This window comes from Cytobacillus sp. (assembly GCF_032154635.1).
GTDB lineage: Bacteria > Bacillota > Bacilli > Bacillales > Cytobacillaceae > Cytobacillus.
The window spans coordinates 57,672-115,342 of record NZ_JALDXW010000012.1; the positions used below are offsets into that span (position 1 = coordinate 57,672).

The window sequence follows — 57,671 nt, forward strand, 5'->3', positions numbered from 1 at the left end:
TGAAAATCAGGTGCTTTATTTCCTTCTTGAAGTCCAATTTCTGCTGTCTTTGTGCCTGTTGTATTTATCTTCGGTTTATCCTCATGTAAAAAGAGATTTATTACAAAAGTCCCACTCAAAACAGTAAAAGTAAAAACACCTATAGACTGCAGAATCATAAGGTTTGCTATTTTTAGTTTTCTCGCTTTCAACACGAAATAAATTAACGCACCAAGTAGTCCTAAAATGAATCCTCTCGTTCCACCAGTAAAATACACTAACGACATTGGACTTTCAATAACTAATTTCGGCTCCAGCAGCAGCAGACTGCCTTTCCAAATCAGAAAGCCCCAAAAAATACTGTTTAATGCCATATCAAATACTTGTTTTCCCGTTTCCTTTTTTTGTGAACGCAGCAGCCATAGTTTCAGTAAAACAAATCCGATCACAATGGCAATGCCAAAAATAATCCATTTCATCAAAATAGTAAAAGAACCAATTTGGATAACCTCTATTCCTGTCTCCCCCCTTCTTTTGAGGTTAATGAAATCTGTCGTTTTTTAATGCTAAGCACTCATGCCGCTATAACCGATGACTCCTGCATCTTTCTCCTTAAATAATTCCGGGTCTTGCGTTTCTACTTTACTAAATTCATGACCTTTTCCGGATCAAAACCTACTACCCATTAGCCGTTAATTTCAGTTTGCTGTACACCCATCTGGACAGTAATTGTCACTAATCGTTCAGCAGCAAGCTATCCTTTTGTACATTCACTTCCTTGAATGAAGTCCTTGATCCTTTAAGAAATTCTTCATCATCACACAATATGGACAAGTATTTGTTGTGTAAACTGTAATTTGGTTCACTATAAATGCTCCTCTTCTTAGTAAATGTAAACTCAATTAAAAGCTTTAAAAATTAGGTAAACGACTCCTGCCAGGAGCCATACAATTGTTCCTGGTCAGATTGGCAGCGGTTGTTTAAGCTTTTTTCCATCTCCAGAAACCTTTGTCCGGCTGATTCCTCAAGAACCAGTCGTGGAGCACTCTTTGAGTTGTCTTTCATTATCTGACATCATAAAACCTCCTATTATTGACTTTAAATTACCCATTAGGGTATTAGTGTATTTAAAAATAAAAGAGGCAAATCTCTTCTATCTATTAAAAAGGAATAATATTAATACACCTTCATTTTATACCTATAAGGGTATACAGTCAACAAATCTGTATTTTTTCAATAATGAAAGTACAAATCCTTTCCTTGAGTTTCTTCATGTGTAAATTATCTTCCTAATCACTAGTTAGTCATGCAGACACCTTGATGCTTTGGCACTAACTATAACAATTTCTCTTTACATTGACATCGTGTCATACATTATATTGATAAGAAAGGAGGCGTTAAGATGAAAATCAGTGAGTTATCAGAGTACACAGGTGTCAGTACCCGTTCCATTCGATATTATGAGAAAAAAAATTTAATTAAACCATCAAGAACAAAAAATGGTTATCGGGTTTATGACGAGCAAGATATAAGACGTGTAAAAGCCATTCAATTTTTTCTAGATATCGGGCTTAAAACGGATGAACAAGTACTAACTAAAAATAAAGGTGCCGACGTATTCATCAATGGCACCTTTTATCAACATGCTTAAAATCGTTATTGCAAAAAATAAGATAAACAAATGGGCGTACACCCGTTTTATTAATTGTCTACTATGTTTATAGCTGTACACAGTATATCCATTTGTATCTTATTTTTGTTGAAGCAAAATTGATTTAACAGCATTTTCTATTTCCATATATCCCGTACAGCGACAAATATTAGACTCCAGCCACTTTGTAATTTCTTGATCAGAAGGATTTTCACGCTGGTTTAACAATGAATGGCAGTTCATGATAAAACCTGGTGTACAGTACCCGCATTGAAAAGCAAAGTGATCAACAAATGCCCCTTGTATAGGAGCATTCATACCTTCGATCGTGAGTATTTCCTTATCAATAGCCTCAACAGCTAAAGTCAAACATGATTTTTGGGCTACTCCATTTATATTTACTGTACAAGCACCGCAATCACCATTCAGGCAGCCTGGCTTAGCACCTGTAAGACCTAATTGATAACGAAGAACATCCAAAAGAATATCAGCATAACGAAAGGTAACTGTCTTCTCTTCCCCATTTACTAAAAGTATCGTTCTTACGCTTAAGGAATCAGCCATGATTAGGTTCCTCTCCTTCTAATTGGTAAAACACGTCCCTAAGTGTGTTTTTTAATACAAACAATCGATAGCGAAATGTTCCTTCCGAATCATCTAATGGCGGTACATTTAAAGCATCGAGAGCATGATCAATTCTTATATCTAAGGAGTGTCCACTATTATTAAGAATCTCCTCCATTTGTTGAGAACGAAAAGGAAAGGTGGTTAATCCGCTTATGGCAATTCGAATGATCCCATCTACTTTTAGTGCAGCAACTGTAATAAGAGGATAGCCAGTATTCCATTGTCTTCTTTTTTTGATCGTGAAAAATGGTTGATGAAGGTAATTTTGATCGGTTACCAATTGAACTAGAAATTCACCATTCTCTAATTGAAGCTTCTGATGAAAGATTTGATTGATTGAAACAGTTTTATTTCCTTTCCTTCCTGCAATCACCATTTGACTATCTGTTAAAAGAAAAGGCAAAACAGCTTCTCGATAAAAAATTTGACCGCAAACATTTCCACCCACTGTGATTTTATTTCTAGCGGTTCGATCAGCAATTTCACTAACTGTTTTACTTAATAATGGAAAGAGATTAACTTCTTCGATATTCGTTAAGGTATTAGCAGCTCCTGTGATCAATAGCCTCTGTTGAATCTTGAGCACCTGGCAGTCAGGAATATTTTTTATGTCTATGACGGCTCCAGTCTTCACTACATTTAATCTACCAAGAGTAATTATTTCCGTTCCCCCGGAATAATAAATGGGATTTTTTCCTTTGCTGTGTAAATCCTCGAATAATTGGACAGCTTCCATGATTGAGGATGGACGATAATATTCAAAATCATTGGAACTCAAAGCAACACCTCCTTATACAAATTCTCCTTCCCGTATTTCCTGCCTAAGCCATTTCTGAGTTGACACACCTGAAAGAACCCTTCATGCTTTTTGTGCTAGATAAAAAAGAGCCCCATATGTTTTTATTGTTTATATCATAGCCCCTTTACTTCGCCATATTAATTCAGGAGTCAGCGGTAATTCATTCAACTCCACGCCTGCTGCCTTACTTAAACAATTCGCAAGGGCAGCTGGTATTCCTAGCAATCCATGTTCTCCTACACCTCTGGCACCATATGGCGAATCGATTTGCGGGGTAGTGACAAAATCAACTTGATAATTGGGGTGTTCACCATAATGAATCGGCCGATAGGTTCGCAGCTGTGGGTTCAATACTCTTCCCAGATCATCAAAAACGAATGTTTCTCGTCCTGCAAATGCCAGCCCCATACTCATCGCCCCCATGACCTGGCCGCGTGCTGTCATATGATTTAATACGGTTCCTATATCAACCACTGTTACAGCTTTCATCAATTGATAGGTAAAGTCCCTATTGTCATACTCCACTTCAACCGCGTGGGCAGCAACCGTCCATTCTGGTCCAGGCTGCCCTGCTCCTGTTTCCGGGTCTAAAGAGGTCATTCGTCTTAATATATAATTTCCCCTTCCAATGATTTGGCCACCAATCGAATGGCCATTTGGAAATTTATAGCCATAAACGACCTCTTTCAAATCTAATCCGATTTTTGGATCATCCCTTAAAAATACCCGTTCATAAGCTACCTCCAAATCTTCAGTTGATACTCTGAGAACACAGGCCGCGATTTTTTTAATCTGTCGAATTACATCATCCGCCGCTTCCATCAAGGCTCTGCCAGCCATAAAGGTACCGCGGCTCGCTACTGTCTTCCAATGTTCGGGTGTTGTTTGTGATTGAATTTTCATTTTTACATGAACTTTGTCTATGCCAATTTTTAAGCGTTGAGCAAGCATTTGGGCTAAAATTGTCTTTGTCCCTGTACCGATTTCTACCACGCCTGAAATTAGATTCACACTGCCGTCGGGATTAAATGTTAGGATTACACCTGAACTCGCATCTGGATCAATGGTAGAGGTTTTCCAGCTGCAGGCAATTCCTTTTACTCTTATTCTTCTATCATCAATTTTATGAATTTGTCCCTCTCCCCAGTTGATGATCTCCTTCAACCGTTTGATACAGGCAGGTAAGTTGCCTACATTGCTCTTGTTGAGAAGCACTTGTGTCGGTGTTTGATCCCCGGGGAGAATGGCATTCTTTTTCCTTAACTCAAGCGGATCCATTCCCAATTTATTTGCCAGCATATCCATCGTCCGTTCAAAGGCAAATAATACCTCAGAATGTCCAAATCCCCGAAAAGGAGATCCATAAGGATGATTTGTATAGACACAAAGAGAATCACACCAAATATGTTCAATATTGTACGGACCTGTACAATCAACCCCACCTGCGCGACTAACGTCAATGGATTTATCTGAATACGCTCCACCATCGAACAAATACAAGATTTCAGCTGCCATGATCTTTCCATCCGCAGTACATCCGAGTTTCACTTTTGCCTCAAGTCCAACATGGCAAGGGGCTGTCAGTATATCCTCCTCTCTTGTATAAACAATTTTAACCCGTCTTCCTTTGACAGCTCTTGTTGCAAGGTATGCCAGAATTTCCCATTGTACAGGTGCCTTTCCTCCGTACCCCCCTCCAACAAAAGGTGTTTCTACTACAATCTTTCCAATGTCGATTTGAAAATAAGTACTTAGTAATTTTTTGACCATGAATGGGGCTTGTGAAGATGTTGTGATATGAATAAACCCTTCAGAATCTACTTCAGCTGTTGCGGTTCTTGTTTCCATCGCAGCATGATCTGAAGGTGAAAAATTGAATGAACCCTCTACTACTACATCGCATCCCTGCCAGCCTGTCTCTCTATTACCTTTGCGAATTTTCGTTACATGGGGAATGTTGGAATGAGGTATTGGATAAGCAGTACCTAATTTTTGATATGAAACTAAGTTTTCATGAAGAAGTGGTGCATCTACTTTTAGGGCTTCTGATGGGGAATTAATAACTGGTAGAAGTTCATACTGGACCTGAATCAGATCACTAGCTTTTTTTGCAATGACATAGGTATCCGCAACAACAAGAGCAACGGGCTCACCATGGTAACGAACCTTGTCAACAGCAAGTGGCGGCCGATCTCTTATTTCCTCACCTGTAAGTGGTAAATCGTGACTCCCTAAGAGAATGGCCCTGACTCCTGAAATTTTTTCAGATTCTGACACATCAATGGAAATAATTTTCGCATGGGCATAAGGGCTTGTAACTAGTTTTACATGCAGAGTATGACCTCCCAATTCATCACCCGTATACTTTGCTCTCCCAGTAACTTTTTCAAAAGCATCTTTCCGAATGATGCTTTTTCCAATAATATTCACTTATTCACCCCCAATTTAGTTCCTCTAACAATGTATGATTCGTACAATGTTTTAATTATTAGTTATTCGTTTAAAAATTTGGAACGAAGTTTCCTTCTAAAATAAAAAATAGCTCGATGAATTTTGAGCTGTTTTTTATTTTGTTTACATGGTTTTCATCATTAAAAAGGAGTCATGGGCAATTTAGGCAATTTTGAATAAGATAATGCAGGGGTGACTTCCTTTGAATAAAACACGTGTTGAAAAAGAAATACAGCTCATTGCAACTCTACAGCGAGACATAAACTTGGCATTAGTATTTTTATTATTATCTGGACAGCTTACAGTCAAAGGGCTCTTTATAACTTCAGGTGGGTTTAGTCTTACTTTAAGTGGACCTATCATTGGAGGTTTTCGAATAGAAGGAAAGCCGTGGGCTCCTGCAGCCAATACAATTATAGATCTCATCGATGTAATCATTTCCATCCTATTAATCATTGATGCAATCCGCCTGACAGGTGTCTTAGTCGGTCCAGGAAGGATTTCCTTGACTGTGAGCGGTCCAATTTTTGGAGTTCCCTTAAACGAACCGTCACCTCTAATAGCAATAGAAACTTTGCAATATTATCATCAAATGATATCTACACACTTTGATCTTGATCCAAGACTTTTTAGGAATCTAGAAAGGAAATGACAAACATGGCATTAAATAAGTTACCATCAATAAGTATATCCGAAAATAATATTTTTTTTATTGCAGTAGGCATTGCTGCATTTATTTTTTTCTTTACTCGCGAAGAGAGACGTGGTTAAAACCTTTTAGTTTCCAAGATGATTCGCAAAAAATAGAGTGTGGCTCAATAAATAACTATCTTGAGCCACACTCTATTTCAATTAATAGATTCATCTATTACCTTGCGAATCGATGATTTCCAATTGTTATTGTCACATCACGCGAAAGGATCCATTTACTCGTGGAGGTTTTTGGATTATAAAAATACAATGAGCCTCTTCCCTGACCTCTAAATGCTAAGGCTTCTTCCACAGCTTTCCTTGAAGCGGCATCTGCTTGATGATTAATTTCTCCATTTTGAACAGGCGTAAATGCATAATGGCCGCTTACCTTTTGATAGATTACTTCCCTTACTGTATTTGGGAAAAGTGAACTGTCAATTCTGTTTAAAATGACTGTAGCAACTGCCACTTTTCCTGCGTAGGGCTCTCCCTTAGCTTCAGCAGATACAAGACGTGCCATTAGTTCCTTATCTGCTATTGATATAGCTGTATTTGGGATAATTAGTTTCTCACCGGTTATCAGTAAATCACTAGATTTGTTATTAGCCTTCTTTAAGCTGGCCACAGAAACCCCATATTGGCTCGCAATGGTCCAATAAGTTTCGCCTTTATGTACTTGGTGAATATTTGTTGCTGCATCTGATTGTGAACTAAAACTAAACAGTGAAATTGCTAGAGCTGGTACAATCAAAAGTTTTTTAATCTTATTCATCTTATAAGCCTCCTGATTTTCTTAAAAATGATATACTAGTAGGCTAACAGATGTAATAATATTATTCATTCACCAAAATTTGCTAATTTTTTAAATATCCCTGTGTTTCCCAAGAATACTATTATTGCTTTAGTTAAGGGTAAATATGGTAATGGTTCACTTTTTAAAAAAACTACCTTAACATACTATTATTGGTTTTTATGTAACAGAGATTTCGAACATGTTACAACGTAATTTGGATAATTTAAATAAAAGATTGCTAGTTTTTTTACTCTTTTTCCCCGCTACAATCACCCAATATTTTCACGATATCATCTTCTAACTTGCTAGGTTCTGTTGTCGGTGAATAGCGGTCAACCACGAAACCGTTTGAATCTACCAAAAACTTTGTGAAATTCCACTTAATATTTTTTAATAGAATTCCATTTTTTTGTTCCTTTAAATAAGTATATAAAGGCAGTTCATTTTCTCCATTTACATCAATTTTAGCGAATATAGGAAACGTAACTCCGTAATTAAGTTGGCAAAACTGCAGCGTTTCTTCAATATGGTCAAACTCTTGATTATTGAATTGATCACAAGGAAAGCCTAAAATTTCAAAGCCTTGTTCTTTATATTTTTCATATAGCTTCTGAAGTCCTTCAAACTGAGGAGTAAATCCGCATTTGCTTGCTGTATTCACAATGAGCAGCGTTTTACCTTCATAATCTCTCAATGATTTTTCTTTGCCGTCAGCCATTTTCACATGAAAATCATATACAGTTTTCAAGAAAAGTCCTCCTACCATCCACGTTTTTTGATATACCTATGTGTGTTTATCCATTGCAGCTCTATTGAAAACTATAAGAATATTTATGGTTATTTTCCAACAATATAATGTAATTCAACAAATTGATTAAAGGTTCTGGTGCCTTTGAGATAAAGATCTAAATGATAATTGCTTTCTTTAAATAAAGGAATACCCTCTCCGATTATCTTTGGTGCGATTGTCAAAATTAGTTCATCAACTAAATTTTCCTTTAAAAATGTATGTAATAAATCTCCGCCGCCAACTATCCAAATATTTTTCCCGTCTTCTTTTTTTAAGTTGTTTGTAAACGTAACAATGTCTTCATTTATGAACTTCACATGATCTGTATCGTCATTTCTTGTCCTAGAAAAAACGAAACACGATTTATCTTTATATGGAAATTGGCCTTTTTCATGCTTCATAATCCAATCATATGTTCTTTTTCCTATTAAAATGGTGTCAATCGTTTCAAAAAATTCCGTATACCCATTATCCCCTTCACCTTCAACTTTAAATAACCAGTCTAAAGAGTCATCTTTTGTTGCGATAAACCCATCTAAACTTTGAGCTATAAACAATACTAGCTTTCTTTGGTTCTTCATATTATCACTCCTATTTTTTTATCATAAGAACATATGTTCCTGCGATTATAACAAAGTAATTATTTTTATGATAATGACTTGGCTATTGTTTCAATTGCTCTTCTAGCTCTTCAGCTTCTTCAAAAAAATATGAATACAGTTTAATGAATCCTCTTTTTTAAATCTTTTATATGAGGAGCTTCTTCGATGTACTATAATACATTCCACAAAAAGCTTATTAATCCTTTTAGATCTTATTCATTAATTTTTGCCGCATTTCTCCCTACGTTACCCTCATACTGAATGTATAAACGAAGATATTAAATATTAAAACGATACCATCCCCCCACACAGTTTCCAATTATTTTGGATAGGCAGCATCCCTTTCGATTTTTTCCCGGATCTTCCGAATATGAACAGTCACTGTTGACACATCACCTGCTGAATCTGCACCCCTGACTCTTTCAAATAATTATTCCTTGCTTAAAACTTGATTAGGGTGCATGACAAAGAATACTAATAAATCAAACTCCTTGGTTGTAAATAATACATACTCATTATTTATATGAACTTTTCGGGCCACTTTATCAATGGACATTCCATGGACATGAATGGTAGATGTCACATCTCCTCCTGCTAACCGCTCATAGTTATATGGGCTTTAACTCTTGCCACAAGTTCACTTGGACTAAAAGGCTTTGTAATATAATCATCTGCTCCTAATCCAAGGACTCCAATTTTATCAATATCCTCCTTTTTAGCAGATACAAAAAGGATAGGGATGTTTTTAACAGCCCGTATTTTTTGACAAATTTCAAACCCGCTTATACCCGGAAGTATGATGTCTAAAATAATTAAATCGTAAGTAGCCCAAACTTCTCCTTCGTGCTCAATAATAATTTTTTTAACAATGGCTAAACCTAAGCCGCTTCCACCCGTTTGAGAGTTCCTCGACTGCTCTGCACGGTAAAATCGATTAAATATAAAAGGCAAGCTCTAAAACAGAAAGACCCCATTGAATGGAGTCTTTCTGTTTTTAGAGCTATTTAAAAATAATTTCGAGTTTATTCATTCACATATTGCTATTCTTATTTAGATTCAAGAGTACCTGAAACAACAGTTCCTTTAAACATGGTAGCCACTCGGTTAGATCTTCTAGCGACCGCTTCAGCAGAACACGATGCTTCAACGAAAACAAAACTCGCTTCATCTCCAGCTTTTGGCCAAACTTGATCTCCATTTTGATTTAGAGGTGTTTTTCCACCGGTAATAAAATAGAGTGTTTGTGCTAATGACCGTTCATCTGTCCATCCAGAAATTTCTGCTAAGCGGCCTGCACGTTCTAGTATATCTCCATTTCCAAATGGGGACCATACATCCAAAATATTATCACACCCAACTGCAACAGATACTCCTTTCCGATGTAATAAGCCTACTGGCGGAAATTTCCTCCCTAAAGGGACACTCGTAATAATAGTGATTCCTGCATCAGCCAATCGTTCTGCCATGTCCTCCGCTTGATATTGAGCTATATCGCCGAGTCCAAATGCATGACTAATTGATACTTTTCCTTGGAGGCCAGCATCCTTTGTAAGCTTAGCCAGCCTTTTCATCGTAAAGATGCCTAAATAGTCTGCATCATGTAAATGCAAATCTATTCCCACGTCACCTTCCAATGCTAGAGCGACCATTTCTTGAAGAGAGGCTTCAATATCCCCATCAACTGTAGCTGGATCTACTCCGCCCACAAAGCTGACTCCTTGGTGCAGGGCTTCTCTTACTAATTCTTTGGCATTTGATCGTAATAACCCATGTTGCGGGAATGCAACAATTTCATATGATAACTGACCATTAAAAGTTTGAAGTGCTTTTTGAACCTCTTCTAAATTCTTTAATCCCACTTCAGGATAAATATCAACATGTGTCCGTACATGAGTAACTCCTGCTTTTAAATAAACATCGAGTAATTTCTCTGCCCGTTCTTGTGTAGTTGTTCCCAGTGCAGGAAGCGTAGCCTTCTCGATTTGAAGGCGCTCAAAAATACTTTTAACTGGTGTAACCGAACGCCATCTATCTCCTAGTAAAGTTTTATCTAAATGACAATGTTTTTCGATAAACGATGGAAGAACCAACAAGTGGTTTGCATCTTTTTTCGGCAAATTGTCTGTAATAGCCTCGTAAGCTGCAATAATTTTCTCAATTTTCCCATCCGTAATTAAAAGATGGCAGGATTCTGTATCTGTTCCTGTTATCACGTCATTTTCTATACGGTATCCGCTCTCTAATTGTGCATTTATTAACCAAAAAGATGATTTCATCTCCCAGCAATCCTTTCTTTCCAATAATTATAATGAGCCGGAAACTACATTCCCTTTAAAGAATACTGCGACTCTCCTAGCTCTTCTTGCAACTGCTTCAGCTGAACAACTCGCGTCAACGATAACAAAATCAGCATCATCTCCTACTTTCGGCCAACCTTGCTCTCCCTCGTTATTTAAAGGAACTATGCCTCCAGTAATAAACCTTAATGCTTGTCCTAACGAACGTTCATCACTCAAGCCAAAACGTTCTGCTAACGTACCTGCTTTTTCTAAACTGTCTCCTTTTCCAAATGGGGACCAGTGATCGGTTATACTATCATCACCTAATGAAATCTCTACTCCTTTTTCCTGTAAGAGAGGAATCGGTATCGTTCTTCTAATAGGAACAGAGGATGTAATGGAAATCCCATTATAAGCTAGCAATTCTGCAACTTCGACTGCTTCTTGATGAGAGACATCAGCCAATGCTAACGCATGGCTGATCGTTACCCTTCCTTGCCAACCCGCTTCCTCAGTTAAGGATGCCAATCTCTTAAACGTAAATATTCCCAGATGGCCTGGATCATGAATATGGAGATCAATGTTGGCATTTGCCTCAACTGCAAGTTCCATTACCGTTTGTAATGATTTTTCAATATTTTCATCTATGGATGCTGGGTCAACACCACCTACTAGGGAGGCGCCATTTTGCAATGCCTCTCGAATAAGTGAAGCAGATTGACTTCGTAACAAGCCATGTTGCGGGAAAGCAACAATTTCGATGGAAGCTTTATTTTTGTATGCCTCTATGGCCCGTAAAGTAGCTTCAAGATTTTTTAAGCCGATAAAGGGATCAATATTACAATGGGTACGTATATGGGTAGAGCCCGCATGCAAGAGTAAATCTATTAATTTTTTTGCCCTTTCCTCAGCGACAGGCAATAACCGCGGAAGCAGTTCCTCCTCTTCTTCTAACCTTGTCAGTATCCCCTTAGTTGGAACAGTTGGTGCTTTCCAAGGTCCGCCATAATATGTTTTGTCAATATGGATGTGCATATCTCTAAAGGATGGAAGCATTAAATACTGATTTGCATCCCATCTAGGTAAATGGGTTTCTAACTGCTTGTCAGCTGAAACAATTTCATGTACTTTTCCATCTTGAATTCTCACATGGAAAATTTCTGTTTTTGTTCCTGTGATGGTACCGTTTTCATAGTAGTAATCAACTTCTAATCTGAGATTAGTTAACCAGTATTCTTCTATATTTATCACTTTCGATTGCCCTCCTTTAATAGTTACTTCCATGGTTAAGCAGGATTTCTTCTATTTCTCTGAATCCACGATTTTGAGCATGCTTTAGCGGTGTAATCCCATCTTTATCCGCTATAGAAATATCCGCTCCATAGTCAACTAACAATTGAACGATTTTTTGATGTTCCTTTCCCCCGTCGCCTAAAATAATCGCTTCTAATAAGGCTGTCCAATGCAAATCATTGAGATGATTTACATCTATATCTGTGTGAGTGAGAAGTTGTTTAACAACCTCGACATGTCCTCGTTCAGATGCTGGAATGAGAGCAGTTCCTCCAAATCGATTGGTAAGTGAAGGATCAGCGCCTGCCTCAATCGCAAGTTTGACAATTTCAGACATTCCTTCAGCACCTGCGTATAAAAGTACGTTATTCAGGTTATTATCACGAATATTAACGTCTGCTCCCATTTGAATGAGAGTTCGAACCATTTCTACTTTATTACTATAAGTTGCTGCCATGACGGCTGTTCTTCCATTGCTATCCGTCACATTAATGTCTACACCTTCATCAAGTAGCTTCAACACTCTCTCAATGTCCCCCTTTTCAGCTGATAAAATGATTTGTTGGTGTGAATTCAACGTGTTCATCTCCATTTCATCTGAGTATATTTCTATTGATTTCTGGAGTGGATCCTCGTATGGCTGACATGCAGGAAGCACAAAACAAATGAAGACCAAAAATATTCGATATTTCACCATTTCTTTTCCCTCCGATACAATTATGCTAACATTTGGTTAACTATATGAAAAATATTAAAAAAATTATTTTCACTAATCTTTTTCATATAATAAAAAGGAGTGTTTTAAATAAATGGACATAAGACAGCTGCGATATTTTATAGCAATCGTTGAGGAAGGGCAAATCTCTGCTGCTGCAGAAAGACTTCATATGTCACAACCCCCGTTGAGCCAACAATTGAAAACATTAGAAGACGAACTTGGGACGAAACTAGTAGAAAGAAGCGGAAAATATTTTCAAGTAACAAACGCAGGAAAAATCTTATATAAATATGCTTTGCAAATGACCCAATTAATGGTAGAGGCAAAAATTGAAGTGAAAGAAGTTGGATACGGGGGTGGGCCGTTAGCCATAGGCGTTAATACGTTTTCTGTAGCCAAGTTATCCGAAATCCTTCAAGAGATTCAAGAAAAATATCCGAAAGTTACATATAAAATTCTTCAAAATGAATCCTTTCACCTCTGCCAATTAGTAAGAAATAGGTCGATAGAATTGGCATTCATTCGATTGCCACTTAATGTGGATGATTTTTCAGTCCTTCACCTTTATACAGAACCGTTTTATTTTGTCACATCCAACAAATATAAAATAATCGATAAAAAAGCCACGCTTGAAAGAATTCACGAATATCCACTTATTTTACCAAGCACGGAAGGATTAGGTGTACATTATTTGATTTTCGAGGCATTTTCCCGACTTCATTTAAAGCCTAATATCATTGGAGAGTGTTCAGATATTGCACTTTTGCTCGATCTAATCTCAGCCGATTTTGGCACATCTATTGTTCCAGAAACTGTACTTTTACGCCATAAAGGATACCCTATAAATACATATAAAATTGCAAGTACAAACTTATCTTCCCCAGTAGGATTAATATGGTTAAAAAATCATTCCTTATCTAAGGCCGCACAAAACTTTGTTGATTTATTCAAAGAAAAGGGGACTTACACATAAACATAGAAAGAAGCAGGCACACGCAGTACCTGCTTCTTTCTCATTCACTATTTTGTGTATTATTAAAAAATATTTCTGCGTCTTTTTTTTTCAAATTTGTTTCTTTCTTATTTTTTCCCATTTTCCCATCAGATTCATAGCTTAGATTAAAGGATTTTTCCCTTTTCTTTTCCAATTTAAAATCACTCCCTTTGCCACTAGCTTGTTTCCGTTTACAAACCTTATACCATTTTTTCTTAAAAAGTTCGATATACAAAAAAACACAGGGATTCACTCCTGTGTCTAACTAAAGAACAGTTATGTGCTTATAAGCTGCATTGTTTCATTTAAATATTGGCGAGGAGTTTCATAATAGATGATCTTATTATAGTCTTTATAATTCGATTGGAAATGAATATATATCGGTGAATCCAACAGCCAAGGATAGTTAGAGAAAAACGTCCGATCCCCATAAATCATAGCTGCTAATGCATATCTTGCCTCCCGTTGAAAAATCAAGAAGCGAATTTGAGCATATTTTTCATCATATGATTCATCACTAATAAAGATCTTTCCACTAAGAACGTATTGACCCATTTGCGGTATCCATTCAGCAAGCACCTCATCACGGTATTCTGCTTGTATAATGTTGAAGTCATGATGATAGCCTATGGATAAACATGATTCTCCTGTTGTTTTCGATTGTGACCAAGTATATTTTCGACGATCTACTGGTCGAAATTCAGTAGCTGGAGGCAAATATAGGACATTCATTCTCATCGGATCCCAGTTGCTCATTCTATGCGACCCCCTTTTATTTCAGCTCCATTTCTAATAGTCTATGAAGACCATCTTCAAAACGTGATTAATGCCCATTTTCCTATCATTTTCCTTCCATAACTTTTGTGTCCTTTACGATCCATTTCCCGTTCTCATATACCCATGTAGATTCTACATTCGCTATCCAGTCTGTGTGGAAAGCACCACTAATTGCTTGAATTCCCACTAATCCATGTTTTTTACCATCCATAAGTACTGGCTTTAAAACAGAAAATGTATCCACCATTAACTCTGTAGGTTCACTGAGTTTTCCATTTATAAACAGGCCACTTTTCTCATATTCAGATCCTCTATTCCTCAAATCAAAGGTAACTGATTTCCCTGTTTCCTGTATCATTATGGAGGCTTTATAGCCATTATGGAATTGACCATTGATCACAAGCGGATCAGGAACTGTCAAATCTTTGAGCTGAAAATCTTTTAATGTAAACAAGTAATCATTCGTTATTCCACCGCTATCACCTGTCCCCACGCTCACGTAAATATCTTTTACGGCATCATGGTTTAAATCAACAAATTGAACATGCGGATTATAACCGCCATCTAATTCAGCTTTGTATTCTTTCCCATTTGATGCTGAAATGTGCAGTTTAATCTCCTTTAAAAATTGCTCACCTTCCTCATATGGAATCCCTTTTATTTCAATTAAGTCTTCTTTTCCATCTCCAGTTATATCGCCGTATTCTTTAGAAATTGAAATCCATTTATTATTATTTTCACCTGCATATACCCCAGTGATCGAAAGAGTCATAAAGAAAAAAGCTGCAAGCGCTAAAATCATTTCTTTTCTCATTCAAAATACCTCCTTATTCTTAATTATGTCCACTTTTGGAAAAATAATGTAAGAATAAATAGGGGAAACAGAAAAAACCTCCTGCTTCACAAAGTCAGGAGGCTTTTCATTTCATGTTACCCTTTATTTTTCAATGCTTCTTCTTTTGTCTCCCAGCATTCAATTCCATCTAAGCCTGGAATGGAATCAGCATAGAATACAGGATCTTTTCCTTCTTTACGCTGAGATTTGTAATCCTTTAATGCAGCAAAGGCTATTTTTCCTAGCATAACAATTGCGACTAGGTTTATTAATGCCATGATTCCCATAAATAAATCCGCAAGATTCCAAACAATTGCTAAATCGACAACTGCACCGAAAATTACCATCCCCACAACAGCTAAACGATAAACGAATAAGGCAACTCGGCTATTTTTTATAAATTCAATATTTGTTTCTCCATAATAATAATTTCCAATTACTGAACTAAATGCGAATAGGAATATAGCTACTGCGATAAATATTGGTGCCCAAGATCCAATATGATCACTCATTGCAGCTTGAGTTAACTGGATACCTGTTAGATCAGATGTAGAAAAATCTCCATATAAGAGAATAATAAATGCTGTTGCTGAACAAATAAGAATGGTATCAACAAACACGCCTAGTGTTTGAATCAAACCTTGTTTGACTGGGTGGCTGACAGCTGCAGTAGCAGCGGCATTTGGGGCGCTACCCATACCTGCTTCATTCGAGAATAGTCCACGTTTAACTCCCATCATTATCGCAGCACCAATTGTACCTCCAAGTACTTCATCAAATCCAAATGCCCCTTTAACAATCATAACAATAAGATCGGGGATCTGAGTAATATTCATGAGTACCACAATAATGGCAACCGCTAAATATATTACTGCCATGATTGGAACGATCACCTGTGAGACATTTGCAATTCGTTTGACTCCCCCAAAGATAACAATTGCAGTTAATATTGCAAGGATGATGCCCATTGTTAATCGGCTTGTTCCAAATGCCTCATTAAAGGCTAATGAAATGGTATTGGATTGGACTGAGTTAAACACTAGACCAAAACAAAACGTAATAATAATAGCAAAAATAATCCCCATCCAGCGTTTATTTAGTCCTTTTTGCATATAGTAAGCTGGTCCGCCACGGAAGCCATCCTTATCCTTTACCTTGTAAATTTGAGCAAGTGTGCTCTCTACAAAGCTTGATGCTGCACCTAAAAAGGCAATCAGCCACATCCAGAAGACTGCCCCTGGTCCCCCAGCTGCTATTGCTGTAGCTACCCCTGCAATGTTTCCAGTGCCTACCCGTGAGGCTGCACTAATACAGAAAGCCTGAAAAGAAGAAATCCCTCTTTTCCCATCCGCGGAAACCATTGACTTATCGCCTAAAATACGAAACATTTCTCCTAAATAGCGAAATTGAACAAACTTGCTTCTAAAACTGAAGTATAGACCTAAAATAATCAATACCGCAATTAAAACATAGGTCCAGATGATGTCATTCAAAAACCCAATAACCGATTCTAACAATTCCATGCTTTTCCTCCCTTGTTGTCGGATCTAGATAGATATCTTACTATTTCAAAATAATATTACTTTCTTTAATCTATCAAAATAATAAATAATAGACAAGTCGATTTTTTTCCCTGTATTTTTTTCCTTCCGAAAAAATAGAAAATCCCCCGCTATTAGCAGGGGATTTTTTTACTCATTAGATGAATTCTCTTCTTCTAAAGCATTTACTTTCCAAACATCTGTCACCTGACCATATTCTGTTTCATCAATAATGAATGAACCATTTGAATAACGATCATTAAATCTTAAATTGGCTGCTTTTGTTGATTCGATATGACCTTTATCCGTTTCAATAAAGACTTCATCCTTACTTGCTGCAATTACAGAACCGATTACACGATGAGGATTCGATTTCAATTCTCTCAGCATGACAACCCCGCGTTTTGCACGAGTTGTTCGTTCGAATTCAGTCAATTTCATTTTTTTGATTGAACCGCGTTGAGTTACAATAACGACTGATTGGTCTTTCGTTTGGTCAATCAGTTGACCGCTAGTAACAAAGTCACCATCTTTTAAATTTATCCCTTTTACTCCAGCAGCCCGTGTACCGACAATATTTACTTCTTCCTCATGGAACCAAAGGGCATAGCCATTATAAGTAGATATGAAAATTTCTTTCTGACCGTCCGTTTCAAAGACATCAATAACCTCATCATCGCCTTTTACATTGATGGCAACTAAAGGCTTTGAGTAGCGTTGAGCCTTATACTCCTTCAGTTCCGATTTCTTAACCATTCCATTCTTTGTTACAAAGAGTAAAAATGAGGAAGTATCAAATTCCTTAATTGGCAGTGCCTTAACTATTGTCTCATCACTGTCTATCGGAATGATATTGGCGATATGCTGACCAAGCTCCTTCCAGCGAATATCTGGAAGGGAATGAACAGGGCAATATAAATAATTACCTTTGTTTGTGAATACAAGCAGTACATCCGTTGTATTCATTTCTAGCTGTGCAATCACGCGATCCGAATCCTTCATGCCAAAATCCTGCCCATTTGAGGCAGCAAATGAACGCGGACTTGTTCTCTTCACATAGCCTTCCTTCGTGACAGTCACTATTACATCCTCACTGGCAACGAGAACTTCAAGATTAATTTTGATCTCTTCAATTTCAGCTTCAATTCTTGTTCGACGTTCATCCGCAAAACGCTTTTTCACATCTTTTAGCTCTTTTTGAATAACAGCATGCAGCTTTTTTTCACTTTGTAAAATGGCTGTCAGCTCGGCAATTTTTTTGGCTAATTCTTCTGCCTCTGCGCGCAATGCGGTAATGTCAGTATTCGTTAAGCGATAAAGCTGTAATGAAACGATTGCCTCTGCTTGCGGTTCAGTGAATGCAAATTTCGAAATTAAATTGTCCTTCGCATCCCGTTTATCTTTGGATGCACGGATAGCAGCAATGACTTCATCCAAAATGGACAGAGCCTTCATCAATCCTTCAACGATATGTTGTCGTGCCTGAGCTTTTTCTAACTCAAACTCAGATCTTCTTGTAACTACCTCTTTTCGATGACCAATATAGGCATCTAGCAATTCTCTAAGACCCATCAACTTGGGATGACGGTTATGGATAGCAACCATATTAAAATTATAAGCAATCTGCAAATCACTGTTTTTATAAAGATAATGAAGGACTCCTTCTGGATCTGCATCCTTTTTTAACTCTATAACAATGCGCAAACCAGTTCGATCCGTTTCATCACGGACCTCTGCTATTCCCTCTACTTTACGGTCTAAGCGAAATTCGTCAATTTTTTTAACAAGATTTGCTTTATTAACCTCATAAGGAATTTCAGTTATAACAATTTGTTTCTTGCCGCCGCGAATATCTTCAAACTCTGCCTTTCCGCGGACAATTACTTTTCCTTTTCCTGTTTCATAGGCTTTCTTAATCCCTTCAATCCCTTGAATGATCCCACCCGTAGGAAAATCTGGGCCTTTCACATGCTCCATAAGCTCATCAACGGAACAATTTGGATGATCCATACGATGAATTACACCATCAATCACTTCATTCAGATGATGCGGTGGAATCTCTGTAGCATAACCTGCTGATATCCCTGTTGAACCGTTTACGAGCAGATTCGGATACATGGCTGGAAGCACAGTCGGTTCCTCCGATGTATCATCGAAGTTAGGAATAAAATCAACTGTTCTTTTTTCAATATCCTTCAGCAATTCTGCTGAAATCGCTGAGAGTCTTGCTTCCGTATAACGCATTGCTGCAGGTGGGTCTCCGTCAATGCTACCGTTATTCCCATGCATTTGAACGAGCACATTACGAACTTTCCAATCTTGGCTCATTCGGACCATGGCTTCATATACAGATGAGTCCCCATGCGGATGATAATTACCGATTACGTTACCAACCGTTTTTGCTGACTTTCTAAAACCTTTTTCATGTGTATTCCCTTCCACATGCATAGCATATAGAATTCTGCGCTGAACAGGCTTCAGTCCATCACGTGCATCCGGTAAAGCACGTTCTTGAATAATATATTTACTATATCTGCCAAATCGATCACCTAGGACGTCTTCGAGAGGGAGGTCGCGAAACTTTTCTGATGCACTCATTATTCATTTCCCTCCTCTAATACGGAAATATTCTCATTTTCAAGAATGCTGGCATCTTCTTCTAGTCCAAATGCTACATTCGATTCTATCCATTTACGGCGCGGCTCAACCTTGTCTCCCATAAGTGTTGTCACACGTCGCTCCGCTCTAGCAGCATCATCAATTCTCACTCGAATTAATGTTCTAGTTTCTGGATCCATTGTCGTTTCCCATAGCTGGTCCGCATTCATTTCGCCTAATCCTTTATAACGCTGAAGAATGTATCCTTTTCCAACTTTTTTAATCGTTTCCTGAAGGTCATCATCGCTCCAAGCATATTCAATGATTTCCTTTTTACCTGTACCTTTGCTAACTTTGTACAATGGCGGTAAGGCGATGAAAACTTTTCCTGCATCAATTAAAGGCTTCATATAACGATAGAAAAAGGTCAGAAGAAGTACTTGGATGTGGGCTCCGTCCGTATCTGCATCTGTCATGATGATGACTTTGTCATAATTGATATCCTCAATGTTAAAATCCGCTCCGACACCCCCGCCGACAGCATGAATAATCGTGTTAATCTCTTCATTTTTAAATATATCCGCTAATTTCGCCTTTTCGGTGTTGATGACTTTCCCTCTTAGCGGCAATACCGCTTGAAAGCGCCGATCTCTGCCTTGCTTGGCGGAACCGCCCGCTGAATCCCCCTCAACTAAATATAATTCATTTTTCTCAGGATTACGTGATTGTGCTGGCGTTAATTTACCTGAGAGGACAGCCTCAGATCGTTTTCTTTTCTTCCCGCTTCTAGCATCTTCTCGCGCCTTTCGAGCAGCCTCCCTTGCTTGATATGCTTTAATTGCCTTTTTTATCAACAAAGAACTAACGTTCGGGTTTTCTTCAAGAAAATAGGAAAGATGCTCAGATACTACGGAATCCACAGCTGAGCGGGCTTCACTCGTTCCAAGCTTACCCTTTGTTTGTCCTTCAAATTGAAGCTGATTCTCTGGCACGCGCACAGATACGATCGCAGTGAATCCTTCACGAATATCGGAACCGTCAAGATTTTTATCCTTTTCCTTTAAAAGATTCACTTTTCTCGCATATTCGTTAAATATCCGAGTCATGGCTGTTTTTGATCCAGCTTCATGAGTACCACCATCTTTTGTTCGGACATTATTAACAAAAGAAAGAACATTTTCCGAATAACCATCATTAAATTGAAAGGCAAACTCCACCTCAATTTCGTTATGCTGCCCTTCAAAGCTGACAACTGGATGAAGAACATCTTTTTCTTCATTTAAGTATTCAACAAATGCTTCAATTCCATTTTCATAATGAAAAATGTCTTGTACACCATTTCGATCATCAATGATTTCAATTTTCATCCCTTTTAATAGAAAAGCCGATTCTCGCAACCGTTCACAAAGGGTTTCATAGTTATATGTAGTAGTAGAAAAAATGGATGAATCTGGTTTAAAATGAATGGTTGTTCCTGATTGATTTGTTTTGCCCACCTTCTCAAGGGTAGTAACTGGTTTTCCGCCATCTTCAAACCGCTGTTCATACACAATTCCGTCACGCTTAATCTTGACGACAAGCCATTCAGAAAGTGCGTTTACAACCGAGGCACCTACACCATGTAACCCTCCACTTGTTTTATAGCCGCCCTGACCAAATTTTCCGCCGGCATGGAGAACGGTTAAAATCACTTCTGGAGTTGGCTTGCCCATGCGGTGCATACCAGTCGGCATTCCCCGGCCCTTATCAACTACACTAATTGAATTATCTTTATGTATTTTGACTGTAATATGGTCGCCAAAGCCTCCCAAAGCTTCATCCACCGCATTATCAACAATTTCATATACAAGATGGTGAAGACCTCTTGCATCTGTGCTGCCAATGTACATACCAGGGCGTTTTCTAACAGCTTCCAGCCCTTCAAGCACTTGTATGGCATCATCATTATAATCAAAAGTTTCTTGACTCCTTGCCACAAACATACCCCTTTCATTACCAAGAACGCAGGTTAACAACTTGCTTGTATATAGAAAACCTTTTGCGCTAAACAAAATTTTATTCTATGTATACAGTTAAACACTCGTTTATGTATTCGTTTAAAAAGAAAAATATCCTTTATTTATATGGAAAAATCAACATGAAGAACAGATGTTCCATCTCTTTATTTTACCATAATATTTATCGGTTCCTATTGTTTATTGTATCTATTTATTCTGTTTTGGCAAATGACATCTCTGTTAACTCATTCATACAGCCATGTCTTTTTCACGTGTTAAGCCTTTTATTTCAACGTTTTTGAAAAATAATTAAAAAACATGAGATCAGAATCGATCTCATGCAATTTTGCTTATTTTGTTAAGGCGTGCTCTACTTTGATGCAGCGGTCCATCACTACTATGTAGCCCTTTTCCTTAAGAAAATGATAAGCTTCCTCATTAATGCATCCTAACTGTGACCAAAATACCTCGGCATCAACATCCGCAAATTCCTCAGCTACCTGTAGCAGGTGCTCTGAACGTCTAAACACATTCACAATATCAATATGTCCATCTATTTCCTTTAATGATCGAACTGCTTTTACTCCTAATACTTCGTCAACTGTCGGATTGACAGGAATAATCTCATAGCCAGCATCCTGCATCGCTTTAGAAACCATATAAGATGTTCTTTCAGGATTGCCGCTAAGACCAACTACGGCAATTCTCTTTGCTTTTTTCAATATGACTCCGAGTTCCTCCCGGCTTGGTATTTCAATTGTCAATTTATGAACCTCCTTATATTCGTCTATCTTTATTTTACCGAAAAGTTGGTTCATTTTCTAATCATTGAAAAATATTTTTCATTTGTGCTAATATGCAACATTTTCAAGCTTGTTCATCAGCCGTTTAATCGCCACATTAGACTCTTTTAAAATGAATGCCTTATCTATTGTATGTAGCTGTCGATTTTCCATTAATAATTTCCCGTTTACAATTGTTGATTCTACATCTGCTCTTGTGGCGGAATAGACAATCCGTGAAATTGGATCAATATCATACGAAGGATATACATGAAAATCATTTAAGTTTAAGATGACAATATCCGCTTTTTTTCCTGGTTCAATGCTGCCAATTTCATTTTCCATACCTACTGCCTTGGCCCCTCCAATTGTCGCCATTCGGAAGACTGTACGTGCATTCATTGCTGTCGGTCCATGGACAGGCTTCTGAATGATGGCAGCTAGCCTCATCTCATTAAACATATCCAGATTATTATTACACGGGGCTCCATCAGCACCTAAACTTACTTGTGCTTGATGGTCAAGAAGGGACGGCACTTCAGCTACGCCTGAGGCAAGCTTCAGATTAGAACCTGGACAATGACTCACTTTCACGCCGCGCTCTTTAATGATTCTTTTTTCTTGCTCATCAAGCCATACGCAATGGGCAAGAATCAAACGTTCATTTGCTAAACCAATATGATCTAAATAGACAACATTTCGCATTCCGTGTTCTTTTTCGACAAGCAGGATTTCATTTGCGTTTTCAGAGGCATGGGTATGAACACAAACCTTGTATTTAGCCGAAAGATCTCTTACGTTCGTTAATAATTCCTTCGTACACGAAACAACAAATCTTGGGCAAAAAGCATATTGAATGCGACCGTTATCATACCCATGCCATTTTTCAAGTAAATCTACACTTTCTTGAAGGGATGCCTTTGTGTTTTCACGTAAGCGTACAGGAACTTCATTTCCTTTATCCATCATCACCTTACCTGCTAAGGCACGAATACCGCTTTCCGCCAGAGCCTGAAATGCATATTCAGTATGATGAACCGTTTCCATGTCCACTACCGTTGTTGTCCCACTTTGCAATAGTTCACCAATACCTAGCATGGCCGAATAATAGATAGATTCTTCATCATGTGATGCTTCGAGCGGCCAAATTTTTTGCTTTAACCAGTCCATTAGTTCAAGATCATCGGCTTGCCCACGAAATAATGTTTGACAAAGGTGAATATGTGTTTGAACAAATCCTGGGATTACTGTGCGGTCAGTCGCATCGATTATTTTATCAGCTGAATAGGACAGATCTTTGCCGACCTCTATAATCCGGTCATCAACAATATATACATCACCTTTCATGATTTCTTCATTTATATTCATCGTTATAATTTCGGCATTTTTGATCAGAATGCTGCTCATTTCGTTCCTCCTTGCAGCTGGTTCTTTTGCCAATTCATTTTTTCGTTAAAAGTTAGTGCCAGTTTTTTATAAAATTCAATTGAGCGTAAAAATGCATCGATGTTAACAGATTCGTTTGGCTGATGGGCCAGTTTTTCATCTCCGGGTCCATAAATTAAAGTTGGTATTTCGCTTCTCGGATTGAGAACTGCGCCGTCTGTATAATAGGAGACACCGAAGCATTGATCATCTGTTTCTCCTTTTATTGCTAAGGCACATTGAATAAGAGCGGATGTTGATGATGTAATAATGGACGGCCGATCTAATACTTTTATTAATTTAAATTCATAAAGTTGATTATTCTCGACAAGTTTATCTAATTTTTTGTTTAATTCTTTTATTAATTTTTCATGAGCTTGCGGAGGAACCGTACGAATATCTACTCGAATCGTGCAGCGATCTGGAATGACATTAGTCTGGATGCCGCCTTCAATCATTGTTACAGCTAAACTGCTGCTGCCAAGGGGTTCTTTTGCTATTGTCCAGCTTAATTTCAATGAAGTTAATTCATTTATCACATATACCATGTGATCGACTGCATTAATCCCATGATCTGGCATTGAACCATGAGCAGTCTTTCCATACGTTGTAATTTCTAGCCAAAGCGCACCTTTATGTCCGACGACGATCTTCTCATTCGTTGGTTCACCAATTACAAGTGCATCAATAATACGGTTTTCATTTTCCTCTAGGAACGCTCTTGCCCCACAGCTGTCTACCTCTTCACCAGCTGTAGCAAGGAACGTAATCGTTGGTAAAGGAGTTGCTTTTTCCAAATAAATGGATTCAACAGCTAAAAACATGGCTGCTAAACCGCTTTTCATATCAGATGCGCCTCTGCCGAAAATCTTGTCGCCAATAATTTCGCCAGAAAAAGGCGGATATCCCCATTCCGTTTCCCCGGGAGAAACCGTATCCATATGTCCGCAAAACATGAGATGCTTATCACCAGTGCCATTCAGAGTAACCTCAAAATTACTGCGGTTATTTCCAAGAGCAGTTACTTTATAAGGCATATCATTCATCTTGCACCTTTCGATAAAAGCCTTGGTTACTTCATGCTCATTCCCCGGTGGATTTGAACTATTAATGCGGAGCAGTTTTTGGAGAAACTGAACATTATCCATTAGTTCCCCTCCACAATTTGCATTTTTAACGAAGTAACCTTCCATCCATTAACAGGCGCAAGGTCTTGCGAACAGGTAGTGCATGCAATGACTATATCATCCAATGCTTTCAGCCTCACATAATCGCCTGGCTTTGATAGCGGTTCAGCAATATAGTAATCGCCTACATCATCTACAACATTATTCATAAATAGATTTATCGGATCTGGTATAATTGGAGGATCGATGTTATATTTTTTCAATGCTGTTTGCAGGTTATCGTAACAGTTCGGATGATCCTCCTGGCCAAAATCCATCTTATAGCGGTAATAATCACAGGCTGGAAAGAAGAAATCATGCTTCCCTACCGTATCTTCAACGAGCTGCATAAGCGGGCGCCGTCTGTTGCTATACAGATAATCACCCGTTTTTAACCGGATGCTGCTTAAAGATGCCCTCATATGGACGGGAGAAACAAATTCCTTAGGATCGGCATGGTTAAAGCAAACAAAATCGCCAACCTGTTTGCCTTCCATATCAATAATAATGAGCTCTTCTCCCTTTCTCAGGAATGCACTTCTTCCTTCGTATGGAGGAATGATAATTTCCTCACGAATCTGTTCTTGATTAAACATTTCATCACCTGCCACGCTATTTATTTTCGTGCCTTATAAAATGACAAACTTTATTGCAATCTATCTGATTTATTTTTTTCTTCAAATGGCCTGATAATGCAACTACTTATTCAATAAATACCGCTACAGCTCGAATCGGAGACCCTGTTCCTTTTCTAATTCGAAGAGGCAGGCCAAAATAAAGGAACCGCATCCCAGCAATCTGATCAAGATTGCATAAATTCTCGGTATTCGTTATCCCATACTCTCTACATACAAGATGCCCTGAATAATTAGGATCATCTGGGTGATCAATGGCAGGTGCATCAATACCAATATTGACGACTCCCTTATCAGCAAGCCATTTTGCCGCTTGATAATCAAGTCCGGTATACGTTGTCAGCCACTCATCCGTTCCATAGGAGCGGTTATAGTGACCTGTAAAGAGGAGAACAATGTCTCCATTTTCTATAAATTGGCCAGATTGCGCTAGGGCAGATTCAAGATCACTGCTTGTGATGGAGCGATCAACCGGAATATGAGAGAGATCCAAACATACAGCTGGCCCATAAAAATATTCTAGCGGCATCTCATCAATGTATTTTCCATTTGGGTCAAATTCGTATGTAGCATCACTGTGAGTAGGACCATGCTCATTGATGATTAAATTGTTCGTAGCAAAAGGGAAGCCAATCCTTTTCTCGGTTTCTTCATGGGTAATATTTTGAAAAATCATCGTAGTAGGATGAAGGGGAAAGACAGGCATTCCATGATAGATTTCTTGTGTCAGATCGACTAATTTGACGCCCATGAAAATCTCCTCTCACTTGTTTTTTCTAGTAAAAATGCAATTGCTAGATAAATATTGAAAAAAGCTAGATAACACTTTACAAGTGCACAATAACTTACAAGAATTGCTAGATAACTCCAATGAATTGCTAAATAAACGTGTTTTACCAGGTATTTGGTAAATGGTATTTTCTTAAACAATCGTCGGAATAACTTCAAATTTATCCACATCGATTAAGCCTTTATCAGTAATTTTCCATTTTGGGCTAGTAACTAATGACCAGAAGGATAAATGCATGAATGGAACTTCCATTCCACAGCCAAGTACTTCTTTAGCAAGCCTTGATAGTTCATCAACCTTTTCACTCATTTCTTTTCCTGTTAATTCATCGGTCATTAACCCGCCAATACGAAGTGGCAAATCTCCAACGACTTTTCCATCTTTAATCATTGCAATTCCGCCATCCATTGCAATTACCCGATTAACCGCTGTCACCATATCCTCATAATTCGTTCCCGTCACAATAATATTATGTGTATCATGTGCCACACTTTCAGCAATTGCTCCGCTCTTCATATCGAAGCCTTGTAAAAAGGTTTTTCCGATTTTCCCTGTTCTTCCATGACGCTCGATGACAAATAAAGGAAGCACATCCTGCTTCAGACAAGGCTGAACTACGCCATCTTTTACATTTAAGGTAAATTCCCTGCCGCCTGTTAAGTTTTGGAATGGAATCGCTTCAATCGCGCGGACCTTTACACGACTACCGCTTGCTTTTACTAAAAGTTCATCTTTCGTAACAGGTTTGCGTTTCACTGATTTCTTTACACTTTCAGGGTAAATATAAGAAGGAATCTCAATTGTTAATTCGCCTTTTTCCGCCGCTTTTTTCCCTCCCAAATAAACCTGATCAATTGTCATATTCCTTAAATCGCTAATTACTGCGATATCTGCACGCTTTCCAGGAGCAAGCACACCTACATCTTTGAAACCAAAATGTGTGGCAGGATTGATCGTTGCCATTTGAATGGCTTCGACAGGATCCATTCCCTCTGCAATTGTACGGCGTATGATGTCATTCATATGACCGTACTTTAGAAGATCCGCTGGAACCATATCATCCGAAACGACGATGGCACGTCTGGAATCTAATCCATCTTCAGTAATGGCGCGGATGCATTCGGCCATATTCCGCTGTGACGAACCTTCCCGCATGAAAACACTCACCCCGTACCTGAGCTTTTCAACCGTTTCTTCCTTAGTCGTCGTTTCATGGCAGGATACGTGTGTACCTCCGCTTATTATATGTGCTGCAAGTTCACGTCCAAATAGGCCAGGAGCGTTTCCTTCTACTGTTTTTCCGATTGCACTGGCATAGGTAACAGCAGCTACAAGGTCATCAATTAATTCTGGTGCATGCTCATAAACCGGTTTGATATTACTGAAGCTCTGAATTTCCCCGATTCCTTGTACACAAGGATCAGTCAGCAAATCCTTCATATCCTTTGCTGTTACATTATAACCTGATGTCTCAAGACCCGGTGCATCAGGCACTGCACATGGAATAGTGAAAAGGATCCGGTTCGGGAGCGTTTTCGCTTCCTCAATCATTTCCTTCATGCCAGCAACCCCAAGCACATTGCCAATTTCATGCGGGTCACCAATTAATGTCGTTGTTCCAGTCGGAATGGATAGCTTTGAAAACTCCGTACAAGTGAGCATCGCACTTTCAAAATGCATATGTGAATCGATAAAGCCCGGACTAACGAATTTTCCTCGGATTTCCTCAACATTAGTTTTCGGGCCAATTAAGTCCTTCACATTCCCAACCATTAAAATATGCTCACCTTTAATTGCCACATCTGCTTCATAGATTTCACGGGTAATAACATTGATAAAATAACCGCCCTTTAGTACGATATCTGCGTAAAGCTTTGGATCAAGTAAAACATCTATTAATTTGCGATACTGTAATGCCTTCTTTACCTTTAACGCGTCCACTAGTCTTAACCTCCTAACGTCGTTCCTTCTAAACTATCAATAATGCCGATAATTGCTGCATCAATGGGCGCCTCTTTATTCTTTATCGCTCTTCCTGCCATGCTTCCTGACACAAATATCACTCGTTCTCCAATTCCAGCACCTACGGTATCTACAGTAATTATGGGGTTCGATAACACATTGCCATCTATTCCGATCGGCTGGGTAATAAGAAGCTTTGTTCCTACTAGGTTTTCATCTTTTTTAGTTGCTGTTACCCGACCGACCACAACACCCATTTGCATATTCATCGTCCCCTTATTTAAACGTAAGTGTAATATTTAGTTCTTTCGCTTTATCTTTAGCAAGTGGTGTAATAATCATTTCCTTTGAAATGACAAAACTATTAATATTTTGCTGATGGAAATATTGAATCGTTTCCTCATTAATAACTGTTTTTTTTACTTTTCGAATAGAAAAATTCTCTTTTTCATCGATTAACGTAATCCCCATATCCTTCAATTGCATCATTTGGTTATAAAGCTTTCTTTTTAGTCCATTTGTCCCATTATCCATCCCCTTTATGCGCCAAAGGGGATGATAAGGATCTGCCCCTGTTTTTACGGCCATTACCGTTTTTCCTCTTAACAAGGCGATCAATATTAATCGGACAAATAGTCGATTCTCATTAAAAGAAAGGATATCTGATACCAATGAAAAAGACAGGTTGGGAATTAAAATTACATCTGTATGAGAGAGAACATTCTCGGATATTAAGCGTTGAGGAATCCAGTTGTCAGTGTGAATGGTCTTTACTATTTCTTCGATAGAGATATGGTTAAATACTTCTTCTTCTGCGGTGAAACGAACACTGACTTCCTCATTTTTTATCTTACTTAAAAAAGAAAGTCCTGAATCCATTCCAATCAGATGAGTGGTAATCAGAGCCAGAACAGAAAGATTCCGCTTTTTGTTGTGCAAATTACGATTAAAAAGTTCATGCAGAGTATCCCTCATTAGTACACTCTGCTTTTTAAAACCCATCCTTATTCACCTTTTTTGGATAATAATGCTCTTTCTACTTCACTATGTGGCCTAGGAATGACATGGACAGACACAAGTTCACCCACACGGCTTGCCGCTTCTGCTCCTGCATCCGTAGCTGCTTTTACCGCACCAACATCTCCCCGTACCATTACAGTAACAAGTCCGAACCCAACTTTTTCGTATCCACAGATTTCCACATTCGCTGCCTTTACCATCGCATCTGCTGCTTCAACAGCACCTACTAGTCCTTTTGTTTCTACTAATCCTAATGCTTCACCCATTTTGCTGCCTCCTTAAATTGGTTATTGTTCCACATCTTCTTCTAAACCTGAATGGTCCGGTTTATCTTCAATAACAGACTTCTTTTCTAGTTTAAAATGCGGCAAAAGTTTTCCAGCTACTTCTTGGTGTGCCCTCGGAATAACATGCGAGGAAATTACTTTTCCTATTCGTTCAGCTGCATCCCTACCAGAATCAACCGCTGATTTTACAGCGGCCACATCACCGCTAAAATGAACGGTTACTCCAAGATATCCGCTCACCCCGATAACTTTCTCAATCCCGACAATTTCTACATCTGCAGCTTTAACAGCAGCATCTGCGGCCGAAACAGCTGTTAAATAGCCAACTGTTTCAATTAAACCAAGTGCTTGCAATCCCTTTCCCGCCCTTCAATTTTTAAATTAGCTTAAATGCTCGGCTTGCTTGAGCAATTCTTCCGATACTTCTTTAATAATTTCGTAGTTTCCGTGTAATAATAGGTAGTCTCTATCAATCTTATACTTAATATTTTTTTCTGGTGATTTTTTAAAAAAGCGATCTAATAAAAACATAGCTGCGTAGTATTCGATCCCTTCAACTACAGCCACACCGTCCACTTGTGTTGTTAAATCCAGTTGCTTTGTTAGCCATGGACTTGGAGAGTGAGCTTGATAAACTTGTATTTGTTTAAATGAATTTTGTGAAAGACGCTGGAAAAAAGTCTTTAGTGCCCGCCTAAGGATTTCAGCATTGTCTTCATATAATTCAAGAACAAAGCTTTCCTTGCTGTTTTTATCCCATGACAAACAGTACTTCATTGCCGGATGCTCTCTTAATAGTTCATTTACTATGAAAAGCTGTCCTAGCTGACATTTTCGAGAGGTAATAACACCGATTGCATTTGATTTTATCGATCGTTGAAAATTTTGCAGCAGCATTGGATGAGGACTCGAGTATAGCCAAGCTTTTAAGCCATCCCTGGTTTGCCCAATCAATTGACTTTCTTCCTGGAAATGTTTTTTCCTAATGGATGTATGGATTTGCTGTTGATGAATTGGTTGATTTCCTTGTACAAGTGACAATGTTTGAAGCCTTGCTAACGGATCTTTGTAATCACTTTTTGCAGAAACAGGTGACAGATTCTCATTTTTTACATTCGATCGGCTATTTTCTCTTGAATCTGCTGAATTTTCTTTGATAAAGGATAAGTTCTTCTGTCTGTTTTTTTGTTGATAGTTTGGCCGGTTAATTTCTTGAGGTGTCTGCTGAGGTTTATTTACAGCCGAAGATTTAGAATACACAAAGCGAGTCTCTCCGCTGAAAAGAGGGTTCTCCTTCGGTTTCTGATTCGGTTTCATTACTTCCTGAACGATGCTTTTCATAAAATCAGACAACGGTTATTCACCTCCATTAAAGGATTTTGCTAAGCTCTGAATGAGGACGAGGAATCACATTGAATGATATAAGCTCCCCACCGGTTCTGCTGTACGCTGTTTTACCAATTTCAACAGCAGCTGAAACGGCAGCTACATCCCCTTCTACAATTACGGTTACAAGCCCCGAACCCACTCTTTTTAAATCAACTAAACTGACATTTGCTGCCTTTGCCATAGAATCAAGGGCTTCAATGGCTGCAATGAATCCTCTCGTTTCAATCATGCCAATTGCCTTCATACGTTCTCACTCCCTACTACGAAAAGCGCAAGCGCCCTGCATAGCGCCGTATGGACTGGACCATCCCCGACGAGATAAAGGAAACACGAAGAGCGATAGCGATTCGATGTTGACTTATTGTAGGAGGGGAGGGAAGTCCAATAGGCGCTAGGCGTTGGAGCTAGACAGTTCTCATATTCGAAAAATGTAATACTTACTTAATCTGTAAAAATAAAACGCATTTCCCCTAAAGTGTCCATTTCACACGTACAAAACACCCCAAAATGTCCACGAACGGTGCCAGGCACCGGAGAAAGACACTATAAATAGTCTTCTAGATTAATTTCTATTGGGATGGAGGTTCTTCGGAATAGTTCTTCTTTGCCAATCGGGTAGGTTGCGTCAATCCCCATTTTGTCGGTAACCCCTCTTAAGTTGTGGGACGATTCAAGCGGAGAACCCTTTGCCCCTGGGACAATAAAAATATCTTCTGAAGCCTGTACTCTCGTGGCAATCGCCCATTCCACATCATCCGAATCAAAAATATTTACATCATCATTAACAACAACAACGTGCTTTAGATCTTTATCACTGGCAAAAGCTGCTAGAGCCGCTTGCTTTCCGTCCCCTTCTGATTTCTTTTTAATCTGAATGACTGCGTGATAGCGGGCTACACCTCCCATTGGAATATGTACACCTGTAATATTTGGAACAACCTGCCGGACAGTACTAAGTAAAGTTGCTTCACGAACAAGTGCCATCGGCAGTCGTTCTTCATAGCTAGATGGAAAAATTGTTTGATTGATGGCCTGATTTCGATAAGTAACCGCTGATATCTCAATGACCGGCTGAGGAGAACGCGTACCATAATAACCTGCTAATTCTCCAAAAGGACCTTCCATTTCTCTTTCGTACGGCAGCATATGTCCTTCAAAGACAATTTCTGCTTCCGCAAGCACATCCAAATCTACTGTTTTACAACGAACCACATCTAAGGATTGTCCAAGCATCGCACCTGCGACATTGAGCTTATCCGTATGGTAGAGATGCGTACTAATTTGGGAACTAAGTACGACTGCCGGAACAACACCAAACATAACAGCTATTTCCATCGGCTGACCTAAACGCTCATAATAAGCGTATTGCTCCATTAATTCTGGAGAGGTTATTAAGATATTCGTCCGATTACCCCCCAAATACTGCATTCTTCTAATCGATGTATACCTTTTCTGTCCAGTTATATCTTTAACAACGAGAATACCAGACACATAATAGGCGCCAGAATCATCAGCATGGTAAGTTGGAATTGGAAAAAGATCTGCCAGATCAAAATCACCGGTCACTAAATTTTCCTGTACAGGTCCAGACTCCTTTAATGTCGTTGGAATCGGATTCACAATGGAATCAATAATTTTTGGAATCAATTCTGAAGAATGGATACCCATGCTGTCAGCAAGCAGCTCTCTGTCTCCTCCAAGTCCAGCTGCCATTTGTGATTGATATCCTTTTATTTTTTCAAAGAGGAATGGCTGCTTCCCATTTTTCGTATTAATAATCGCTCCTAGTTCATAAAGGGGGTCTACTTCTTTCTTAATTCGATACAATATCCCTCTACTTTCCCAATCATCCAATAATGCTCTCATCGTTACAGCGTTCATGCTTTTTCCCCCCATCTTTCAAGCAAACGATGATCAATTCCGAGCATGTCTAGAATACGAGCGACCATGAAATTCGCCAGCTCCCATATTTCTGTTGGTTTATGATAGAATCCTGGAGAAGCCGGCATAATACAAGCACCCGTTTCTGCTAATTTAGTCATATTTCGTAAATGAATGAGATTAAAAGGAGCCTCACGTGGGACGATAACGAAATCTCGCTTTTCTTTTAAAACTACACTAGCTGATCTGCTTAAAAGCGTATCCCCTACACCATTAGCAATCGCTCCAAGTGTATTCATTGAGCATGGGACGATGACCATTCCATCTGTGAGGTAAGATCCGCTAGCTACCGAAGCAAACAAGTTTTGGTTGCTGTGAATCGTGGCATATTCCCTGAGCTCCTTCATCCCGATCCCGCACTCAAATTGCATGACTTTTTCTCCCATTTCCGTCGCAATAACATGCGTCTCTACATCTAATTGATGAAGGGCGCGGATCAATGTATAGCCATAGATTGATCCGCTTGCTCCAGTTATCCCCACTAAAATCCGCTTTTTTCTCTCACTTGTTTGCGTAAAATTAGACAACCCGTTCATCTAGGGAGAATTTACTTTTAACTGCTTCTTTATATTCCTCAGTCGTGTAAATATCACCAAAAATATCAATATCTCTTAATCCGGATACATGCATATCCTCATCCTGTGAAGTTGTTCCATCAGAAATACAAATCACATTGTAGCCATGGTAAAGTGCATCAGAGGCTGTGCTTCTTACACAAACATTTGTCCAAACCCCTGTTAAGACAACCGTATCAATCTCTTCTTCCCTAAGGAACAGATCAAAATCTGTAAAGCTAAAGGCACTATGTCTTCTTTTCTGAACAACATAATCTCCTTTTTCTTCATTCGGCTGCAGCTCTGGAATAAATTCTGAGCCCCACGTGCCTTTGACCGCATGCACTGGTCTCACTCGGAAATCACGATCATTCTTTCGGTGTGCCTCTTGCACATGAACCACTTGAATTTGATTATCATGAGCAAAATCAACTAGTTCTCTAATCTTCGGTACGATTTTCACGCCATTTTTACAGCAAAGTGCACCCTTTTCATCAATAAAATCGTTCAGCATATCTATAACGACAATACAATGCTTATTTCCTTGTAACTCCACTTTCTAATCATCCTTTCTAGCTTTATCTTCGAAATGAACCTATTTATCTGCGAAGTTTGAAAAATATCTACGAAATCAGCTACTTTATCTACGAATTTTCAGATATATCGATGATTCGACAAAAATCAATTTTGTTTTACCGTTTCCTTCGCTTCTACCTTTGCTGCTTCAAATTTCTCATACTTAAATGTTCTTTCAAGACGCTGGATGCTTTGGCGTGGAACATACTGGCCGTATCCAGCTTGCCCTACGACGCCTTTTCCATCTTCATATACAACATTGCCTCGGATAATTGTTTGGACTGGCTTACCTTTTAATTTCATCCCGTGAAGCGGATTATATTTTGCCATTGATTCTGTTTTCTGTTCATCGATTACGTACTCTTTATCAAGATCAATCACAGTGAAATCGGCATCGCTACCAATTTCCATTGAACCTTTTTTCGGGTAAATGCCATAGTGGATAGCCGCATTTCTGCTCGTCACCTCAACAAAACGCGAAAGAGATAAACGTCCTTTATTTAATCCCTCACTCACAAGAATCGGCACCATTGTTTCCACGCCAGGTATGCCTGGGAACGTATTCCAAATCGTTGCACCTGGAAAATCCTTTTCCGTAGCAATTTCGTATGGGGCATGATCGGTTCCCACAAAATCGATAGTTCCGTCTGCTAAGGCTTGCCAGTGTGCTTCGTTATCCTCTTTTCCGCGTAATGGCGGGGCAATTTTTGCAAAAGAACCACGCTCAGACATTGAATCCTTTGCGTTTAGCACTAAATAGTGCGGACATGTCTCAGCCGTTACTTTTACTCCGCGTTTTTTCGCTGCTTTAACAAGCTCTGCTCCTTCCTTAGTCGTCATATGCACAACATGAACACGTGCATCTGTCGCTTCGGCAAAACTAATGATTAATTCAATTGCCACCTTTTCTGCAAGAGTTGAGCGTGCTTCTGCCCATGCTGGTCCATCAAAGCGGCCCTCTTTTTCTAGTTTCTTAGAATTAAATGTGCAAATATCATAGTTTTCAGCATGCACACCAATTGGCAAGCCTGTTTTTGACACAGCCTTAAAAATCTCCAGCATTTCCGCATCTGAAACGCGAGGGAAAGTTGGGACTGACGGTGTCATATATACCTTAAATGCCACGACCCCTTCTTCAATTTGCGGGTAAATATTATCGAGCCAGCCTTCACGTGCATCCTCTCCAGTCATTCCGCCCCAAAAACAATAGTCTACATAGGCTTGGTCACGAATCGGTCCAATTTTCTTCTGAAAACTTTCCCCATCCCGGACAGAAGGCTTGCTGCAGCATGGCATATCAATAATCGTAGTCAATCCACCAGCAATAGCCGAACGGCTTCCTGTTGCAAACGTTTCCCGATGGGTAAAGCCAGGATCCATGAAATGCGTATGCGGATCGATACATCCAGGAACAACGAGTTTTCCTTCAATATCTATCACTTTTTCTGCATTTAGAAAGCTTATGTCGTTTGAATAACCAATAATTTTTCCATCATTCACGAGAATATTTGTTAATACTTGACGATCCCCTTGTGGGATATTTGCATTTTTCAAAATTAAATCCATATAATGACCTCCATCAATTAAAATAATTTGCTACTTAGAATCGTCAAATGACCTCCATTGAATGATCATTTTTCAATTGTTCAAGCTGCTCACTCTTACTACTATTAATTTCTTTATAATTAAATACCAGATTTAATAAAATTGCGGTTAAACTTCCGATAACAATACCGTTTTCAACAAGTAAGCGGACACTCTCTGGAAGATTTCCAAAAATAGCTGGGACAACGGCTGAACCGAGTCCGATTCCAATCGAGCATGCAACAATGAGCAGGTTTTCATTTTTACTGAAATCGACAGTGGAAAGCATGCGAATGCCTGATGATATAACCATACCGAACATCGGAATCATCGCTCCTCCCAATACAGCCATTGGAATAATCGTTGTTAAAGCAGCCACTTTTGGCAATAGTCCCAGAATCATTAGAATGACACCTGCAGCAATAACTACGTTTCTAGTTTTTACCTTTGTAAGTGCAACAAGGCCAACGTTTTGTGAAAATGATGTATACGGAAATGAATTAAATATTCCTCCGATTACAACCGCAAGCCCTTCTGCTCTCAGCCCTTTTTTTATATCCTTTGAATCAAGTTTTCTTTCACATACATCCCCTAAAGCTAGAAACACTCCGGTTGATTCAATCATGCTCACAATAGCAACAAGGGTCATCGTAAGAATGGCTGATGCATTAAAGGTAGGAAATCCGAAATAAAAAGGTTGAACCAAATGAAACCAAGAAGCGTTTGCGACCTCTGCAAAACTGACAATACCCATAAAATAGGCAACAACCGTTCCAGCAATCAATGAAAGCAGTACGGAGATTGCACGCATATATCCTTTAAAAAAACGATTCATGATAATAATCAAAATAAGCGTCAATGTGGCTAAAAACAAATTTTCTAAGCTTCCAAAACTAGGGTCTCCTTGGCCACCTGCCGCATTATTCATTGCAACAGGAATTAAAGACACACCTATAATTGCAACAACAGACCCTGTTACAATTGGCGGGAAAAACCTCATAATTTTACTCATAAACTGGGATAAGATCATTACGATAATTCCTGAAGCAATGATCGCACCATAAATAGCTGTGATCCCCTGCATGTTTCCAATCGCAATCATTGGCCCAACTGCAGTAAAAGTACATCCTAATATGACAGGCAATTTTATCCCAAAATGTTTCCCGCCTATTACTTGCAGTAAGGTCGCAATCCCACAAGTAAAAAGATCAATTGATATTAGATAAGCAAGCTGCTCGGCGTTTAGTCCGATCGCAGGACCTACGATTAACGGTACGATTACAGCACCTGCATACATAGCCAGTACATGCTGGAATCCTAATGTACCCACTTTCCAAGTATTTAGCTTTTCCAAAGACATTCCCCCTGGTTTTTTCTTTGTTAAGCTTTTCTATGAAGACCAAACACACGTATCACCTTTCACCTCCCGATGCGGAATAAAAGTATATATAAAAAAACCGCAGCAATAGAGCTCATCCATGAAACAGAATGGTCTATTGCTGCGGTTTCAATTAACTTTCGATCAACAAAAGCTATAGTAACCGCTTTCAATATGGGATTAAAGATAAATGCGCGCTGCACATTAATCTCTAAGTCGCTCTTTCTCTTACATATATTCAGCAAAATATATAATAGTACACGCTTCTTCTGTAAAAGGGTCATAATCTTTTAAGATCGTTTTTACTTTTAAACCTAGTGTACTTTCAATCTGTCCCTTAAATAATGATTTAAATTCAACAATCAATGCTGAATCAACCGAAATAGTAAGGTGCTGAAAGTTCTTGCTAAGCATTCGCAATGCCTGCACACGTTTATGCTGGGCGAAAATAATAACACGGTCATCAAATGTTTCAATCCGCTGCTTTTTCACACCCACTCCATAGATTTCTTGGTTTACTCGATTGTACAAAAAAGCAAGATCCTTTTTAAAGGTATGCTGGAAATGTATTGAAATAGTAGACATATTTGCCCCCTGTCCATCACTATATTGAATTAATCCACTTTTCATACCAATAGAGTTATCGGAAATGTAGCATTACATCAAAAGAAACTAAATACTAGGAATGATCAATCTAGCAGCTTACAACCTATTCTATCTAATTGCACGTAGGAAAAATGTCAAACGTTGTCACTAAAAACTCATTTCCGTTCGATGTTTTCTTACAATTTCCACCATAATTATTCTAGAATCATTTATTTTACGTAAGGAGGAGAAAGATGAAAGAACGACAATTCACTGTAAATGGCTCCCTCTATTCTGTGTCATGTCATCCAGCGAAAACATTATTGGACGTACTGCGTGAGGATTTGGATATGACAGCAAGTAAAGAATGCTGTGGGAAGGGTGAGTGTGGATCATGCTCTGTTTTACTGAATGGAGAAGTTGTATGCTCATGTCTAGTGCTCTTTGGCCAGGTTGAAAATGAAGAAATTACAACCTGTGAAGGGATTGGTTTAACTGAGAATATGGACATCATCCAAGAGTCGTTTGTTGAAGAAGGTGCAACTCAGTGCGGTTACTGTACGCCCGGAATCATTGTCGCATCAAAGGCTTTCCTAAAGAATATTGATCATGTACCAACAGTTGATGAAATAAAAATGGCTCTTGGAGGAAATCTCTGCCGCTGTACAGGCTATACAAAAATTATTCAAGCGATCCAAACGGCTGCCAAAAAACAAAAGCAAGAAAAAGGGACTTTACCTGTCTAATGAAAGTTGCAGCCATTCTTCTTGCTGCTGGACAATCCACTCGAATGGGCCGTCTGAAGGGTCTCCTCCCTTGGCATGGGAAAACATTATTCGAGCATCAGCTTCATGTATTAGAAACTTCTAATCTCTCACAAATTATTGTTGTTACTGGCTTCGAATCAAGACACTTTCTGCAAATAGCGGCAAATTACTCTGTGACAGCCATTAGGAACACGAATTATTTAAATGGAAAATGCGCTTCTATTTTGACTGGACTTCAGATTATCGACAAGGAATCAGAAGCAATATTAATTACAGCAGTTGATCAGCCGACAAATCCAATAATCATTACTAAACTTATAGAGGCACTTGGAAAGAATAACGCCTTCATTTCAGTCCCTGTTAACGGCGGAAAACGAGGGCACCCTGTTCTATTTTCTGCAAAAATCATGGAAGATTTACATTCCATCAGTGAAGAAACAAAGGGGCTCCGCAATCTATTTCAAAAATATCATACAAAAGTAATCGAAGTTCCTATTCATAATTCACTAATAAATCTTAATATCAACACGCCAACGGACTATCAAAATGCATTGGATTTGTACAATGCTAAACAATAAAAACGAAAAAGATAAAGCTGTCTAGCGCCAGCACCCTGAGCGCTCTTCCGCTTTTCTATTAAGGAGGGACAAAAATGCTAGTTTCTGAAATAGATATCATCACACCGCAAACAGTAAATGATTGCTTGCTCATTCTATCAAGTCATGAAACCGAACACCGACTAATTGCTGGCGGCACAGACGCAGTTGTGCGGATGAAGGAAGGAAAATGGCGTCCTTCAACTTGGATTAACATTAAGAGATTAAAGGAATTGCGTTATATTAAAGAAAAAAATGGAACGATCCATATTGGTCCTTTAACAACCCATACAGATATTATCCACTCTCCCCTTTTACAGAAAAAAGCAAATGTACTTGTTGAGGCAGCTCGTGAAGTTGGAGCAGTACAAATGCAAAATATGGGGACGATTGGCGGGAATATTGGTACTGCTTCCCCTGCAGGAGATACGATTCCGGCTCTGTATGTACTGGATGCAACGATCGAGCTTCAATCACTGAATACCAAGAGGCTCATACCAATCAATCAATTTTTTATCGGTCCGGGCCGAACGATAATGAAGCAAAATGAAATGATCACAAACATTATTATCCAGCCACAAGCTGAAAACGAAGTCGGGATATTCCAAAAACTAGGGCCACGTAAAGCGCAATCGATTTCAATTGTAAACGTTGCGATTATGCTCAGCATGGCTAAGGACCGCAAGTGCTTAGAAGGAAAAATTGCCTTTGGCTCAGTTGCGCCGACTATTGTCCGCGCAAAAAAATGTGAAGCACTCTTACCCTTAAGTCCCCTAACAGATGACATCATTGAAAATATTGCAAAGGTTGCATGGAAAGAAGTTATGCCGATAACCGATGGGAGAGCTACGGCTGAATACCGGCGTGACATGGCAAGTGCACTGCTTAAAAGAGGTCTTTATCGGTTAATGAAGAGGTGGGAAAATAAATGAAACAATCATTGAATTGGGTAGGAAAACGAGTCAAACGAATTGACGGTCCAGAAAAGGTAACAGGTGAATTAAAATATATGACGGATTATCATTTTGAAAATATGGCATGGGGCAAAGTGCTTCGAGCGAAGTACCCTTTTGCTAAAATCCATTCAATCCATACTGAAAAAGCCCGTCAGCTACCTGGAGTCATTTGCGTTCTCACGCATGAAGACATTCCCGGATTTAATGGCTTTGGCATCGTTGTTCCCGATCAGCCTGTCCTTGCTTCTGATATTGTCAGGTGCACTGGTGACGCTGTAGCATTAGTTGCCGCAGAGACACAAGAAATTGCAGAACAAGCACTTAGACTCATCGAAGTTGAATATGAGCCGCTAGAAGCTGTTACAGATGCAGAACAGGCAATGGCTGAAACAGCGCCAAAACTCCATCCTGACGGCAATATTCATAGCCATGTGAAAATTAAAAATGGAGACACGGAAAAGGCATTTAAAGAAGCAGATATCATCATTGAAAACACATTTTATTCTCCTAGGCAAATGCATGCCTTCATTGAAACAGAAGGCGGATGGGGTGTGATGGATGAGGAAGGATTGATTACAATCCGTTGCCCTGGCCAATATGCATACCGTGATCGAATGCAAATTGCACGTGCACTCGCTTATAATCCAGAGCGTATAAGAGTCATTTCCAGTCCAATCGGTGGTGCTTTTGGCGGGAAGGATGAAATAACTGTTCAAATATACCTCGCTCTTCTTGCAATGAATACGAATGGACGTCCAGTGAAAATCCACTTAAGCCGAGAAGAATCCGTTATTGCGGGCATCAAAAGGCATCCATTCAAAGTACAAATGAGAACGGCTGCCAAAAATGATGGGACCCTGCTTGCCAACGAAGTTAGAGCTGTTGCTGATACAGGTGCATATGCTTCTCTTGGTGGCGCTGTGATTGCTCTTGCTATCGAACATTCCTGCGGCCCGTATAAAATTCCAAATGTCAATCTTGAAGGTTTTTGTGTATACACAAACAACGGCATCTCTGGAGCATTTAGAGGATTTGGCGTCAATCAAGTCTGCATAGGAATTGAAACCCATTTAGATATGATTGCTGAGGAGCTCCAAATGGACCCGATTGATATTCGCAAAAAAAATGTATACCACCAAGGAGAACATTCAAGCTTGGGGCATGTCGTAAAAACAAGTGTCGGCACTTATAAAACGCTAGAGGTCGCAGAACACTGTGACCTCTGGAAAAATCGCAGCCAATACAAACAAGAAGCTAGTGAGCCTTGGAAAAAAAGAGGTGTTGCCCTAGCAACCTCCTTCCATGGAATCGGCATGGGAATTGGGCTGCCAGACTATGGTTCTGCCACTATTGAACTTTTAGCAGATGGAACATTTTTAGTTGCAGTTGGATGTGAAGAAATTGGCGGCGGAAATGGTACTGCATATGCACAGGTTGCTGCTGAAATACTAAATTGTGATATTAGTAGAATCAAAATTGTTCAGGGAGACACTGCCAAAACACTCGATGGCGGGACCGTGACTGCCTCCCGCTCGACTTATACAGGAGGAAGAGCCGTTGCAGCTGCCGCACCAAATATGATCAAGCTTCTCACAAGTGCCGTTGCTGATATCCTCCAAGTTCCTTTATCCGATGTCATCGTACAGCGTGGGTGCTTAACTGCAAAAGAAGAATATGTCACATACGAAGAAATTTATGAATACCTTTTTAACCGCCATAAACCAACCAAAGTAGAAGGCCATTTCCTCCTTCCAAAGGAAAAAGCAGAAATTAAAGGTTCAGGTGGTGCTCCCCACCACTTGTACGGCTATTTAACTCATGTGGTAATGGTCGAAGTTGATACATTAACTGGTGAAACGGAAGTTCTTCGAGTGGTCTCTATCCCTGATGCTGGAATAGTGATAAATCCTCAAGGATTAGAAGGCCAAGCTGAAGGCGGTGCAGTCATGGGGATTGGCTACACACTATATGAGGACGTAATCATCGAGGATGGCTTCCATAAGACTAGAAACTTTACTGATTATATCATTCCTACAATCCGAGAAACTCCAGTAATAGAAACCTTCCCTGTCGAGGATGAGGAACAAACGGGGCCATTCGGTGCAAAAGGAATTGGAGAAGTAGTGATGATTCCAATCATTCCTGCAATTATGTCTGCTATATATGATGCAACTGGAGCAAGAATTTATCAACTGCCAGCAACTCCTGAAAGAATTTTCAATGCACTAAAAAACGAAAAAAAACAAAATGCTCTACATGCAAGGTGATAGAAATGATGAATGACAGCTTATTCCAGAAACTTTCTGAATCAATAAAAGAGCGCAAAGAAGTCTTTTTACTTACGATTACTGATTGTGACATGCGCGAGATTAATGGACTTAAAGCACTTTTACTGCCAACGGGGGAATTCTATACCGATTTCCCCTGCCCTCCTTCTTTACAGCAAATGATCATGAATCATGCTGAAAAACTGTTTAGAAGAAAACGCTCGGCAACATTTTCTTTTTCATGGAACGGATCACCGGTTGAATGTTTTGCAGAATATTTTCCGGTTTCGATCCATTTAATTGTTGCAGGTGCTGGACATGTTTCTGAACCAGTAACCTTGATCGGGAAAACACTTGGATTCTATGTAACCGTTATAGACGATCGAAAAGAATTTGCTAACAGGGCACGATTCCCTCATGTTGATGAAGTTATCTGTCAGTCCTTTATGCATTTTTTCCAAAAGGCAGAGTTAACGGCGCAAACCTATATACTCCTTTTGACAAGAGGACATAAATATGATGTTTTAAGCTTGCAGGAACTGCTAAAAAGAAAAGAGCAACCTGCCTACATTGGAATGATTGGGAGCAGACGACGAATTTCCGGTGTCTTTGAACAATTAAAGGGTGACTTTCCTAATGAAAGCTTTGACAAGTTATTTACCCCAGTCGGGCTTGATATTGGTGCCCAAACACCAGAAGAAATCGCTATAAGCATTATGGCAGAAATATTGATGATAAAAAATCAAGCGTCAGGTGCATCGTTAAGCTTGATGATCAGCAAATATACAAAATTGGGCTTTCGTGAGGGGGCAATCAAATGGAACAGCTACATTTAATCAAACGGACAATCGAGATTAAGTCTAATGGTGAGGATGCAGCAGTAGCAACAATTATCCGTACGAAAGGCTCGACTCCCCGAAAAACTGGCAGCAAGATGATTATTTTTCCAACTGGAAGAATTGAAGGGACAATCGGTGGCGGCTGTGGAGAAGCGGAAGTGATTGAGAAGGCGCTCAAGGTCATACAATCAAATAATCCCATTAAACATATCGTTGATCTGACAAAAGGACTTTACTACGAGGATGGAGGAATTTGCGGGGGAATTATGGAATTATATATAGAAAAAGTATAAGAAAGAGGGAAATGCTATTGAAGCTCACAATTGAATCTCTAAAAAGAAGAATTACTGTCGCTGCAAAAAGAGCTCCCGCTGATGTAGTTATCAAAAATGCAAAGATCGTCAATGTTTTTACTAGAGAAATTTTAGAAAATGATATTGCAATCGTAGATGGTTTTTTTGCTGGAATTGGCCAGTTTGAAGGACACGAAACGATCGATGCAGGTGGAAAATACATCATCCCAGGTTTTATTGATGGTCATGTGCATATTGAATCAGCGATGGTTACCCCGGCCGAATTTGCTAATGTTGTCCTCCCGCATGGCGTAACAACAATCATTGCTGATCCACATGAAATTGCTAATGTAAGTGGAACAAAGGGCATTGAATACATGCTGGATGCATCAGAAAATATCCCGCTAGAAGTTTTAATAAAGCTGCCATCCTGTGTTCCTGCAACTCCTTTCGAAAACGCAGGTGCCTCACTTGAATATACAAATCTCGCACCTTTTTATAGCCATCCTCGAGTGATCGGACTAGGAGAAGTAATGGATTACCCCTCTGTTATGCAGAATGATGAAAGCATGCTCCATAAGCTGATTGATGCCCATTCAAAAGACAAACATATTGATGGTCATGCTTCTGGTTTAGATAGAGATGAGATTAATGTTTATATGGCTGCCGGCATTCGAACGGACCATGAATGTGTAACAGCTGATGAAGCATTGGCTCGCCTTCGAAAGGGGATGTACGTCATGCTCCGAGAAGGATCTGCTGCTAAAGACTTAATCACCCTCTTAAAAGCTGTGAATGAATACAACGCTAGACGTTGCTTATTCGTAACCGATGACAAGCATTTGGATGAATTGATTGATCAAGGAAGTATCGATTACAATATTAAACTAGCAATTAATGAAGGGCTAGACCCCATTCTGGCTATTCAAATGGCCACATTAAATGCGGCAGAATGCTTTGGCCTAAAAACAAAAGGGGCCATCGCTCCCGGATATGAAGCTGACTTTATGATAGTAAAAGATCTTCATTTAATTGAAATTGATCAAGTTTATAAATCTGGTAAGCTCGTTGCTCAAAACGGAAAAGTTATAAATCCTTGGGTTTCAAAAATAGTCCCCCCCTCTTCAATCATTGATAGTGTGAACATAAAACCGCTATCAAGTGAACAGCTTCAAATCGAAATTGCTAATGGAAGACAGGCAAACATAATAGAAATCGTGCCAAATATGATTGTAACAAAGCATCTTGTTGAGGAGGTCGATTCTCATAAAGGACTGTTCCAATATAATCTTGAAAAAGATTTGTTAAAAATCGCTGTACTTGAGAGGCACAAAATGACTGGCAATATCGGTCTAGGAATTATTAAAGGACTTGGCATTAAAAATGGGGCCATTGCTTCTACAGTTGCTCATGATTCACATAACATTGTCGCTGCCGGTTCGTCTGATGAGGATCTTTTAGAAGCAATTGCTCACACCTCAGAAATGAAAGGCGGATTAGTTGTTGTTCAAAATGGGGAACTTCTTTCCTCCCTTCCGCTACCAATCGCAGGTCTTATGTCTACTATGCGGTCAATCGAAATTTATGATCGATTGAAGGAAATAAATCAGGCATTAATAAAAATCGGCTGTACTTTTGAATTTAATCCGTTTATCACTCTCTCCTTTTTAGCTTTACCAGTGATACCCGAACTTAAGATAACGGATCTTGGGTTATTTGATGTAAAAACATTTAGTCATATTCATGTCGAAATATGAACATTGATAGACTAATTAATAACTATAAAAAAGCTAGGGCTCCATTTAATTAGTCCCTAGCTTCTTATCTTACTTCTTCGTCACTTGCCCTTCTTTTAAAGAAAGTGCCGTCCAAGCGGAATCATCCGCGAAAAACCTTGACCAGCTAGCAACACCGGCAAGGTCATATTTCATTGCCAAGTCAGCACGTTTACTTAAAGACAACTCATCTTCCAGCCAAATCTTATACGTTGTTTGTTCAGCTTCAGAGTAAAGCTCCGCATAGTTCTGCCCGCTTTTTTCATCATATACAGGAGTTAATCCATTTTCCGTCAGCCACTCTTGTACTTTGCTCATTGAAAGCGCTTTTGAGGAAACCTCCCCATTGTCTTTTACTGACCAAAGTCTTGCATAAAGCGGAACACCCAATATAAGGTGGTCATTCGGAACGATTTCCAATAGCTTCTGTAAGTTAGTCTCTACCCACGGAAGACTGGCTACACTTCCAGCAACCGGTGATGATCCCCAATGCTCATCATAAGCCATAACAATCATATAGTCTACGAGACTTGCAAGTTTTTCTCTTTCATAAAAAGCAGACCAATTTCCACTTGCAATAAATGTAACATCCATCGAAACAATTAGACCTGCTTCATGAAAATACGGAACAGCTTCACGAACAAATTGTGTAATAAGCGGCCCATCATCTGGATTTACATTTTCAATATCGAGATTAATTCCGTTTAAATGATAAATTTGACTGAAGTGAAGAAGCTGTCTAATCATCTTCTGTCTTGTTTCAAAATCTTTAAAGGCTTCGTGCGTTAGCTTCGGATCAAACGCGTTAGAAAACAACCCCCATACCTGATAACCCTGCTTCATAGCCCAAGTTGAAAAATCAAGGGAACCTAGATTTTTTATCGCCCCATTGCTGTCACCTAATTCAAACCATGTTGGTGAAATGACGTTGACACCTGGCATTTTTGGCATCTTTGCCGGATCCGGATTCTTTGTATATACTGCCTCCCAAGTAAGATGTATCGGTCCAGAAATTTTAGGTGCATTTATTTCTTCTTTTTCATGTGGGATAGAAACCTTTTCAATGAGATCCTCACGTACAACAAAATCTTTTTTCAAATACCCAGCGATTCCATTTTCTTTTCTAACAAAATAGTAATCTTCCTTTTCCTTTTCGATAAATAGTTTATCATTTTGCACTGTTTCTACAGTATAAGGAGATTGTAAATTAGCATCTGTTCGTAAGCGGAGCTTCTCCTCGTTGGTCTTCTTATCTGTCACCCGCCCATGAACGATTTCTTCTCCATCTTTTTTCAGCCAAATAGCATTTGTGTCCGGCAAGATTGAATATTCGATGGGATAATAGGCTAATAAAGGTTCAAGAGCGATGTACTTTTCCCCGTTGCTTACTTTAAATATGGAAAAGTGTAATTCAACAGGTTCTTCATTCACATAATAAGTCAGTGATTCAGAAGGCATTTGTATCACCTTATCTTTCGTTGTCAAAATAATCGAGTTAGATTTTTCATCAAAGATAAGGGAGTCATCTATATATTCTTTTAGGAAAGTATACGGCATATATACGCTTCCGCTCTCAACGATTGCATTTCCAGCCTGTGCCCCTTCGAACAAAATTGGGTTTTCCCCTTGGAAATAAGCTTTTCTCTCAGTAGATGCAAATGGATACAGCAATAAAATAACACTTGAAATAATTAATAAAAATGCAATCAATAGTCCAGCAATGATCCAGCCCATCGAATGTGATTTTTGTTTATGATATTCAACACGAGCCATTGTATACTTCCTCCTTAAAACTATCGTAACGAAAAATGCTGGAATTTGGAAGGCATATGAGTAGATTTTCCCTTTAAAGATAACGATAATGGAAATAGAAAAGTTTCATATTGAGCAATATTGCTCAATAATAATATCATTCTTGGTTATTTCATTACGTTTGTACATAGTATTTTATATTTTCCTCATGGTACAATATAGGCACCTGACATAAAGTTTGAAGGAGAGTTTGCATGGTAACAAACGGAATAATTATTGTATTAGCTTATTTACTCGGGTCTATCCCCTCTGGTTTAATTATTGGGAAAGTTTTCCATGGAGTGGATATACGTGAGCATGGCAGCGGAAATTTAGGTGGGACAAACTCTTTTCGAGTACTAGGAAAAAAAGCTGGCTTGGTTGTTACAATTGCGGATATTTTAAAAGGAACCATTGCCGTATTACTTCCGCTTTTCCTTGGTACAGAGGATATGCATAGGCTAATACCAGGCGTTTTCGCAGTGATCGGTCATATGTACCCAATCTTTGCAGGTTTCAAGGGCGGAAAAGCAGTAGCTACATCAGGTGGAGTTCTGCTAGGATATGCATTTCCTATGTTTATCATTATGTTAATTGTCTTTTTTGCTTGTTTATATTTTACAAAATACGTATCTTTATCATCTATGCTTGCTGCAATTGTTGCAGTCATTTACTCCTTGATTGTTTGGGATCCTCCCCTTATTATAGTAGTCCTGATCATGTCCACTTTTGTTATTTATAGGCACCGGGCGAATATTAAACGGATTATCAACAAAACTGAGCCAAAAGTAAAATGGTTGTAGATGTTTTACATTCTAAAACAGCAGATTCTTCTGCTGTTTTTTTCTATTGCCTCTATTCCTGGATTCACTTTTTTACAAAATTGTGATTGTTTTGTCGTTCGAATTAATAGTTATTATTGTTCGTTATTGATAACTTTATGATTTTTAGTATAATATAGTCAGAAAGTCTTCTTTCTTCTTTTTTTCATTCCTTACATAAAAAATATTACATTACTGAACATAATTTGATTTTTTTCGTCATAGTTTAGATTAAGAAAAAAATTCTTGTCAGTTGGCTGTTTTTGCTTTTATAAGAAATAATCATAGTAAGGATGATTAATTATGAAAGAATTAAACAAACGAATCCTTGAGGAAGAAAATAATTTAAGGCTTGATTCAAATGATGAACTCAGTACATCTATTTATCCGCAATATTTAGAGAATATTCATGCACTGGCAGCTGGGATTGCTCATGAAATTAGGAACCCATTAACATCTGTAAAGGGCTTTCTTCAGCTGCTAAGACCTTATTTAATTGAAAGTGGCAAAGAAAAATATGTAGATATCGCAATTGACGAATTAAATAGAGCAAATAATCTCATCTTTGAATATTTAAATGCTGCGAAACCGCAAATGAATAAAAAAGAGGAAATTTTTTTACAAAAAATCATTCATGAGATTACCTTATTATATGAAAGTGAAGCATTGTTTCATAACATTCTTCTGAATATCCAGCTACCAGATCAAATTCCTTCCATTTTTGCAGATGGAATGCAATTAAAACAAGTATTCATTAATCTCATAAAAAACGCTATTGATGCAATTACAGTAAACAGTGAAAAGATTCCTGGGAAAATTGATATCTTAGTAGAAGTAGAGGATGTATCAGCCGTCTGCATATATATAACGGACAATGGCTGTGGAATGACAAATGAAACATTAAACAATCTGTTTACCCCATTTTATACGACAAAGAATACCGGAACTGGTATTGGGCTCCATATATGCAAGAAAATTATTGAAGAACATTCAGGTCAAATATTTATAAGGAGCATACTCGGAAAAGGTTCAACCTTTAAGATTATCCTCCCCACCCACAATAGATTATAGTTTTTATGAAATAGGCGGCCCCTAATGGCTGCCGTTTTTTATTTACAGGCTTAATGACAAGGGGACTGATCTAGAATCTAATCCCCCAAAAATAAATTCACTTTATACTGCTGGATATAAACATTGAGGCATCTTGATTCATAAAAATACGATTCCCATGAAAGAATGTCTTAATTTCAATTGATTTAAATCCAACTTCGGATAATCTTTTTTTCAAATCTTCATGTGAAAAACCGTTATGAACTTTTGGATGATTTATTTTTTCGTTTTTGTCAAAATCAATAATAATTAGCTTCCCTCCATCATTCAAAATATTGAACATCGCTTGTAAAATATTTCCGGTATCAGCAATATGAAGAAGGACGAGTGACATTAAAACTACGTCTGCCTTAAGTTCAGGAGTTTCTTGAGTAAAATCTGAATAAAGGATTTTTGTATTGGTCTTTCCCATACGAGAAATTTTAGCTTTCGCAACATCCAACATTTGTTTTGATGAATCTATCAACAAAATAGAATCTACTAAATCTGAGATTTCCAAACTAATTAGACCAGTACCAGCCCCATAGTCTATTAAAGATTTTTCTTTACTATTTCGTAATTCTCGTCTTACTTCCTTAACTATAACTTTGGCTAATTCTATTCTTTCAGCCGTATCATATCTTTTTGCCATCTGTTCAAAAACACTATTTTCCATCCTTCACTCCCCTATTTTATTAAATATAAATTTACTTTTTTCAAACTCACTTTTTAAGATTGACATAATATGTAAAGACTCAAAGTCATTTCCATTTTTTATACATTCCCTCAATGTGCCTTCAATCACAAATCCTTGTTTTTGGTATAGATTAAAGGCACGCAAGTTGTTTACTTTTACATCTAACCATAGACGATTAGCATTTTGTTTCGAAAATGCCCATTCTTTAATAAGCCTGAATGATTCCTTCCCATAACCCTTTCCCTTATCCCTAATAGTAATCCTTACAAGCTCAATGCTTAAGTTAGGATTTTCTAATCCAGCAATAATAATATAGCCTACGGGATAGTTTCCGTTCCTATCTTCTATAATCAAGTGTAATATATCAATATTTTCGATTGCCTTTTTATGCTTTTCTTTAGACCATGGGATGATAAATTTTGCATTTTCATCATCCGATTCTAGGCTACAAATAAAATCTAAATCCTTTATTTCTGTATTTCTAAGTGATATTATGCCAGATTGTACTTTCAAGATAACCCCTCCTCTGAAGAATACTGCTTTAAAAGTTCTTCACATAAATGAATCCTTCAACGATTGTTATTTTTAAGATTATCATATTATGAGAGAGAACTATTCCCAATTTTATATTATAGTAAACGTAAACATCTATACAAGGAGTACACAATGAAAAAGAGGCTATCATTTTTATTTTCTGTTTTATTCTGTGTGGCATTAATTACTTTATCCTCCTTACTCATTATAAATATGTATAAAGAATCAAAGAAAAATGGGTTTGTCCTCCTACCCATTCAATCTCATGAGCAAAGAAAAACATTTGTTGAAGCAAAATTATACAGCAAAACGATTACTCTTGGTGCAGTCGGCGATATTCTTATACATGATTGGATTTACAATGATGCAAAAACAGCTGATGGTTACGATTTCACTCCCATGTTTCAGCACATAAAACAAACCCTTCAGCAGCCAGATCTTCTACTAGCCAACCAGGAAACGATTCTAGGCGGGAAGGAAATTGGGATATCCAGCTATCCTTTATTTAATAGCCCTCAAGAGGTTGGAGATGCACTAAAAGATGCAGGCGTAGATATCGTCTCAACGGCTAATAATCATTCCTTAGATAAAGGCGAAAAAGGTCTCGTTGCATCTATTCATTACTTAGATGCAATAGGCTTGCCGCAAGTGGGCACATCTAAGAATGCAAGTGAAAAACAGCAACTACAAATTTTGAACGCTAGTGGGATTCGAGTTGCTTATTTATCCTACACATATGGTACGAATGGCATTCCTGTTCCTAAGGGAAAGGAATATCTTGTTAATTTAATTGATCGAAAAGCTATGAAGGAAGAAATAACCCGTGCCAAACAAAAAGCAGATGTCATCGTAATGAGCATTCATTGGGGTAATGAGTATCAGCGTTTTCCAAGTACAGAACAGAAAGAATTGGCTCAGTTCCTTGCTGAAGAAGGTGTTGATATTATTTTCGGTCACCACCCGCATGTGCTGCAGCCGATGGAATGGAAGAAAGCTTCGAATGGACACCAAACACTAGTAATCTACTCCCTAGGAAACCTCATTTCAGGACAAAATAATAATTATAAAGATATCGGAGGAATGGCAACGATTGAGGTGACAAAGACCGTTGATATAGATGGTGTAAAAGTATCTTTAAATGACCCTGCCTTTTACCCAACATATGTTTCAAAAATTGACTATATACGGAATTACCGTGTCGTGCCTCTTCAGGACGCAGGCAAATTCGGTTTGGAAAATGCCAAAACTATTTATGGAGAAATTCAACAGCATATGTTAGGTAATTTATCCCTTATGAATTGAGCCTAAATTGATAAAATGTTACATAACTTTCGAAAATTCAAAAATAGTACCTCTTACCTATAGATTATAATTAAGTAAGGTATAAATGTTTCATATAGGTGTTAGGGGGGAAATTCAATTGTCATTAAAAACGAAATTAATCGTCGGGGTATTTTCGACAATGGTGCTAATTTTAGCGGTAAGTTCGGGGTTTAATTATCTTTCCGTTTCTCTATTCTCAAAGAATGGAAAGGAGTTAACTAGCGGCTTAGCTGCAGATGCCATGCGGGATGTAAATGGATTTGCTGAGCATTATGCAGGTACTTTGACCTACCATGAGACAGAAAATGTGAAAGCATCCATAAATGAGGTCATTTCAAGAGCAAAAAGTGATTTAGCTACCGTTTCAAGTTTTGATGAAGTTTATTCTAGCAATCCTGCAGCCTTAACCTCATTATTTGAAAAAATTGCCGTACAAAATGAGTTAATCATTAATATGTACTTGGGAACAGAAGCAAAAAATTTTACGATTTATCCAACCGACTACCCTTTGCCTTCTGATTTTGATCCAACGACAAGGCAATGGTACACTCCAGCGAAGACTGGTAAAAAAGGACAATTTATTATAACAGATGCTTATCTGGATGCTGGAACAAATAATTATCTGGTCACTGTTAGCTTACCTTTGTATAAAGACGATAAATTATATGGCGTACTAGGTGTAGACTTATCCCTTGAAAAGCTTACAGCATCGATTGCTAAAAGAAAAGTTGGTAATACGGGCTATGTTATTTTAACTGACAAAGGAGGTTCTCTTCTCGCCTATAAGGATAAAGAGCTTGTGTTGAAAAATGAGAATATTTCCTCCTTACCTATTTTCAAAGAGAGAAACGATAAAAATATATATTTAGACATAGAGCAAGTGACCTATGTTAGTGATAAAGACGAAGAAACAGGATGGGAGATTTTTTCTGTTATTTCTCAGGAGGAAATCAAGTCCTTCTCTAATCAAATTTCCCAAAATATGAGCAAGCGAATTGTGGATGCTGACAAGAATTTGCTATCAATTTTTAATAATTTATTATCAGCACAAGTCATCATCGTTCTTATCCTTTTCGCCATTTCAATAACGGTCAGCATCTTTTTCGCCAAATATTTTATTAATCCAATAAAGAAGCTTTCTGATTTTTTAAAAGGTGTTGCTAATGGAGATTTAACAAGGAAGATGGATGTTAAGTCAAAAGATGAAATCAGTTCTTTATTTTTTTCAGTTAATCACATGATTGACAGTTTAAGAAGTATGGCAAATAAAATGAATAGCTTAATTCTTGAGGTAGAAAAAGATTCGAAAATATTAAACGATCAAGCAGGGGTATCAACACAAGTGACAACGATTGTTAGCTCTGCAATGGATGAAGTTGCAAGCGGCTCTGAACATCTAACCGCCGATATGGTAAATATATCTTCACATGTCGAAAATAATGATATTGCCGTACGCACGATGTCAAAACGAATAAGTAAAATAGTAGAACATGCTCAAGAAACGAAAACTGTAACAGCTGAAGGTCAAACAGCAACTGAAAACATGAGAAATAAAATGAACCGTATCGTTGCCCAATCGATTGATTCAACCACGATTATGAAAAAACTGGATCAAAAACTTCAAACGATAAATGATATTACGACATTTATTCAGGAGATTGCAGAGCAAACCAATTTACTTTCACTAAATGCAGCGATTGAAGCAGCAAGAGCAGGAGAACATGGCCAGGGGTTTGCAGTGGTTGCACAGGAAGTCAAAAAGCTCGCTGAGCAAAGCAGTGATTCTGTAGGAAAAATTTCAGCGTTAATTACAGAAATCCAAGAGGATTCTTCAAAGGCATTTAAAAATATTGATCTTGGAAGGGAATCAGCAGTCCAAGGCGCAGAAATGGTGAAGAATACAGCGAATAGTTATGACAAAATGATCCATTTTATTGAACACCTTACAAAGGAAATTGAAGAAATAGCAGGCGTAAGTGCCCTCCTTTCATCAAGCAGTCATTCGATTTCTAGCTCGGTTGATAATGTCATTGCCATATCTGAGCGAACCTCAGCAGGAGTGGAAGAAGTAACAAGGATGACGAAGGAACAGCAGCAATATGTTCATGAGGTAAAGAGCATTTCCGAGAACTTACATAAGCTAACCTTTGAACTAAGAGAATTGATCAAACATTTTAAAACCATCTAACTAAAAAATGTCTCAAAAAAGAGCAAGAGTAAACGGTCTTGCTCTTTCTCTAATTCACACATTCTTCTATTAATAAATGCTAGAATAGGAAAATTGAGGTTAAAAGTGGTAAAATAACTTGATAGCTTATGAAAGGGTGAACACAATGATGATATCCGCGAGACAAAAAATGATTTTGCCCTATTTTCAGCTTTTTTTATTTGTTATCATTATTGTCATTGTTCAATATAAGCAGTTCACTGTCGCTTTTGCCCTCCTGTTAACATGTATTCTATATTTAGCCATTTTTGCAAAACAAAAACGTGTGTTTTTATGGATGCTAGCAGCCTATATCGTTGGCTACTTACTATTCCTTTTTGGCGATCGTCTCATAGACAGTCTCCCTTACCATGTGAACATCTTAATGGTTCTTAGTCGTTGCTTAATGTTATGCCCTATCCTTTTCATGTTTTATGTTGCAAGGAAGTTTGGAGAAACGCCAATTCTGTATTGGTCATGGCCTGATTGGCAAGCAAAAATATCATTCCCCTTTATTTGGCGTGGTTTTCACTCTATTTCAATAAAGAGATTTTTGCTCATTGCAATTAGTATAAATATGGTGATTTTCATACCCTTTATCTTAAAAGCAAGTCTTAGCTTTAGCCTCCCTTTCCTGCTATTCCTATTTTCCTTTTCCCTAATTAATGGGATATTGGAAGAAATATTGTGGAGAGGAATGATACTAACAAGTATGGTCAATCTTGCAGGCGAAAAAGCAGGTCTGCTTTTTTCAGGAATAGGATTCGGTCTATCACACTTAATTTTAGGCTATTCACTTCCAGCTTGTCTCGGTTTTGCAATTGGCGGCTTCTTCTATGCTGGCATAACCATCCGATCAGGCAGTATTTTTCCTGCAATGATTTGGCATATTGGATTTAATTATCTTATGATTATGAGTGGGCTGATTCCATTTATTAATTAAGGGTATATTAAAATGCAATGTTTTTTCAAACAGGAACTGCAAATAAGTGAATCAGCCAATAAGGAAAATGAAAACAAGTTTTTAAAGGAGGAGCTTATAAATGAAAATAGTTATTAATGACCAAGCTGCTAACTGGTATAAAGAGGAAATGGGACTTCATACAGGAGACTATGTACGCTTTTTTGCTCGGTATGGCGGTCATAGTACTGTTCAGCAAGGGTTTTCGTTAGGTATTTCAAATGAAGAGCCGCTTGATGCTGGCACAGCAACAACAAAAGATGGCATTACATACTATATTGAGCAGAAAGATATGTGGTATTTCGATAGCCATAATCTCTATGTTGAATTTAATGAAAAAGCGAAAGAGCCGGAATATAAATATGAAAAATAAAAACAAAAGAGTTACAGATATGTTCTGCTAACTCTTTTTTCCTTCCCAAATATGATCATCAAGTCCTTCTGCCTCTAAAATCTTCGCTTGATGTTCTCCTATTAAATCGAAATGAGAATAGCCATCTTTCCGCTTATGTATCCAATCAGGCTGTAAATGATGTTTCTTTCCCCATTCAATCAGCCTTTTCATATCGTTGCAGCCAACTTTGGTCACTGTTTTATATCCTGGAAAGCGGTCATCTAGCCAATAATGAGTTAAAAAGGCTATTTCGCCTTTATCAATTTTTTTCTTCCATTCTTGTATATCTTTTTTCTTTAAACCAAATGCCAAAACTAGCACCACCATTCATAAAAAAGCAGAGATAAGGAGCAAAAACTTCTTTTCCGCTTCCGCTCCAAAATTAATTCGCTTCTACTGGTTGTTTCTTTGCTTTTTCATACGCCTCATGCCACGCAGGATATTTTTTCCTAATTGAAAGCGGACGGAAGGAGTCCTTTTTCACACATACATGTTTTGTAAGACCAGTAACAGCTAATTCTCCCTCCTCATTAAAAATTTCATACCCATAATTAACGCGTAAGCCATCATACTCATCAATCCATGTTTTTACAATCGCCTTTTGTCCATAAAGGAGCGGTTTTTTATAGGATGCTTGGATATCCAGTACTGGTGATAAGATACCGTCCTTCTCCAATTCAGCATAATTAAATCCTAAATCTTTAATTAGCTGTGTGCGTCCTAACTCCATCCAGATAAGGTAATTCGCATGATAAACAACACCCATTTGATCTGTTTCCGCATATCTGACTTCAATTTCTCTTGTTGAAACGAACATCCCTATTCCCCTTTCCCTATTCTGGAAAATGCTGTTTCAAAATCTACCTTTTCTAGGTAATTCACATTTTCCAATGTATTACTTTCCTTTTCTTTTGTCATTAATCTTAAAGCCTGCGACTGAATAGCCTCATCCGTTACATTTGTAGCAAACCTGCCATTTCCATTTATCGTTATCTCGCCTAATATTTTCTTTAAATAAACCTGTGCTTCTGAACTTATATGATATTGAAAGTGCAAGGCATAATTTATGATAATTTGCAGCAGTTCTTCATTAGAATAGTCACTAAAATGAAAAAACTTCTTAAACCTTGATTTTAACCCTGGATTACTCTTCAGCAATTCATCCATTTCCTTAGGATAACCTGCTAAAATAACGACTAAATTTTCATTATGTTTTGTCATTTCATCAACTAGCGTGTTAACCACTTCCTTGCCGAAATCTCCTTGCGAAGAAGACAACAATGAATAAGCCTCGTCAATAAAAAGAACCCCGCCAAGCGCTTCCCGAATCATTTTTTTCGTTTTTATTGCTGTTTGCCCGACATAGCCAGCAACAAAATCCGCTCGGCTTGTTACGACTAAATGTCCCCTCTTCAACATCCCACATTCCTTCAAGAGTTCAGCAAAAATTTTAGCAACTGTTGTCTTTCCAGTTCCAGGGTTCCCAGTAAATACAGAATGAAGCTGGATTGGAACGACTGGCAATCCCTTTTCTCGTCTCATTTGCTGCATTTGGACGAAAGAAATCAGGATTCTCACTTCATTTTTTATTGATTCCAGTCCAATTAATTTTTCTAGCTGTTCTCGTGGATTCGAAATCTTTTCTTGCTCGTTTTTTTCAAAATCCTCTTTTTCAAGAAGTGTATACGTCAAAATATGCTTGTCCTTTGAAAATTGTGAACCCTTTTTAAAAATGGCTCCCAAGACTACATCTTGAACTGTCCGTGCATTGCCAAATGTTTCATCTACTCGTTCCTTATCAAGTCTATTTTCAAGTTCTAGCTTTGCTTCATCTGTCATCACATAATCATTATCTTTTGCAAGTTTCTCAGCAATCCCGATAAGCTCAGCATTCGAATAATCAGGAAGCTGGATATGGTTTGATTGTGGGAAACGGCTCCTTAGACCAGGATTAGCGTCCAAAAATTGTCTCATCTCATCCGGATATCCAGCCAAGATTACCGCAAACTTCCCGCCATATTCTGGTCCAGTCATTAATGAAACAAGAGTATCTATTGCCGTCTGCCCATAATCATTTCCTGTTTGTCCATCTCTTTTGAGACTGTATGCTTCATCGATAAATAGGACGCCACCAAGCGATTTTTCGACTATCGCACGTACATTTTCCTCTGTTTGACCAACAAATGAGCCAACAAGTTGTGAACGGTCTGTTTCTACTACATCTTCCCGAGGAAGAACACCGAGCTCATGATAAATTTTAGCTAGCAACCGGGCGATCGTCGTTTTCCCCGTTCCTGGATTTCCGGTTAAGACCATGTGTAAACTCATTTCGTCCTTTACTTGAAATCCAAGTGCCTTTCTTTCCTTTTGATAGGAAAGGAAGCGATAATAATCATTTACTCTCTTTTTTACATGGACAAGTCCAATCATTCCTTCTAACTCTTCAAGAGGGGTTATTTCTACTACTGTATCTTCTTTTTCTTCACAGAAAATGGTAGCCCACTCTTTTTTTAAATCTTCAATTCGATCTAAGTGTTTCTTCATATCACTATAATAAGTCGATGTATAGAATACACCTGCTATCGATTGATCATATTCTTCTGATGCTTTTAGGAGCAATGCTGTTTCTTCAATGACCTCTTCCAATAGAAGAATCATTTTTTCATGCACTGTCTGCAAGATGAAATCCTTTCTTTTTTGGGCATTTTCCTTCCCACTTTGTAAGTGATCTCTTTCTGCATCCGCATGATCAAGGAATTGTTGGCAAATGAGCAAAAATTGTTCTGATGTTTTTTTCTTTGCTTGCCTATTATCTGTTTCTCTTAATGGCGGAAAAACAAGTGCTTCAAGTACTCCAGCCTTTTTTCTCCA

The 57,671-nt window shown here is 38.3% G+C and carries 56 protein-coding genes and 3 pseudogenes (2 of these 59 cut by a window edge); 16 read left to right on the plus strand and 43 right to left on the minus strand.

Translation table 11 applies throughout. The features are described 5' to 3' along the window. Positions 1–458, minus strand: partial view of a redoxin domain-containing protein gene (locus RUH74_RS10610; RefSeq protein WP_313800347.1) — the 5' portion only. 394 nt of this gene lie to the left of the window's left edge; the window shows 458 of its 852 coding nt (coding positions 1–458); its start codon is at positions 456–458; its stop codon lies beyond the left edge, outside the window. 206 nt (positions 459–664) lie between these two features. Beyond that, positions 665–845: pseudogene (locus RUH74_RS10615) on the minus strand (glutaredoxin family protein). Positions 846–1,381: 536 nt separating this feature from the next. Between RUH74_RS10615 and RUH74_RS10620 the strand changes: the two are divergent. Further along, positions 1,382–1,630, plus strand: a complete 249-nt coding sequence (locus tag RUH74_RS10620; protein ID WP_313800277.1) for a MerR family transcriptional regulator — start codon at positions 1,382–1,384, stop codon at positions 1,628–1,630. Positions 1,631–1,729: 99 nt separating this feature from the next. On the opposite strand, the gene RUH74_RS10625 is transcribed toward RUH74_RS10620, so the two are convergent. The 3 genes from RUH74_RS10625 to RUH74_RS10635 all read right to left on the minus strand — a co-directional run bounded on the left by RUH74_RS10625 (position 1,730) and on the right by RUH74_RS10635 (position 5,486). Beyond that, on the minus strand, positions 1,730–2,194 hold the full coding sequence (locus tag RUH74_RS10625) for a (2Fe-2S)-binding protein (protein WP_313800278.1): 465 nt from the start codon (positions 2,192–2,194) through the stop codon (positions 1,730–1,732). Next, positions 2,187–3,035 (minus strand): FAD binding domain-containing protein, encoded by an 849-nt coding sequence (locus RUH74_RS10630; protein WP_313800279.1) that lies wholly within the window; start codon positions 3,033–3,035, stop codon positions 2,187–2,189. Before RUH74_RS10630 ends, RUH74_RS10625 begins: the two co-directional genes overlap by 8 nt. A 129-nt stretch (positions 3,036–3,164) precedes the next feature. Next, positions 3,165–5,486 (minus strand): xanthine dehydrogenase family protein molybdopterin-binding subunit, encoded by a 2,322-nt coding sequence (locus RUH74_RS10635; protein ID WP_313800280.1) that lies wholly within the window; start codon positions 5,484–5,486, stop codon positions 3,165–3,167. A 223-nt stretch (positions 5,487–5,709) separates the two neighbouring features. On the opposite strand from RUH74_RS10635, the gene RUH74_RS10640 reads away from it, so the two are divergent. Next, positions 5,710–6,159 carry a hypothetical protein gene (locus RUH74_RS10640; RefSeq protein WP_313800281.1) on the plus strand — a complete coding sequence of 150 codons (450 nt, stop codon included), beginning with the start codon at positions 5,710–5,712 and terminating at the stop codon, positions 6,157–6,159. A gap of 216 nt (positions 6,160–6,375) precedes the next feature. Here RUH74_RS10640 and RUH74_RS10645 read toward each other — a convergent pair whose 3' ends face one another. From RUH74_RS10645 to RUH74_RS10680, 8 genes and pseudogenes are all read right to left on the minus strand, one after another. After that, a complete protein-coding gene (locus RUH74_RS10645) occupies positions 6,376–6,972 on the minus strand; it encodes a cell wall hydrolase (RefSeq protein ID WP_313800282.1) in 597 nt (198 codons plus the stop codon). A 268-nt stretch (positions 6,973–7,240) separates the two neighbouring features. After that, entirely contained in the window at positions 7,241–7,741 is a 501-nt protein-coding gene (locus tag RUH74_RS10650) for a glutathione peroxidase (RefSeq protein ID WP_313800283.1), read from the minus strand. Positions 7,742–7,830: 89 nt separating this feature from the next. Further along, positions 7,831–8,364 carry a dihydrofolate reductase family protein gene (locus RUH74_RS10655; RefSeq protein WP_313800284.1) on the minus strand — a complete coding sequence of 178 codons (534 nt, stop codon included), beginning with the start codon at positions 8,362–8,364 and terminating at the stop codon, positions 7,831–7,833. 340 nt (positions 8,365–8,704) lie between these two features. Continuing rightward, positions 8,705–9,246, minus strand: a pseudogene (locus RUH74_RS10660) (response regulator transcription factor); the annotation flags it as partial. Between the two features lie 18 nt (positions 9,247–9,264). Continuing rightward, positions 9,265–9,336, minus strand: a pseudogene (locus RUH74_RS24160) (hypothetical protein); the annotation flags it as partial. A 95-nt stretch (positions 9,337–9,431) separates the two neighbouring features. Further along, the gene (locus tag RUH74_RS10670) at positions 9,432–10,661 is read right to left on the minus strand and encodes an amidohydrolase (RefSeq protein WP_313800285.1); all 1,230 of its coding nucleotides are present in this window, start codon (positions 10,659–10,661) and stop codon (positions 9,432–9,434) included. A gap of 27 nt (positions 10,662–10,688) precedes the next feature. Continuing rightward, complete coding sequence (locus tag RUH74_RS10675; RefSeq protein WP_313800348.1) at positions 10,689–11,906, minus strand: amidohydrolase; 1,218 nt, start codon at positions 11,904–11,906, stop codon at positions 10,689–10,691. A gap of 25 nt (positions 11,907–11,931) precedes the next feature. Next, positions 11,932–12,549: an ankyrin repeat domain-containing protein gene (locus RUH74_RS10680; protein ID WP_396229994.1), complete on the minus strand. Its 618-nt coding sequence runs from the start codon at positions 12,547–12,549 to the stop codon at positions 11,932–11,934. A 217-nt stretch (positions 12,550–12,766) separates the two neighbouring features. On the opposite strand from RUH74_RS10680, the gene RUH74_RS10685 reads away from it, so the two are divergent. After that, entirely contained in the window at positions 12,767–13,648 is an 882-nt protein-coding gene (locus RUH74_RS10685; RefSeq protein WP_313800286.1) for a LysR family transcriptional regulator, read from the plus strand. 40 nt (positions 13,649–13,688) lie between these two features. Here RUH74_RS10685 and RUH74_RS10690 read toward each other — a convergent pair whose 3' ends face one another. The 24 genes from RUH74_RS10690 to RUH74_RS10805 all read right to left on the minus strand — a co-directional run bounded on the left by RUH74_RS10690 (position 13,689) and on the right by RUH74_RS10805 (position 37,491). After that, positions 13,689–13,823 (minus strand): hypothetical protein, encoded by a 135-nt coding sequence (locus tag RUH74_RS10690; RefSeq protein WP_313800287.1) that lies wholly within the window; start codon positions 13,821–13,823, stop codon positions 13,689–13,691. A gap of 122 nt (positions 13,824–13,945) precedes the next feature. Next, positions 13,946–14,425, minus strand: a complete 480-nt coding sequence (locus RUH74_RS10695; protein ID WP_313800288.1) for a staygreen family protein — start codon at positions 14,423–14,425, stop codon at positions 13,946–13,948. 85 nt (positions 14,426–14,510) lie between these two features. After that, the gene (locus RUH74_RS10700) at positions 14,511–15,260 is read right to left on the minus strand and encodes a hypothetical protein (RefSeq protein ID WP_313800289.1); all 750 of its coding nucleotides are present in this window, start codon (positions 15,258–15,260) and stop codon (positions 14,511–14,513) included. 116 nt (positions 15,261–15,376) lie between these two features. Next, positions 15,377–16,804, minus strand: coding sequence for an alanine/glycine:cation symporter family protein (locus tag RUH74_RS10705; protein WP_313800290.1), 1,428 nt, complete (start codon positions 16,802–16,804; stop codon positions 15,377–15,379). Positions 16,805–16,972: 168 nt separating this feature from the next. Further along, complete coding sequence (gene parC / locus RUH74_RS10710) at positions 16,973–19,420, minus strand: DNA topoisomerase IV subunit A (protein ID WP_313800291.1); 2,448 nt, start codon at positions 19,418–19,420, stop codon at positions 16,973–16,975. Next, entirely contained in the window at positions 19,420–21,396 is a 1,977-nt protein-coding gene (gene parE / locus RUH74_RS10715) for a DNA topoisomerase IV subunit B (protein ID WP_313800292.1), read from the minus strand. The genes parC and parE overlap by 1 nt, the downstream gene beginning before the upstream one ends. A gap of 371 nt (positions 21,397–21,767) precedes the next feature. Continuing rightward, on the minus strand, positions 21,768–22,181 hold the full coding sequence (locus tag RUH74_RS10720) for a CoA-binding protein (protein ID WP_313800293.1): 414 nt from the start codon (positions 22,179–22,181) through the stop codon (positions 21,768–21,770). 87 nt (positions 22,182–22,268) lie between these two features. Next, positions 22,269–23,606 carry a 5'-deoxyadenosine deaminase gene (locus RUH74_RS10725; protein WP_313800294.1) on the minus strand — a complete coding sequence of 446 codons (1,338 nt, stop codon included), beginning with the start codon at positions 23,604–23,606 and terminating at the stop codon, positions 22,269–22,271. Further along, positions 23,603–24,772, minus strand: a complete 1,170-nt coding sequence (locus tag RUH74_RS10730; RefSeq protein ID WP_313800295.1) for a M20 family metallopeptidase — start codon at positions 24,770–24,772, stop codon at positions 23,603–23,605. Before RUH74_RS10730 ends, RUH74_RS10725 begins: the two co-directional genes overlap by 4 nt. Beyond that, positions 24,772–25,386: a DUF1989 domain-containing protein gene (locus RUH74_RS10735; protein WP_313800296.1), complete on the minus strand. Its 615-nt coding sequence runs from the start codon at positions 25,384–25,386 to the stop codon at positions 24,772–24,774. Before RUH74_RS10735 ends, RUH74_RS10730 begins: the two co-directional genes overlap by 1 nt. A gap of 106 nt (positions 25,387–25,492) precedes the next feature. Next, positions 25,493–26,176 carry a cyclase family protein gene (locus tag RUH74_RS10740; protein ID WP_313800297.1) on the minus strand — a complete coding sequence of 228 codons (684 nt, stop codon included), beginning with the start codon at positions 26,174–26,176 and terminating at the stop codon, positions 25,493–25,495. 171 nt (positions 26,177–26,347) lie between these two features. Beyond that, positions 26,348–28,156: an adenine deaminase gene (gene ade / locus RUH74_RS10745; protein ID WP_313800298.1), complete on the minus strand. Its 1,809-nt coding sequence runs from the start codon at positions 28,154–28,156 to the stop codon at positions 26,348–26,350. 5 nt (positions 28,157–28,161) lie between these two features. Beyond that, on the minus strand, positions 28,162–28,440 hold the full coding sequence (locus tag RUH74_RS10750) for a EutN/CcmL family microcompartment protein (RefSeq protein WP_053475957.1): 279 nt from the start codon (positions 28,438–28,440) through the stop codon (positions 28,162–28,164). Between the two features lie 13 nt (positions 28,441–28,453). Then, on the minus strand, positions 28,454–29,179 hold the full coding sequence (locus RUH74_RS10755; RefSeq protein WP_313800299.1) for a hypothetical protein: 726 nt from the start codon (positions 29,177–29,179) through the stop codon (positions 28,454–28,456). A gap of 2 nt (positions 29,180–29,181) precedes the next feature. Further along, positions 29,182–29,463, minus strand: coding sequence for a BMC domain-containing protein (locus tag RUH74_RS10760; protein ID WP_053475955.1), 282 nt, complete (start codon positions 29,461–29,463; stop codon positions 29,182–29,184). A 21-nt stretch (positions 29,464–29,484) separates the two neighbouring features. Further along, on the minus strand, positions 29,485–29,838 hold the full coding sequence (locus RUH74_RS10765) for a BMC domain-containing protein (protein WP_313800300.1): 354 nt from the start codon (positions 29,836–29,838) through the stop codon (positions 29,485–29,487). Between the two features lie 27 nt (positions 29,839–29,865). After that, positions 29,866–30,837 (minus strand): hypothetical protein, encoded by a 972-nt coding sequence (locus RUH74_RS10770; RefSeq protein WP_313800301.1) that lies wholly within the window; start codon positions 30,835–30,837, stop codon positions 29,866–29,868. Between the two features lie 16 nt (positions 30,838–30,853). After that, a complete protein-coding gene (locus tag RUH74_RS10775; RefSeq protein WP_313800302.1) occupies positions 30,854–31,117 on the minus strand; it encodes a BMC domain-containing protein in 264 nt (87 codons plus the stop codon). A 299-nt stretch (positions 31,118–31,416) separates the two neighbouring features. Beyond that, the gene (locus RUH74_RS10780) at positions 31,417–32,754 is read right to left on the minus strand and encodes a UbiD family decarboxylase (protein WP_313800303.1); all 1,338 of its coding nucleotides are present in this window, start codon (positions 32,752–32,754) and stop codon (positions 31,417–31,419) included. Next, positions 32,751–33,341 (minus strand): UbiX family flavin prenyltransferase, encoded by a 591-nt coding sequence (locus RUH74_RS10785; RefSeq protein ID WP_313800304.1) that lies wholly within the window; start codon positions 33,339–33,341, stop codon positions 32,751–32,753. Before RUH74_RS10785 ends, RUH74_RS10780 begins: the two co-directional genes overlap by 4 nt. Next, positions 33,334–33,924, minus strand: a complete 591-nt coding sequence (locus tag RUH74_RS10790; RefSeq protein WP_313800305.1) for a cysteine hydrolase family protein — start codon at positions 33,922–33,924, stop codon at positions 33,334–33,336. Before RUH74_RS10790 ends, RUH74_RS10785 begins: the two co-directional genes overlap by 8 nt. Positions 33,925–34,049: 125 nt before the next feature. After that, a complete protein-coding gene (locus RUH74_RS10795) occupies positions 34,050–35,510 on the minus strand; it encodes a dihydroorotase (protein ID WP_313800306.1) in 1,461 nt (486 codons plus the stop codon). Between the two features lie 43 nt (positions 35,511–35,553). Next, a complete protein-coding gene (locus RUH74_RS10800) occupies positions 35,554–36,882 on the minus strand; it encodes a nucleobase:cation symporter-2 family protein (protein ID WP_313800307.1) in 1,329 nt (442 codons plus the stop codon). Between the two features lie 252 nt (positions 36,883–37,134). Beyond that, on the minus strand, positions 37,135–37,491 hold the full coding sequence (locus tag RUH74_RS10805) for a Na-translocating system protein MpsC family protein (RefSeq protein ID WP_313800308.1): 357 nt from the start codon (positions 37,489–37,491) through the stop codon (positions 37,135–37,137). Between the two features lie 254 nt (positions 37,492–37,745). Between RUH74_RS10805 and RUH74_RS10810 the strand changes: the two genes are divergently transcribed. From RUH74_RS10810 to ade (RUH74_RS10840), 7 genes are all read left to right on the plus strand, one after another. Continuing rightward, a complete protein-coding gene (locus RUH74_RS10810; protein ID WP_313800309.1) occupies positions 37,746–38,237 on the plus strand; it encodes a (2Fe-2S)-binding protein in 492 nt (163 codons plus the stop codon). Then, positions 38,237–38,836 carry a nucleotidyltransferase family protein gene (locus tag RUH74_RS10815; protein WP_313800310.1) on the plus strand — a complete coding sequence of 200 codons (600 nt, stop codon included), beginning with the start codon at positions 38,237–38,239 and terminating at the stop codon, positions 38,834–38,836. Before RUH74_RS10810 ends, RUH74_RS10815 begins: the two co-directional genes overlap by 1 nt. A 74-nt stretch (positions 38,837–38,910) precedes the next feature. Then, positions 38,911–39,786, plus strand: a complete 876-nt coding sequence (locus RUH74_RS10820) for an FAD binding domain-containing protein (RefSeq protein ID WP_313800311.1) — start codon at positions 38,911–38,913, stop codon at positions 39,784–39,786. Further along, the gene (locus tag RUH74_RS10825; protein WP_313800312.1) at positions 39,783–42,077 is read left to right on the plus strand and encodes a xanthine dehydrogenase family protein molybdopterin-binding subunit; all 2,295 of its coding nucleotides are present in this window, start codon (positions 39,783–39,785) and stop codon (positions 42,075–42,077) included. Before RUH74_RS10820 ends, RUH74_RS10825 begins: the two co-directional genes overlap by 4 nt. Positions 42,078–42,082: 5 nt before the next feature. Then, a complete protein-coding gene (locus RUH74_RS10830) occupies positions 42,083–42,913 on the plus strand; it encodes an XdhC family protein (RefSeq protein ID WP_313800313.1) in 831 nt (276 codons plus the stop codon). Next, on the plus strand, positions 42,895–43,209 hold the full coding sequence (locus tag RUH74_RS10835; protein WP_313800314.1) for an XdhC family protein: 315 nt from the start codon (positions 42,895–42,897) through the stop codon (positions 43,207–43,209). The genes RUH74_RS10830 and RUH74_RS10835 overlap by 19 nt, the downstream gene beginning before the upstream one ends. A gap of 11 nt (positions 43,210–43,220) precedes the next feature. After that, positions 43,221–44,966 carry an adenine deaminase gene (gene ade, locus RUH74_RS10840; protein WP_313800315.1) on the plus strand — a complete coding sequence of 582 codons (1,746 nt, stop codon included), beginning with the start codon at positions 43,221–43,223 and terminating at the stop codon, positions 44,964–44,966. A gap of 69 nt (positions 44,967–45,035) precedes the next feature. Here the strand turns inward: ade (RUH74_RS10840) and RUH74_RS10845 are convergent, their stop codons facing one another. After that, positions 45,036–46,757, minus strand: a complete 1,722-nt coding sequence (locus RUH74_RS10845; protein WP_313800316.1) for a glycosyl hydrolase family 18 protein — start codon at positions 46,755–46,757, stop codon at positions 45,036–45,038. 233 nt (positions 46,758–46,990) lie between these two features. Between RUH74_RS10845 and plsY the strand changes: the two genes are divergently transcribed. Then, positions 46,991–47,578: a glycerol-3-phosphate 1-O-acyltransferase PlsY gene (plsY, locus tag RUH74_RS10850; RefSeq protein ID WP_313800317.1), complete on the plus strand. Its 588-nt coding sequence runs from the start codon at positions 46,991–46,993 to the stop codon at positions 47,576–47,578. Positions 47,579–47,899: 321 nt separating this feature from the next. After that, on the plus strand, positions 47,900–48,667 hold the full coding sequence (locus tag RUH74_RS10855) for an ATP-binding protein (RefSeq protein ID WP_313800318.1): 768 nt from the start codon (positions 47,900–47,902) through the stop codon (positions 48,665–48,667). Positions 48,668–48,764: 97 nt separating this feature from the next. On the opposite strand, the gene RUH74_RS10860 is transcribed toward RUH74_RS10855, so the two are convergent. Together RUH74_RS10860 and RUH74_RS10865 are read right to left on the minus strand one after the other, a co-directional pair. Beyond that, on the minus strand, positions 48,765–49,361 hold the full coding sequence (locus RUH74_RS10860) for a class I SAM-dependent DNA methyltransferase (protein ID WP_313800319.1): 597 nt from the start codon (positions 49,359–49,361) through the stop codon (positions 48,765–48,767). Positions 49,362–49,364: 3 nt separating this feature from the next. Continuing rightward, the gene (locus RUH74_RS10865; RefSeq protein ID WP_313800320.1) at positions 49,365–49,895 is read right to left on the minus strand and encodes a GNAT family N-acetyltransferase; all 531 of its coding nucleotides are present in this window, start codon (positions 49,893–49,895) and stop codon (positions 49,365–49,367) included. Between the two features lie 153 nt (positions 49,896–50,048). Between RUH74_RS10865 and RUH74_RS10870 the strand changes: the two genes are divergently transcribed. From RUH74_RS10870 to RUH74_RS10885, 4 genes are all read left to right on the plus strand, one after another. After that, on the plus strand, positions 50,049–51,218 hold the full coding sequence (locus RUH74_RS10870) for a CapA family protein (protein ID WP_313800321.1): 1,170 nt from the start codon (positions 50,049–50,051) through the stop codon (positions 51,216–51,218). A gap of 118 nt (positions 51,219–51,336) precedes the next feature. Next, entirely contained in the window at positions 51,337–53,427 is a 2,091-nt protein-coding gene (locus RUH74_RS10875) for a methyl-accepting chemotaxis protein (RefSeq protein WP_313800322.1), read from the plus strand. A gap of 145 nt (positions 53,428–53,572) precedes the next feature. Then, positions 53,573–54,388, plus strand: a complete 816-nt coding sequence (locus tag RUH74_RS10880) for a CPBP family intramembrane glutamic endopeptidase (RefSeq protein WP_313800323.1) — start codon at positions 53,573–53,575, stop codon at positions 54,386–54,388. Positions 54,389–54,488: 100 nt separating this feature from the next. Then, positions 54,489–54,779 carry a HesB/YadR/YfhF family protein gene (locus tag RUH74_RS10885; RefSeq protein ID WP_313800324.1) on the plus strand — a complete coding sequence of 97 codons (291 nt, stop codon included), beginning with the start codon at positions 54,489–54,491 and terminating at the stop codon, positions 54,777–54,779. Between the two features lie 27 nt (positions 54,780–54,806). On the opposite strand, the gene RUH74_RS10890 is transcribed toward RUH74_RS10885, so the two are convergent. The 3 genes from RUH74_RS10890 to RUH74_RS10900 all read right to left on the minus strand — a co-directional run. Then, entirely contained in the window at positions 54,807–55,112 is a 306-nt protein-coding gene (locus tag RUH74_RS10890) for a hypothetical protein (RefSeq protein ID WP_313800325.1), read from the minus strand. Between the two features lie 70 nt (positions 55,113–55,182). Further along, positions 55,183–55,617, minus strand: coding sequence for an acyl-CoA thioesterase (locus tag RUH74_RS10895; RefSeq protein ID WP_313800326.1), 435 nt, complete (start codon positions 55,615–55,617; stop codon positions 55,183–55,185). 2 nt (positions 55,618–55,619) lie between these two features. Continuing rightward, positions 55,620–57,671: the 3' portion of an AAA family ATPase gene (locus tag RUH74_RS10900; protein ID WP_313800327.1), read on the minus strand. The gene runs 285 nt beyond the window's last position; 2,052 of the gene's 2,337 nt are visible here — the last part of the coding sequence; its start codon lies beyond the right edge, outside the window; the stop codon is at positions 55,620–55,622.

Bases quoted from the DNA above. Each gene is read 5' to 3' on its own strand.
- RUH74_RS10620 (WP_313800277.1), top strand. From the start codon at position 1,382: ATGAAAATCAGTGAGTTATCAGAGTACACAGGTGTCAGTACCCGTTCC.
- RUH74_RS10625 (WP_313800278.1), bottom strand. From the start codon at position 2,194: ATGGCTGATTCCTTAAGCGTAAGAACGATACTTTTAGTAAATGGGGAA.
- RUH74_RS10645 (WP_313800282.1), bottom strand. From the start codon at position 6,972: ATGAATAAGATTAAAAAACTTTTGATTGTACCAGCTCTAGCAATTTCA.
- RUH74_RS10655 (WP_313800284.1), bottom strand. From the start codon at position 8,364: ATGAAGAACCAAAGAAAGCTAGTATTGTTTATAGCTCAAAGTTTAGAT.
- RUH74_RS10670 (WP_313800285.1), bottom strand. From the start codon at position 10,661: ATGAAATCATCTTTTTGGTTAATAAATGCACAATTAGAGAGCGGATAC.
- RUH74_RS10680 (WP_396229994.1), bottom strand. From the start codon at position 12,549: ATGGAGATGAACACGTTGAATTCACACCAACAAATCATTTTATCAGCT.
- RUH74_RS10685 (WP_313800286.1), top strand. From the start codon at position 12,767: ATGGACATAAGACAGCTGCGATATTTTATAGCAATCGTTGAGGAAGGG.
- RUH74_RS10695 (WP_313800288.1), bottom strand. From the start codon at position 14,425: ATGAGCAACTGGGATCCGATGAGAATGAATGTCCTATATTTGCCTCCA.
- RUH74_RS10700 (WP_313800289.1), bottom strand. From the start codon at position 15,260: ATGAGAAAAGAAATGATTTTAGCGCTTGCAGCTTTTTTCTTTATGACT.
- RUH74_RS10705 (WP_313800290.1), bottom strand. From the start codon at position 16,804: ATGGAATTGTTAGAATCGGTTATTGGGTTTTTGAATGACATCATCTGG.
- parC (WP_313800291.1), bottom strand. From the start codon at position 19,420: ATGAGTGCATCAGAAAAGTTTCGCGACCTCCCTCTCGAAGACGTCCTA.
- RUH74_RS10725 (WP_313800294.1), bottom strand. From the start codon at position 23,606: ATGAGCAGCATTCTGATCAAAAATGCCGAAATTATAACGATGAATATA.
- RUH74_RS10730 (WP_313800295.1), bottom strand. From the start codon at position 24,772: ATGGATAATGTTCAGTTTCTCCAAAAACTGCTCCGCATTAATAGTTCA.
- RUH74_RS10735 (WP_313800296.1), bottom strand. From the start codon at position 25,386: ATGTTTAATCAAGAACAGATTCGTGAGGAAATTATCATTCCTCCATAC.
- RUH74_RS10740 (WP_313800297.1), bottom strand. From the start codon at position 26,176: ATGGGCGTCAAATTAGTCGATCTGACACAAGAAATCTATCATGGAATG.
- RUH74_RS10750 (WP_053475957.1), bottom strand. From the start codon at position 28,440: ATGCAAATGGGTGTTGTGGTCGGTCGGGTAACAGCAACTAAAAAAGAT.
- RUH74_RS10755 (WP_313800299.1), bottom strand. From the start codon at position 29,179: ATGGGTTTTAAAAAGCAGAGTGTACTAATGAGGGATACTCTGCATGAA.
- RUH74_RS10760 (WP_053475955.1), bottom strand. From the start codon at position 29,463: ATGGGTGAAGCATTAGGATTAGTAGAAACAAAAGGACTAGTAGGTGCT.
- RUH74_RS10775 (WP_313800302.1), bottom strand. From the start codon at position 31,117: ATGAAGGCAATTGGCATGATTGAAACGAGAGGATTCATTGCAGCCATT.
- RUH74_RS10780 (WP_313800303.1), bottom strand. From the start codon at position 32,754: ATGAACGCTGTAACGATGAGAGCATTATTGGATGATTGGGAAAGTAGA.
- RUH74_RS10795 (WP_313800306.1), bottom strand. From the start codon at position 35,510: ATGGATTTAATTTTGAAAAATGCAAATATCCCACAAGGGGATCGTCAA.
- RUH74_RS10805 (WP_313800308.1), bottom strand. From the start codon at position 37,491: ATGTCTACTATTTCAATACATTTCCAGCATACCTTTAAAAAGGATCTT.
- RUH74_RS10810 (WP_313800309.1), top strand. From the start codon at position 37,746: ATGAAAGAACGACAATTCACTGTAAATGGCTCCCTCTATTCTGTGTCA.
- RUH74_RS10815 (WP_313800310.1), top strand. From the start codon at position 38,237: ATGAAAGTTGCAGCCATTCTTCTTGCTGCTGGACAATCCACTCGAATG.
- RUH74_RS10820 (WP_313800311.1), top strand. From the start codon at position 38,911: ATGCTAGTTTCTGAAATAGATATCATCACACCGCAAACAGTAAATGAT.
- RUH74_RS10825 (WP_313800312.1), top strand. From the start codon at position 39,783: ATGAAACAATCATTGAATTGGGTAGGAAAACGAGTCAAACGAATTGAC.
- RUH74_RS10830 (WP_313800313.1), top strand. From the start codon at position 42,083: ATGATGAATGACAGCTTATTCCAGAAACTTTCTGAATCAATAAAAGAG.
- RUH74_RS10835 (WP_313800314.1), top strand. From the start codon at position 42,895: ATGGAACAGCTACATTTAATCAAACGGACAATCGAGATTAAGTCTAAT.
- ade (WP_313800315.1), top strand. From the start codon at position 43,221: ATGCTATTGAAGCTCACAATTGAATCTCTAAAAAGAAGAATTACTGTC.
- RUH74_RS10845 (WP_313800316.1), bottom strand. From the start codon at position 46,757: ATGGCTCGTGTTGAATATCATAAACAAAAATCACATTCGATGGGCTGG.
- plsY (WP_313800317.1), top strand. From the start codon at position 46,991: ATGGTAACAAACGGAATAATTATTGTATTAGCTTATTTACTCGGGTCT.
- RUH74_RS10855 (WP_313800318.1), top strand. From the start codon at position 47,900: ATGAAAGAATTAAACAAACGAATCCTTGAGGAAGAAAATAATTTAAGG.
- RUH74_RS10860 (WP_313800319.1), bottom strand. From the start codon at position 49,361: ATGGAAAATAGTGTTTTTGAACAGATGGCAAAAAGATATGATACGGCT.
- RUH74_RS10870 (WP_313800321.1), top strand. From the start codon at position 50,049: ATGAAAAAGAGGCTATCATTTTTATTTTCTGTTTTATTCTGTGTGGCA.
- RUH74_RS10880 (WP_313800323.1), top strand. From the start codon at position 53,573: ATGATGATATCCGCGAGACAAAAAATGATTTTGCCCTATTTTCAGCTT.
- RUH74_RS10885 (WP_313800324.1), top strand. From the start codon at position 54,489: ATGAAAATAGTTATTAATGACCAAGCTGCTAACTGGTATAAAGAGGAA.
- RUH74_RS10895 (WP_313800326.1), bottom strand. From the start codon at position 55,617: ATGTTCGTTTCAACAAGAGAAATTGAAGTCAGATATGCGGAAACAGAT.